The organism is Pseudomonas sp. GW821-FHT02H06 (assembly GCF_059421525.1).
Genome location: NZ_JBWKVD010000004.1, coordinates 319,104 through 376,774, shown reverse-complemented (window position 1 = coordinate 376,774; position 57,671 = coordinate 319,104). Strand labels below are relative to the sequence as shown.

43 protein-coding genes (2 of these 43 cut by a window edge) are annotated in these 57,671 nt (G+C 61.1%); 21 read left to right on the top strand and 22 right to left on the bottom strand.

Annotated elements, in window-relative coordinates; genetic code table 11:
• The 3 genes from AC07VF_RS10015 to AC07VF_RS10005 form a co-directional block, all read right to left on the bottom strand.
• A protein-coding gene (locus tag AC07VF_RS10015; protein ID WP_495007928.1) for an alpha-xenorhabdolysin family binary toxin subunit A crosses the window boundary here: on the bottom strand, positions 1-441 show its 5' portion. 747 nt of this gene lie to the left of the window's left edge; the window shows 441 of its 1,188 coding nt (coding positions 1-441); it begins with the start codon at positions 439-441; its stop codon lies off the left edge, out of view.
• A 259-nt stretch (positions 442-700) separates the two neighbouring features.
• On the bottom strand, positions 701-1,495 hold the full coding sequence (locus AC07VF_RS10010) for a tetratricopeptide repeat protein (RefSeq protein ID WP_495007927.1): 795 nt from the start codon (positions 1,493-1,495) through the stop codon (positions 701-703).
• Between the two features lie 3 nt (positions 1,496-1,498).
• Positions 1,499-2,179, bottom strand: coding sequence for a Fe2+-dependent dioxygenase (locus AC07VF_RS10005; protein ID WP_495007926.1), 681 nt, complete (start codon positions 2,177-2,179; stop codon positions 1,499-1,501).
• A 195-nt stretch (positions 2,180-2,374) separates the two neighbouring features.
• On the opposite strand from AC07VF_RS10005, the gene AC07VF_RS10000 reads away from it, so the two are divergent.
• Complete coding sequence (locus tag AC07VF_RS10000) at positions 2,375-4,624, top strand: TonB-dependent receptor (protein WP_346629974.1); 2,250 nt, start codon at positions 2,375-2,377, stop codon at positions 4,622-4,624.
• 295 nt (positions 4,625-4,919) lie between these two features.
• On the top strand, positions 4,920-7,472 hold the full coding sequence (locus AC07VF_RS09995; RefSeq protein WP_495007960.1) for a PepSY domain-containing protein: 2,553 nt from the start codon (positions 4,920-4,922) through the stop codon (positions 7,470-7,472).
• Positions 7,473-7,730: 258 nt separating this feature from the next.
• On the opposite strand, the gene AC07VF_RS09990 is transcribed toward AC07VF_RS09995, so the two are convergent.
• From AC07VF_RS09990 to AC07VF_RS09940, 11 genes are all read right to left on the bottom strand, one after another.
• Positions 7,731-8,705, bottom strand: coding sequence for a peptide ABC transporter ATP-binding protein (locus AC07VF_RS09990; RefSeq protein WP_108120822.1), 975 nt, complete (start codon positions 8,703-8,705; stop codon positions 7,731-7,733).
• On the bottom strand, positions 8,705-9,673 hold the full coding sequence (locus AC07VF_RS09985; RefSeq protein WP_065990186.1) for an ABC transporter ATP-binding protein: 969 nt from the start codon (positions 9,671-9,673) through the stop codon (positions 8,705-8,707). Before AC07VF_RS09985 ends, AC07VF_RS09990 begins: the two co-directional genes overlap by 1 nt.
• A 10-nt stretch (positions 9,674-9,683) precedes the next feature.
• Complete coding sequence (locus AC07VF_RS09980; RefSeq protein WP_427685928.1) at positions 9,684-10,595, bottom strand: ABC transporter permease subunit; 912 nt, start codon at positions 10,593-10,595, stop codon at positions 9,684-9,686.
• A gap of 11 nt (positions 10,596-10,606) precedes the next feature.
• Positions 10,607-11,617, bottom strand: a complete 1,011-nt coding sequence (locus AC07VF_RS09975) for an ABC transporter permease subunit (RefSeq protein WP_037012635.1) — start codon at positions 11,615-11,617, stop codon at positions 10,607-10,609.
• A 64-nt stretch (positions 11,618-11,681) separates the two neighbouring features.
• Entirely contained in the window at positions 11,682-13,289 is a 1,608-nt protein-coding gene (locus tag AC07VF_RS09970; RefSeq protein ID WP_495007925.1) for an ABC transporter substrate-binding protein, read from the bottom strand.
• A gap of 95 nt (positions 13,290-13,384) precedes the next feature.
• Entirely contained in the window at positions 13,385-14,764 is a 1,380-nt protein-coding gene (locus tag AC07VF_RS09965; protein WP_192170677.1) for an OprD family outer membrane porin, read from the bottom strand.
• A gap of 157 nt (positions 14,765-14,921) precedes the next feature.
• Complete coding sequence (locus tag AC07VF_RS09960) at positions 14,922-16,523, bottom strand: ABC transporter substrate-binding protein (RefSeq protein WP_192170678.1); 1,602 nt, start codon at positions 16,521-16,523, stop codon at positions 14,922-14,924.
• Between the two features lie 338 nt (positions 16,524-16,861).
• Positions 16,862-18,490, bottom strand: coding sequence for an ABC transporter substrate-binding protein (locus tag AC07VF_RS09955; RefSeq protein ID WP_282372486.1), 1,629 nt, complete (start codon positions 18,488-18,490; stop codon positions 16,862-16,864).
• A 283-nt stretch (positions 18,491-18,773) separates the two neighbouring features.
• Positions 18,774-20,372, bottom strand: a complete 1,599-nt coding sequence (locus AC07VF_RS09950) for an ABC transporter substrate-binding protein (protein ID WP_495007924.1) — start codon at positions 20,370-20,372, stop codon at positions 18,774-18,776.
• A gap of 104 nt (positions 20,373-20,476) precedes the next feature.
• A complete protein-coding gene (locus AC07VF_RS09945) occupies positions 20,477-22,639 on the bottom strand; it encodes an HET-C-related protein (protein WP_495007923.1) in 2,163 nt (720 codons plus the stop codon).
• Positions 22,640-22,896: 257 nt separating this feature from the next.
• Entirely contained in the window at positions 22,897-23,613 is a 717-nt protein-coding gene (locus AC07VF_RS09940) for an SIMPL domain-containing protein (protein ID WP_346629979.1), read from the bottom strand.
• Positions 23,614-23,820: 207 nt separating this feature from the next.
• On the opposite strand from AC07VF_RS09940, the gene AC07VF_RS09935 reads away from it, so the two are divergent.
• The 7 genes from AC07VF_RS09935 (at position 23,821) to garD (ending at position 32,845) form a co-directional block, all read left to right on the top strand.
• Complete coding sequence (locus tag AC07VF_RS09935; RefSeq protein ID WP_192170683.1) at positions 23,821-25,077, top strand: ATP-binding protein; 1,257 nt, start codon at positions 23,821-23,823, stop codon at positions 25,075-25,077.
• A complete protein-coding gene (locus tag AC07VF_RS09930) occupies positions 25,074-25,634 on the top strand; it encodes a response regulator transcription factor (RefSeq protein ID WP_065990162.1) in 561 nt (186 codons plus the stop codon). Before AC07VF_RS09935 ends, AC07VF_RS09930 begins: the two co-directional genes overlap by 4 nt.
• Positions 25,635-25,734: 100 nt before the next feature.
• A complete protein-coding gene (locus AC07VF_RS09925; RefSeq protein ID WP_495007922.1) occupies positions 25,735-27,471 on the top strand; it encodes an ABC transporter ATP-binding protein/permease in 1,737 nt (578 codons plus the stop codon).
• A 120-nt stretch (positions 27,472-27,591) separates the two neighbouring features.
• Positions 27,592-28,341, top strand: coding sequence for a FadR/GntR family transcriptional regulator (locus tag AC07VF_RS09920; RefSeq protein WP_133776307.1), 750 nt, complete (start codon positions 27,592-27,594; stop codon positions 28,339-28,341).
• A 481-nt stretch (positions 28,342-28,822) separates the two neighbouring features.
• Complete coding sequence (gene kdgD, locus AC07VF_RS09915; protein WP_192170685.1) at positions 28,823-29,734, top strand: 5-dehydro-4-deoxyglucarate dehydratase; 912 nt, start codon at positions 28,823-28,825, stop codon at positions 29,732-29,734.
• A gap of 174 nt (positions 29,735-29,908) precedes the next feature.
• The gene (locus AC07VF_RS09910) at positions 29,909-31,279 is read left to right on the top strand and encodes an MFS transporter (protein WP_192170686.1); all 1,371 of its coding nucleotides are present in this window, start codon (positions 29,909-29,911) and stop codon (positions 31,277-31,279) included.
• A gap of 12 nt (positions 31,280-31,291) precedes the next feature.
• A complete protein-coding gene (gene garD, locus AC07VF_RS09905; protein ID WP_192170687.1) occupies positions 31,292-32,845 on the top strand; it encodes a galactarate dehydratase in 1,554 nt (517 codons plus the stop codon).
• A gap of 161 nt (positions 32,846-33,006) precedes the next feature.
• Here the strand turns inward: garD and AC07VF_RS09900 are convergent, their stop codons facing one another.
• From AC07VF_RS09900 to cra, 3 genes are all read right to left on the bottom strand, one after another.
• Positions 33,007-33,435 carry a low affinity iron permease family protein gene (locus tag AC07VF_RS09900; protein ID WP_192170688.1) on the bottom strand — a complete coding sequence of 143 codons (429 nt, stop codon included), beginning with the start codon at positions 33,433-33,435 and terminating at the stop codon, positions 33,007-33,009.
• Between the two features lie 93 nt (positions 33,436-33,528).
• Positions 33,529-34,308, bottom strand: a complete 780-nt coding sequence (locus AC07VF_RS09895; RefSeq protein ID WP_495007921.1) for a TatD family hydrolase — start codon at positions 34,306-34,308, stop codon at positions 33,529-33,531.
• A gap of 5 nt (positions 34,309-34,313) precedes the next feature.
• Positions 34,314-35,309, bottom strand: coding sequence for a catabolite repressor/activator (gene cra / locus AC07VF_RS09890; protein ID WP_346625625.1), 996 nt, complete (start codon positions 35,307-35,309; stop codon positions 34,314-34,316).
• A 352-nt stretch (positions 35,310-35,661) separates the two neighbouring features.
• Between cra and ptsP the strand changes: the two genes are divergently transcribed.
• The 5 genes from ptsP (at position 35,662) to AC07VF_RS09865 (ending at position 44,299) form a co-directional block, all read left to right on the top strand.
• A complete protein-coding gene (ptsP, locus tag AC07VF_RS09885; protein WP_192170691.1) occupies positions 35,662-38,523 on the top strand; it encodes a phosphoenolpyruvate--protein phosphotransferase in 2,862 nt (953 codons plus the stop codon).
• Positions 38,523-39,461, top strand: coding sequence for a 1-phosphofructokinase (gene pfkB / locus AC07VF_RS09880; RefSeq protein ID WP_192170692.1), 939 nt, complete (start codon positions 38,523-38,525; stop codon positions 39,459-39,461). The genes ptsP and pfkB overlap by 1 nt, the downstream gene beginning before the upstream one ends.
• A gap of 16 nt (positions 39,462-39,477) precedes the next feature.
• Complete coding sequence (locus AC07VF_RS09875; RefSeq protein WP_495007920.1) at positions 39,478-41,208, top strand: PTS fructose-like transporter subunit IIB; 1,731 nt, start codon at positions 39,478-39,480, stop codon at positions 41,206-41,208.
• A gap of 485 nt (positions 41,209-41,693) precedes the next feature.
• The gene (locus tag AC07VF_RS09870; RefSeq protein ID WP_192170694.1) at positions 41,694-43,256 is read left to right on the top strand and encodes an alkaline phosphatase D family protein; all 1,563 of its coding nucleotides are present in this window, start codon (positions 41,694-41,696) and stop codon (positions 43,254-43,256) included.
• A 101-nt stretch (positions 43,257-43,357) separates the two neighbouring features.
• Positions 43,358-44,299, top strand: a complete 942-nt coding sequence (locus tag AC07VF_RS09865) for an AEC family transporter (protein ID WP_133776254.1) — start codon at positions 43,358-43,360, stop codon at positions 44,297-44,299.
• A gap of 22 nt (positions 44,300-44,321) precedes the next feature.
• On the opposite strand, the gene AC07VF_RS09860 is transcribed toward AC07VF_RS09865, so the two are convergent.
• From AC07VF_RS09860 to gatC, 5 genes are all read right to left on the bottom strand, one after another.
• Positions 44,322-45,374 (bottom strand): calcium/sodium antiporter, encoded by a 1,053-nt coding sequence (locus tag AC07VF_RS09860; protein WP_192171043.1) that lies wholly within the window; start codon positions 45,372-45,374, stop codon positions 44,322-44,324.
• 45 nt (positions 45,375-45,419) lie between these two features.
• Entirely contained in the window at positions 45,420-45,794 is a 375-nt protein-coding gene (locus AC07VF_RS09855) for a septal ring lytic transglycosylase RlpA family protein (RefSeq protein ID WP_192170695.1), read from the bottom strand.
• 73 nt (positions 45,795-45,867) lie between these two features.
• A complete protein-coding gene (gene gatB / locus AC07VF_RS09850) occupies positions 45,868-47,313 on the bottom strand; it encodes an Asp-tRNA(Asn)/Glu-tRNA(Gln) amidotransferase subunit GatB (protein ID WP_192170696.1) in 1,446 nt (481 codons plus the stop codon).
• Positions 47,314-47,324: 11 nt separating this feature from the next.
• Entirely contained in the window at positions 47,325-48,776 is a 1,452-nt protein-coding gene (gene gatA / locus AC07VF_RS09845) for an Asp-tRNA(Asn)/Glu-tRNA(Gln) amidotransferase subunit GatA (protein ID WP_192170697.1), read from the bottom strand.
• A gap of 15 nt (positions 48,777-48,791) precedes the next feature.
• On the bottom strand, positions 48,792-49,079 hold the full coding sequence (gene gatC / locus AC07VF_RS09840) for an Asp-tRNA(Asn)/Glu-tRNA(Gln) amidotransferase subunit GatC (RefSeq protein ID WP_495007919.1): 288 nt from the start codon (positions 49,077-49,079) through the stop codon (positions 48,792-48,794).
• Between the two features lie 207 nt (positions 49,080-49,286).
• Here gatC and mreB point away from each other — a divergent pair, with 207 nt between their 5' ends.
• The 7 genes from mreB to AC07VF_RS09805 form a co-directional block, all read left to right on the top strand.
• Entirely contained in the window at positions 49,287-50,324 is a 1,038-nt protein-coding gene (gene mreB / locus AC07VF_RS09835) for a rod shape-determining protein MreB (protein WP_020292894.1), read from the top strand.
• A 16-nt stretch (positions 50,325-50,340) separates the two neighbouring features.
• Positions 50,341-50,478, top strand: a complete 138-nt coding sequence (locus AC07VF_RS09830) for a hypothetical protein (protein WP_192170698.1) — start codon at positions 50,341-50,343, stop codon at positions 50,476-50,478.
• Positions 50,479-50,558: 80 nt separating this feature from the next.
• A complete protein-coding gene (gene mreC, locus AC07VF_RS09825; protein ID WP_197983527.1) occupies positions 50,559-51,701 on the top strand; it encodes a rod shape-determining protein MreC in 1,143 nt (380 codons plus the stop codon).
• Complete coding sequence (mreD, locus tag AC07VF_RS09820; RefSeq protein WP_065990112.1) at positions 51,701-52,192, top strand: rod shape-determining protein MreD; 492 nt, start codon at positions 51,701-51,703, stop codon at positions 52,190-52,192. Before mreC ends, mreD begins: the two co-directional genes overlap by 1 nt.
• A gap of 250 nt (positions 52,193-52,442) precedes the next feature.
• Positions 52,443-53,054, top strand: coding sequence for a Maf family protein (locus AC07VF_RS09815; RefSeq protein ID WP_192170699.1), 612 nt, complete (start codon positions 52,443-52,445; stop codon positions 53,052-53,054).
• The gene (gene rng / locus AC07VF_RS09810; RefSeq protein ID WP_037012596.1) at positions 53,051-54,508 is read left to right on the top strand and encodes a ribonuclease G; all 1,458 of its coding nucleotides are present in this window, start codon (positions 53,051-53,053) and stop codon (positions 54,506-54,508) included. The genes AC07VF_RS09815 and rng overlap by 4 nt, the downstream gene beginning before the upstream one ends.
• A gap of 190 nt (positions 54,509-54,698) precedes the next feature.
• A protein-coding gene (locus AC07VF_RS09805) for a YhdP family protein (RefSeq protein ID WP_495007918.1) crosses the window boundary here: on the top strand, positions 54,699-57,671 show its 5' portion. Its footprint extends 843 nt past the window's final position; the window shows 2,973 of its 3,816 coding nt (coding positions 1-2,973); its start codon is at positions 54,699-54,701; its stop codon lies off the right edge, out of view.

Below are 57,671 nucleotides of genomic sequence, written 5' to 3'. Positions count from 1 at the left end.
ATCTTCAAGTGTCTTGATATTGTATTTTTCGATCAGGCCCAATACCGCCATATCATCGAATACTTCCCTCATGCTCGCGCCATAGACTTGCATGGAGCCGGCGAATACCACGAGTTTGGTATTGACGGTCAGCAGGTCGGTGCGCAGCGGATTCCAAAGCCTGGCGTGGCCATTGACGAGCTTGAAGGTGCGCTGGAAGTCAACGGGCTCCAGCCCGAGACCGGCGCCGTTTTCATAGCCCAGATAAGCGATGACGTTGTCCAGTTCGGTCGGAAGGGCCAGGCCGGCGATTTCATATTTCTTGAGGTGCTTAAGCTGCTCTTTGGTCAGTATAAGCCCGGTGTCCCGGGTATCGCTCCCGTTTGTTGCGACCGATGAACCGAAAAGGCTTGCAGGATCACTCGCTGCGTCGGTGACGAGGTTTTCCGTAAGTTGAGACATATCATTAATCCTTTAATGATGCGTATTAAATGTTCTGAAGCCAATTAACGCTTCAGATGCAGAATGGTTAAGTTGTCTGCACGAGAAGGAGAGTAAGTCGTGTTTTTGAGGCGGTCAAAGTGCGAAGGCAGTCTGAGTTTGTAGGATGATTCCTTCCCGCCCATGCGCAATGTTGGCATGTCCCCGGAAATGGGGGCGTAACACACGATTGAGGGCTGCTCGTGAAACTGTGGTTGGCAAATGAACTTACAATTGGCGGTTATATAACTTTCAGTAGTTCACGATATTCCGCCGCGTCTGCTTCATTTCCCAACTCCGCCGCCCGCTTATGGTAATCGAGAGCCAGCGCTCGAACCTGAGGATGGGGTGCTTGCAACAGCGTCTTGCGACTGACCCGCAGGAAGTTGAGATTGCCATTCTGCACGGCAGTTTTCAGCCAGCCTACGGCTTCCTCCACGCGTCCGTGATCTGCCAGCACTGCGGCATGACTGAACTGCCCACGGAAATCACCTGCCTGCGCCGACCGTTGATACCACTCATGGGCTGCATCGAGATCCTGCTCGCAGCACAGACCCTCTTCCAGATAACGCCCCAGCAGATTCATCGACTTCGCGTGGCCCAGCTCTGCCGCCTTGCGATAGCAGGCCAGCGCGCGGGCCTGATCTTTGTTCACCCCGCGCCCGGTGGCGAGCAGGTTGCCGTAGTTATAAAAGCCCCAGTCCAGACCGGCCTCGGCGGCGAGACGATAATGCTCGGCAGCCTTTGCCGCGTCCGGCTCGCAGCCCCACCCATGCTCGTGGCAGCGGCCAGCCATGTTCTGCGCCATCGCGTGGCCACGCCGGGCCGCAATCTGGAACCAGACCAACGCCAGCGCCGGGTCGCGTTCTATGCCGGTGCCGTCGAGCAGTATCTGCCCGAGCAGCGCTTGGGCGTCGACGATGTTGGCCTGCGCCGCAACCAGAATCGCCCGTGCGGCACTGGCTGAACTGTCTTCAAGCATGGCGCCCAGTTGGTCGCCGTCGAGCACCTCTTCACGTCGCAGATTCCAGGTCATGACTCAGACCTCGACCCACTGCCGCAGCAGGTTGTGATAGGTGCCGGTGAGTTGCAGCAGTGAAGGATGATCGGGCACGTCGCGGCTCAATTGCTGAATGGCTGCGTCCATTTCGAAGAGCAGCGTGCGGTGGCCATCGTCCCGCACCAGGCTCTGGGTCCAGAAGAACGAGGCGTACCGCGCGCCCCGCGTCACAGCATTGACTTGGTGCAGACTGCTGGCCGGATAAAGCAGCAGGTCACCCGCCGGCAGCTTGACCTGACGGGTGCCGAAGGTGTCCTGAATCACTAGCTCGCCGCCGTCGTAATCCTCGGGATCGCTGAAGAACAGCGTCGATGACAAATCCGTGCGCACACGCTCGGTGCTGCCCTTGGCCTGACGCACGGCGTTGTCGATGTGGAAATCGAAACTGCCGCCGCCGGTGTAGCAATTCACCAATGGCGGGAAGACCTTGTGGGGCAGGGCGGCGGACATGAACAGCGGGTTCTGCCACAGGCGCTCAAGCATCGCCGCGCCAATCTCCACGGCAAGTGGATGGCCCTCCGGCAACTGCAGGTTGTGCTTGGCTTTCGCCGACTGGTGCCCGGCGGTGATCTTGCCGTCCGCCCATTGGGTTTCCTCCAGCGCCTGTCGGATGCGACGCACCTCCTCGGGTGAAAACAGACCGGGGATATGTAGGAGCATGAATCGCGACCTGCGAGAAGAATGAAGCGGCGGATGATAGTGATTCTTATTGGTCGTGTAAAACGCCTCCCGCGCGTGTGAATGGGCAGATGTGAAAATTGAGTAATGGGAAAGTGTAAAGAATGTAAGTTTTCTGCGAATGCGAAGCAGTCTCAACTATATTCCGCCGCCTTATTGTTTCCTTGGGGAAGGAAAATGTCGCGCCAAGCACAACCGGTTACCGCCCATTCGCAGCGTTCCATTGTCAGCGCCGTGGGCGTCGCCCTTGCGGCGATGTCAGCCGCCCATATGGCGCAGGCTGTGGAACCTGCATCGGATGCTCTGAATCTCGGGGCTACCAATATTGACGGCGAGCGCGCCGACACGGCTTACAAGACCGAAGAATCGGCCTCGAAAAAGTACACCGCACCCCTGCGCGAGACGCCAAAGAGCGTCACGGTGATCCCGCAGCAAGTCATCCGCGATACCGCAGCAACGAGCCTGGCTGACGCATTACGCACCACCCCCGGCATTACCTTTGGTGCGGGCGAGGGCGGCAACCCGAATGCGGATCGCCCGATCATTCGCGGCTTCAACGCAGAGAGCGACGTATTCGTCGACGGCATGCGCGACGTAGCGGCGCAGAGCCGGGAGATTTTCAACGTCGAATCAGTCGAGGTCAGCAAAGGCCCGGGCTCGGCGTTCACGGGTGCAGGCTCCACGGGTGGCAGCCTGAACCTCGTCACCAAGGGCGCTCATCTGGGCGATGCCTTCAACGGCGGCTACACCTTCGGTTCGGACCAGACCCAGCGCTACACCCTCGACGTCAACAAGCAGATGACCGACACCTCGGCCTTCCGCCTGAACCTGATGAAGCATGATTCCAACGTCGCCGGCCGCAATGATGTCGACAACAGCCGTTGGGGCGTTGCGCCTTCGTTCGCGTTCGGTCTGGGCACCGACACGCGGGTCAAGGTCGACTATTACCACCTGTCCACCGACGACATGCCCGACTACGGCATCCCGCTGACCAACACCACCGGCCGCAGCAAGTACGTGGTCGACAAGCCGGCCCACGTCAACGAAAACAACTTCTACGGCCTGACCGACCGCGATTACCGCAAGAGCGTCAACGACAGCGGCACGATCCGCCTCGAACACGACCTCAACGACAACCTGACGATCTCCAACAGCTTCCGCATGTCGCGCTCGACGCTGGACTACATCGTCACTAACCCGGACGACAGCCGCGGCAACGTCGCCAGGGGCCTGGTCTCGCGCTCGGCGAAGAGCCGCAATTCCACCTCCAGCGGCTTCGTCAACCAGACCGACCTGCAAGCGAAATTCGACACCGGTTTCATTCAGCACAGCCTGGTGACCGGCCTCGAGTTTTCGTATCAGGACACCCACAACCGCGGCTACAACGTGCTCAGTGCCAGCGGCGGGACCATCGGCTCGACGTGTAACGCAGCGCTCTTGGCGTCCGGCGACTGCACCAGCCTGTCCAACCCGTCGCCGAAAGACGACTGGAACGGCACCATCACCGACAGCCAGGCGTACACCGATACCGACACCAAAACCAGTGCCGCGTATGTGTTCGACACGCTGAAATTCAACGAGCAGTGGTCGTTGAACCTCGGCCTGCGTTACGACGATTACGACGTGCGTTCCAGCGGTTACAGCACCGGTGGCCGGGGCTCGGTGGCGGGCAGTTTCAAGCGTGAAAACACCAGCCAGCTGTGGAATTACCAGGTCGGCGTGACCTACAAGCCGCTGCCGAACGGCAGCATCTACGCGGCATGGTCGACGTCCAGCAACCCGTCGGGTGAGACCAGCGGCAATGGCGGTCTGGAGATCGCGGCGAACAACGCCAACCTCGATCCGGAAAAGAACCGCAACTACGAGCTGGGAACCAAGTGGGATTTCTTCGACGATAACCTGTCGCTGACCGCCGCGCTGTTCCGCACCGAGAAGACCAACGCGCGGGTCACTGACCCTGACAACGCGACGTTCCAGGTGCTGGACGGCGAGCAGCGTGTCGATGGTCTGGAGCTGACCTATAGCGGCAACATCACCGGCAAATGGAAAGTCTACGGCGGCTACACCTACATGGAGAGTGAGATCGTCAGTGCGACCAGCAAGGCGGATGAGGGTAATCACATGCCGAGCACGCCGCGCAACAGCTTCAATTTCTGGTCGACCTACGAACTGATGCCGAAGCTGACCGTGGGCGGCGGCGCGACGTTCGTCGATTCCCGTTTCGGCAACGAAGCCAACTCGGTGGAAGTGCCTTCCTACTGGCGCTACGACGCCATGGCCACGTACGCGCTGACCAAGAACGTCGACCTGCAACTGAACGTGCAGAACCTGACCGACAAGCGTTACTACGATCAGGTCTTCACCACCCACTACGCCCACATGGCAGCCGGGCGTACCGCGTTGATGAGTGCCAGCTTCCACTTCTGATCCGGTCACTCCCACAAGTCCGGCGAACGATCCGAAATATCGAGTCAGTCCACTGCCTCGTGGGAGCGAGCTTGCTCGCGAAGACCTGAGTTCAGTCGCTGAAGATTTCAGCGACTATGCCGGCCTCTTCGCGAGCAAGCTCACTCCTGCAGGATTCATGTTGGCCGGGTGAGCGCGGGGCGGCAGGGCAAGCTCGGTCCCACAGGTTTTGCATTAAGAATCAGCCACAGATGAGAATGTATGCCGTTTGTGCGCATAATGCGCGCCGTAGCGGGTGAGTGAGGTGTCGAGGGTGTTGAAGAAAGTCCTGTTTCAAGTGCACTGGTTCTTCGGAATCACGGCCGGTCTGGTGCTTGCCCTTATGGGCATCACCGGCGCGCTGTATTCCTTCGAGGACGAAATACTCGACGTGCTCAACCCCGATGTATTGTTCGTGCAGCCCCAGGGTCGTCAACTGTCACTGGCGGAAATGGTCAGCAAGGTCGAAGCCCAAGGCAACGACACGGCGGCGATGTTCCGCATTGACGTCGACGGCGACAAGGTCGCCCAGGTCTGGTTCAAGCCTCCACCGGGCCAGCGTCGCGGCGAGATGCACAACTTCAACCCCTACACCGGCGCGTTCACCGAGGACGCCGTAGGCCAGGATTTCTTCGGCTTCATCCTCAACCTGCACCGATTCCTCGCCGCGGGGGAGTACGGCAAGCAAGTCACCGCGGCGTGCACGCTGATCCTCGTGTTCTTCTGCCTCTCCGGACTGTATCTACGCTGGCCGCGCAAGCCGCTGAACTGGCGCGTCTGGCTCACCATGGACTGGGCGAAGAAGGGACGCAGTTTCAATTGGGACCTGCATTCGGTGTTCGGCACCTGGTGCCTGATCATCTATTTGCTGCTGGCGATCACCGGGCTGATGTGGTCTTACGACTGGTTCAGCAACGGCATGACCAAGCTGATTGGCGATCCTCCCGTGGCGGGCGAACAGCGCCGTGGCGGAGGGCCGCGTCCTGGCCCAGCAGTGAAAGAGGCGCCTAAAAATGTCACGGCTTCGGCCCCGGATTACGACGCCATCTGGCAGACCATCCAGAGCGCTGCCGGACCGGACCTCAAGACCTACAACCTGCGCATGCCCCAGGCACCGGGCCAGATGGCGACGGTGTTTTACCTCCTTAAAACAGCGCCGCACCCCCGTGCCTTGAACCAGATCAGCCTCGACCCGGCCGATGGCTCCCTCAAGGCGGTGTCGCGTTACACAGAGAAAAGCCTCGGCGCGCAGCTGTTAATCAGCAACTACGCCCTGCACACCGGCAGCTACTTCGGCCTGATCGGGCGCATCGTCGTGACCGTGGCCGCGTTGTTGATGCCGCTGTTTTTCATCACCGGCTGGCTGCTCTACCTCGACCGCCGACGCAAGAAGCGCGAGATCCGCAATGCGCGCGGTGAAGTGTCGACGACGACGGGCGAGCAGGGCGCGGCGTGGCTGATCGGCTTTGCCAGCCAGAGCGGGTTCGCCGAGCAACTCGCCTGGCAGACGGCCGGCCAGCTGCAAACCGCCGGGGTGCCGGTGAAGGTGCAGCGGCTGGGCGACATCACCGAGCAGGACCTGCACCAGAGCCGCAACGCACTGTTCGTGGTCAGCACCTTCGGCGACGGCGAGGCACCGGACAGCGCCCGTGGCTTCGAGCGCAAGGTGCTGGGCCGGCCGCTGGCGCTGGACAATCTCAACTACGCGGTGCTTGGGCTGGGCGATCGCCAGTATCAACAGTTCTGCGGTTTCGCTCAGCGGCTGCACGGCTGGCTGGCCGAACGCGGCGGACGCACGCTGTTCGCGCCGGTGGAAGTGGACAGCGGCGACGGTGCAGCGCTGCAACACTGGCAACAGCAGTTGGGCGAGCTGACAGGCTCGACGCCGACGACCGTCTGGCAAGCGCCGGAGTATCAGAACTGGACGCTGGTGGCTCGGGAATGGCTGAACCCCGGAAGCGTGGGTTCGAAAGTGTTCTTGCTGGGACTGACGTGTGAGTCGGCGGCTGATTGGGAGGCCGGCGATCTGGTTGAGATATTGCCGCGTAACCCGGCATCTGCGGTCGAGCAGTTCCTGTCCGGGTTGAGCATTGCTGCTGACACCCAGGTCACCGTCGACGGCTTGAGCGAGACCCTCGGCCAGGCCTTGTGCTCGCGACAGCTGCCGATCAACCGCAGTCATCTGGTGGGCTTGCACGCCCAGGCGCTGGTCGATGCGCTGGTGCCATTGGCCATGCGCGAGTATTCGATCGCCTCGATTCCCGAGGACGGTGTGTTGCAGCTGATCGTGCGTCAGGAGCTGCACCCCGATGGCAGCCTTGGGCTGTGTTCGGGCTGGTTGACCGAGCATGTCGCCGTGGGCGGCGCCGTCAGCGTGCGGATGCGCCGCAACAGTGGTTTCCATCTGCCTGCCGAGCCTGCGCCGATGATTCTGATTGGTAACGGCACCGGACTGGCGGGCCTGCGCAGCTTGCTCAAGGCGCGCGTCGTTTCGGGTGAGCAACGCAACTGGCTGCTGTTTGGCGAGCGAAACAGGGCCCACGATTTCCATTGCGCGAACGAACTTAACGGCTGGCTGGCGAGTGGCGATCTGGCGCGTCTGGACCTGGCGTTTTCCCAGGATCAGGCTGAAAAAATCTATGTGCAGGACCGCTTGCGGGAAGCGGCTGATGAGCTGCGACACTGGCTGGCCGAGGGCGCTGTGATTTACATCTGCGGCAGTTTGGAAGGCATGGCGGCTGGCGTGGATGAAACGTTGAACGCTCTGCTGGGTGAGGACGCGGTGCGGGAGTTGATCGAGCAGGGGCGGTATCGGCGGGATGTTTACTAACTCGACTGATGATGGATTTGTGGGAGCGAGCTTGCTCGCGAAGAGGCCTCAACATCCGCTAAGTCTTCAGCGGTTGAAATGCCGTATTCGTGAGCAAGCTCACTCCCACAGGGACTGTGTTTGCTGCGCGAGTTCCGTTTATCCGTGATGAGGTGGACGCCACGAATGGCAACGGCGGCGATGATGTAAACGTCATAATCAAAGCCACAAAAAAAGGCCGTTGCGCTCACACGCAACGGCCTTTTTCTTACTCAACCATCACGCCACAAACTGTTCCGCGTAATGGCAGGCAACCTGACGGTTGTCGACCCAACGCAGCTCCGGCACTTCGACGGCGCAACGCTCGGTCGCGTACGGGCAGCGCTTGTGGAACGCGCAGCCTGACGGCGGGTTCAGCGGGTTGGGCAGCTCGCCGACGATTTTGATCTTCGGCTTCGACGGGTCCGGGTGGATCGTCGGCGTCGCAGACAGCAGCGCCTGGGTGTACGGGTGCAGTGGACGGTTATAGATCTCGTCCTTGGGACCCATCTCGGCCGGGCGACCGAGGTACATCACCAACACCGTGTCGGCGACGTGACGCACCACCGCCAGGTTGTGGGAGATGAACACGTAACCGGTGTTGAACTCTTGCTGCAGATCCATGAACAGGTTCAGCACCTGGGCCTGAATCGACACGTCGAGCGCGGAAGTCGGTTCGTCCGCCACCAGCACTTTAGGCTGCAGCATCATCGCCCGCGCCAGCGCGATACGTTGACGCTGACCGCCGGAGAACATGTGCGGGTAGCGCTGATAGTGCTCGGGACGCAGACCGACCTGAGCCATCATTGCCTGCACTTTCTCGCGGCGTTCGGCGGCGGAAAGACTGGTATTGATCAGCAGCGGCTCGCCCAGTTGATCACCAACTTTCTGCCGCGGATTGAGCGATGCATACGGGCTCTGGAACACCATCTGCACGTCTTTGCGCAGCTGTTTGCGTTGTGCCTTGGTCGCGCCGGTGACTTCCTGGCCGGCGATTTTCAACGAACCCGAAGAGGGCTCTTCGATCAGCGTCAGCGCGCGGGCCAGTGTCGACTTGCCGCAGCCGGACTCGCCGACCACCGCCAGGGTCTTGCCGGCTTCGAGTTCGAACGACACGCCGTTGAGCGCGCGCACGGTTGCATGGGGCTTGAACAGCCCACGGGACACATCGTAGTGACGAGTAAGGTCACGAGCGGTCAGTACGATTTCGCTCATCACGCCACCTCCTGATTCAGCGGAAAGAAGCAACGCGCCAGGCTATGGGCTTTCGGGTCGAGGCCCGGGCGTTGCTGGCGGCATTTGTCCTGGACGTAAGGGCAGCGCGGCGAGAGCAGGCAGCCACTTGGACGGTCGTAGCGACCCGGAACGATACCCGGCAATGTCGACAGGCGCGCGGCGCCCATGCTGTGCTCGGGAATCGCCGCCAGCAGTGCTTCGCTGTACGGGTGCGCAGGGACGTCGAACAGCCCCGGCACCTGACCCACTTCCACGGCTTGACCGGCATACATCACGCAAACCCGCTGAGCGGTTTCAGCCACCACGGCGAGGTCGTGCGTAATGAGCACCAGCGCCATGTCCTGCTCTTTTTGCAGGGCCAGCAGCAGGTCCATGATCTGCGCCTGAATGGTCACGTCCAGCGCGGTGGTCGGTTCGTCGGCGATCAGCAGCTTCGGCTCGCCGGCGATGGCCATGGCGATCGCAACACGCTGGCTCATGCCGCCCGACAGTTGGTGCGGGTAGGCGTCCAGACGCTGTGCGGCGCCCGGGATTTCCACCTTCTGCAACAGCTCCAGTGCGCGCTGATGGGCGGCACGCCCCGACAGACCCAAATGCTGCTTGAGCACTTCCTTGATCTGGAAGCCCACGGTGTAGCTCGGGTTCAGCGCGGTCATCGGGTCCTGGAAGACCATCGACATGTCTTTGCCGACGATCTTGCGACGCTGGCGCGCATTGAGCGTGAGCATGTCCTTGCCGTCGAAGACCAGGGCGTCGGCGGTGACGATGCCGGGGTGCTCGATCAGGCCCATGAGCGCCATCATGGTCACGGATTTACCCGAACCCGATTCGCCAACGATGGCCAGTACTTCGCCCTTGTCGACGGCCAGATCCAGGCCGTCGACCACCGGGGTGGCCGTGGCGTCGCCAAAGCGCACGTTGAGGTTCTTGATGTTTAAAAGAGACATTCGGACGTCCTCAGGCGGCGTTCTTGAGTTTCGGGTCCAGCGCATCGCGCAGACCGTCGCCCATCAGGTTGATTGCCAGCACGCTGAGCAAAATGGTCAGACCCGGGAGGCTGACCACCCACCAGGCGCGTTCGATGTAGTCGCGGGCCGAAGCGAGCATGGTGCCCCACTCAGGCGTCGGCGGTTGTACACCCAGACCCAGGAAGCCCAGCGCCGCAGCGTCGAGGATCGCCGAGGAGAAACTCAAAGTGGCCTGAACGATCAGCGGCGCCATGCAGTTGGGCAGCACGGTGATGAACATCAGGCGCGGCAGCGTTGCGCCGGCCAGACGCGCGGCGGTCACGTAGTCACGGTTCAGCTCGCCCATGACGGCTGCACGGGTCAGACGTACGTAGGACGGCAGCGAAACGATGGCAATGGCAATGACGGTGTTGATCAGGCCAGGGCCGAGGATCGCGACGATGGCCACAGCCAGCAGCAGCGATGGCAGCGCCAGCATGATGTCCATCAGACGCATGATGGTCGGGCCGAGGATTTTCGGGAAGAAACCGGCCAGCAGACCCATGAGAATCCCCGGAATCAGCGACATCACCACCGACGACAGACCGATCAGCAGCGACAGGCGCGAACCCTGGATCAGACGCGACAGCAGGTCGCGGCCCAGTTCATCGGTCCCCAGCAGAAACTGCCATTGGCCGCCTTCCAGCCAGACCGGCGGGGTCAGCAGGAAGTCGCGGTATTGCTCGCTCGGATCATGGGGGGCAACCCACGGCGCGAACAGGGCGCAGAACACGATCACCAGCATGAACAACAGACCGGCGACGGCGCCTTTGTTCTTGGAAAAGTGCTGCCAGAACTCTTTGTAAACGGACGGGTAGAGCAGGCTTTGATCGACTGCTGCTACGGGAGTAGGTGTGCTCATAAAAAGGGATCTCAGCGCTGATGACGAATGCGTGGGTTGGCAAAGCCGTAGAGGATGTCCACCACGAAGTTGACCAGAATCACCAGGCAGGCGATTAGCAGGATGCCGTTTTGCACGACAGGGTAGTCACGGGCGCCGATGGCTTCGATCAGCCACTTGCCGATGCCCGGCCAGGAGAAGATCGTTTCAGTCAGCACCGCACCGGCCAGCAGCGTGCCCACTTGCAGACCGAACACGGTCAGCACCGGGATCAGCGCGTTGCGCAGACCGTGAACGAACACCACGCGAGCCGGCGACAGACCCTTGGCGCGCGCAGTGCGCACGTAGTCTTCACGCAGGACTTCGAGCATCGAGGAGCGTGTCATCCGGGCGATGACCGCCAGCGGAATGGTACCCAGCACGATGGCCGGCAGAATCAAGTGACGCAGAGCGTCCATGAACGAACCTTCTTCGTCGCTGAGCAGGGTGTCGATCAGCATGAAACCGGTTCTGGGGGGAATGTCGTACAGAAGGTCGATACGGCCCGATACCGGGGTCCAGCCCAGGGATACCGAGAAGAACATGATGAGGATCAGGCCCCACCAGAAGATCGGCATCGAGTACCCCGCCAGGGAGATACCCATGACCCCATGGTCGAACAGGGACCCTCGCTTCAGTGCCGCAATGACACCGGCCAGCAGACCGAGAATGCCTGCGAAGATCAGCGCCGCAATCGACAGTTCCAGTGTTGCCGGGAACAGCGAAGTGAATTCGGACCACACGCTCGTGCGCGTACGCAGCGATTCGCCCAGGTCGCCATGGGCGAGCTTGCCGACGTAATCGATGTATTGCGCATAAAGGGGTTTGTTCAGGCCAAGACGTTCCATGGCTTGGGCGTGCATTTCCGGATCGACCCGGCGTTCACCCATCATGACTTCGACAGGGTCGCCAGGAATCAGGCGAATCAGGGCGAAGGTCAGCAAGGTGATGCCGAAGAAGGTGGGTATGAGCAACCCCACTCGGCGAGCGATAAAACTAAACATCTTCTCGTGTACCTCATCAGGTACCGGCGGGTCTCTGGGTAATAGAGCCCGCCGGATTCTTCTTCTACTTCACTTGGGTGGTAGCGAAGTTATTAGTGGTGAGAGGGCTGATGTGGTAACCCTCCACGTTATTGCGCATTGCAGTGAACATTTTGGTATGGGCCATGCTGATCCATGGCAGATCCTGGTTGAAGATCGCCTGAGCCTGCTCGTAGAGCGAGGCGCGTTCGGCCGGGTCGGTTTTTTCCCGTGCCTGATCGATCAACGTCTGGAACTTCTGATTACACCACCGCGCGTAGTTTTCGCCGTTTTTGGCGGCCTCGCAACTGAGGTTCGGGGTCAGGAAGTTATCAGGGTCGCCATTGTCACCTGCCCAGCCGGCCGACACCATGTCGTGTTCGCCGTTTTTGGCACGTTTGAGCATTTCGCCCCATTCCATGACGCGTATATCTAACTTAATGCCGACTTTGGCCAGGTCGGCCTGCATCATTTGTGCGCCGAGCATTGGGTTCGGGTTGGTCGGACCGCCGCCGTTGCGCGTGAACAGGGTCAGCACGGTGCCTTCAGGAACACCCGCTTCCTTGAGCAGGGCGCGGGCCTTGTCCAGATCGTGGGCAGGGTTTTTCAGGTCCTTGTTGTAGCCCAGCAGCGTGTCCGGGTACGGGTTCACGGCGACGGTGGCGTTGCCCTTGCCGAACAGCGCGTTGACATAGGCTTCTTTATCGAACGCGATCTCGATCGCTTTACGGACGCGCACGTCGCTCATGTATTTGTGCGTGGTGTTCATGGCGATGTACGCGGTGGTCATCGCGTTCAGCTCATCAACCTTGAGGTTGGTGTCTTTCTTGATGCTCGGGATGTCGTCCGGCTTAGGATACAGGGCGATCTGGCACTCATTGGCCTTGAGCTTCTGCAGGCGCACGTTGTTGTCGGTGGCGATGGCGAAGATCAGGGTGTCAGCTGGCGGCTTGCCCCGGAAATAATCCGCGTTGGCCTTGAAGCGAACCTGAGCATCTTTTGCGTAGCGCTGGAAGACGAACGGACCGGTGCCGATGGGCTGGCTGTTGAGGTTATCGGTCTTGTTGGCCTTGAGCAGCTGATCGGCGTATTCAGCCGAGTAAATCGAAGCAAAGGCCATGGCGACGTCCGCCAGGAACGGCGCTTCGCGGCGGGTCAGGGTGAACTTGACGGTGCTGTCGTCCACTTTCTCGACGTTCTTCAGCAGCTCTTTGAAACCCATGCTCTCGAAGTACGGGTAGCCAACCTGCGACTGTTTGTGCCACGGGTGGTTGGGGTCCAGTTGACGCTGGAAGCTCCAGACCACGTCATCGGCGTTCATCTCGCGGGTCGGTTTGAAGTAGTCGGTGGTGTGAAACTTGACGCCCTTGCGCAGGTGAAACGTGTAGGTCAGGCCGTCATCGCTGATCTCCCACGTGTCGGCCAATGCCGGGACGATTTCCGTGGTGCCTGGCTTGAAATCCACCAGACGGTTGTAAATGGTTTCCGCCGACGCATCGGCGGTCACGGCCGTGGTGTAGAGCGCCGTGTCGAAACCTTCCGGGCTGGCTTCGGTGCAGACCACCAGAGGCTTGGCCGATACGCCGACCGCGACGCTGAATACCGCCAGTGCGATCGCGCTGCGCAATGTTGCGAGTTTGAATGTCGATTTCAAGTAACGCACTCCGCAAGTGATGAAGCCATAAGTGAGTCGGTATCGGGCCACGAAGTTCGGTAAACCGCACCTTGAGGCCCGATCGATCGTGCTGATTACATAATGTTGAATGGAATCGTGGTCACCAGGCGGAACTCGTTGATGTTGCCGTCAGCCTGGTTGGCGCTCGCGCGGTGAGTGGTGTAGGTCGCACGCATGGTCGAGGCCTTGAGTGGGCCGGACTGCAGGGTGTACGACGAGCCAACACCGTATTCGTAGTGAGTCTCGCCGTCCATGCCGCGGACATCGTAAGCGGTGCCTTTGTAATGGGTACCGTCGATGTCGAAACCGCGCGCCTGATAGATGTTGAACTTCAGGCCTGGCACGCCGTAGTCGGCCATGTTCAGCAGGTAGCTCAGCTGAACCGACTTCTCGTTCGGGCCGTTGAAGTCCGAGAGCAGGGAGTTGGCCAGGAAGATGGCGTTGGTGTCGTGGACGTAGTCGAAGTAGGTGTCGCCTTCGACTTCCTGGTACGCAACGCTGAAGCTGTGCGCCTTGTGAGTGGCGGTCAACGACAGGCTGTACGTGTCGTTGTCGATCTCGCCCATCTTCTTCTGACCGGAATCCTTGGTCTTGTAGTAGTTCAGGTTGGTGCTCAGTCCCAGTACATCAGGGTCACCCAGTTCGTGGGTGAAAGCGAAGTAGTACTGATGCCAGAAGTCTTCGACGTTGGAGGCGTAGAAGCTGGTGGTCAGGCTCTTGAACGGCTTGTAATCCACGCCCGCCATGTCAACGCGATCGGCGGTGGCGGTGTTGTTGGTGTACTCGGAACGGAACTTGGTCAGGCTCTGCTCGGTACGTGGCGACACGCGGTCGAAGCTGCCGGCCTGGATTGAGATGTTGTTGAACTCTTCGCTCAGAATGCTCACACCTTCGAAGCTCGAAGGCAGCGCACGGTTGCCGATGTAAGCCAGCACCGGGGTGTTCATCGACTGACGGCCGGCGGTCAGGGTCGTGTTGGAAACGCGCGCCTTGATGTTGCCCAGGCCCAACTTGCTCCACTGTCCAACAGGGTCGCCGTTGTTCTCGGTCAGCGTACGGTTGGCGCCGCCCATCAGGTCGTCCTTGTCACGGTCCAGCGCAACGGCGTTGTAGACCGCCATTTGCGTGGCGAAGCCGACAGTGCCCTGGGTGAAGCCCGAGCTGTAGTCAACGATGGTGCCCTGAACCCAGTTGATCCGGCGCGGGTCGCTGTCGACGACGACGCCGTTCTCGCTGCGGCGGAACTCGCCGCCACGACGCAACAGTTCGTTGGCGTACCAGTTCTTGGTCGAACCGGTCAGTTTCGAGTCTTCCAGGAATCCCTTGGCTTCGCCCTGGAGGTTGCTGGTGGCCAGTGTGGTCGGAACGAATTCCTGACTGGTCGGCTCTGCCTGAGCCGCGACGCTGAGGGCGAGGACGGATAAGGCGAATACAGCGGTGCTGGCTTTTTTCACGTTTTGAAGCTCCCGATTGCTGCTTTTTTAGAGGCGGGCTTTTTATGGTGTAGCCCGCTCGGTGGTGCGGCCTCATGGCCATTTTTCTGCCTATCCGGCTAAACGCGGATAAAGCAATGCCAAAGGGCGTGGTTGCGCCCCCAGGCATGTTTTTGAATCAGTCGGCGATGCTGACGCCCGAGAAGTTGTTGCGGTTGAACGGACTCACCAGGAAACCCTGCACTTCCTTACGCAGCGGCTGGATCACCGTCGAGTGGGCAATCGGCGTAATGGGGACCTGTTCCTTCAGGTAATGCTGCGCCTGTTTGTACAGCGCAATGCGCTGGTCCTTGTTGGTATTCGAGACAGCGGCCTTGACCAGCGCGTCGTATTTTTCGTCGCACCACATCGAGTAATTGTTGCCGCCGATGGACGCGCAGCTGTACAGCGTGCCCATCCAGTTGTCGGGGTCGCCGTTGTCACCGGTCCAGCCGATCAGCGAAATGTCGTGCTCGCCGTTCTTGCTGCGCTTGAGGTATTCGCCCCACTCGTAACTGACGATGGTCGCCTTGATGCCCACCTTGGCCCAGTCGGCCTGAAGCATCTGGGCCATCAGCTTGGCGTTGGGGTTGTAGGGGCGCTGGACCGGCATGGCCCAGAGGGTCAGTTCGGTGCCTTCCTTGACGCCGGCGGCGCGCAACAACTCGCGGGCTTTTTCCGGGTTGTAGGGCGCGTCCTTGACCGTGTCGTCGTAGGACCACTGCGTCGGTGGCATGGAGTTCTGGGCCAGTTGCCCGGCGCCTTGGTACACCGCAGCGATGATCGCTTGTTTATCCACCGCCATGTCCAGCGCCTGGCGGACCTGCAAGTTGTCCAGCGGGGCGTGGCGTACGTTGTACGAGATGTAGCCGAGGTTGAAACCGGGCTTTTTGATGACCTGCAGGTTTTTGTCCGCTTCGATCGACTCAACGTCTGCCGGGCGCGGATTCAGCGTGACCTGACATTCATTCTTCTTGAGCTTTTGAATGCGCACCGACGCATCTGTATTGATCGCAAAGATCAACTGATCAATCTTGACCCGACTCGGGTCCCAGAACGCATTGTTTTTCACGTAGCGAATCTGCGAATCTTTTTGATAGCGCTGAAACACAAATGGGCCAGTGCCAATAGGCGCCTGGTTAATATCGCGCACATCACCCGTCGCCATCAGTTTGTCTGCATATTCAGCAGACAAGATTGACGCGAAGTTCATCGAGACGTTCTGGATGAATGCCGCATCGACTTTGTTGAGTGTGAACACGACGGTCATTGGATCGGTCTTTTCCACCGACTTGATGTTCTTGTCCAGGCCCATGCTGGTGAAGAACGGAAACTCCGTCGGATAAGCAACGCGGAACGGATGGTCTTTGTGCAGCATGCGATTGAACGTGAACAAGACGTCGTCGGCATTGAAATCGCGCGTGGGCGTGAAGGTCTTGTTGCTGTGGAATTTGACGCCTTCGCGCAGATGGAACGTGTAGGTCAGGTTGTCAGGGGAGATGTCCCAGCTCGTTGCGAGAGCGGGTACGACGGTGGTCTCGCCGCGGGCGAACTCGGCGAGACGGTTGTAGATCGGCTCGGCGGCATCGTTGTCAGTGCCGGAGGTGTACTGACCGATATCAAACCCGGCCGGGCTGCCTTCCGAACAGAAGACCAGGCTTTTGCTGGCAGCCTGAACGCCAGGCGTCATAGCCAGAAGCCCTGCGGCAATAAGTGATGGCATAACGATATTCGAGCGCATGATATTCCTTATCGTAAGAAGCGAATTAAATGCGAATGCCTGCACGATCCATGGCAATTGTTTGCGCAAATGGACAGTCAACGCCCGGATACATCTCACTGTTCAAGATAAACAACGGACAATATTGGCGGCTTGTCAGAAGGTATGTCTCTGGCGCCACACAGTCCATAGTTACGCGTGCTTCAAAGTTTGTAGGAAAAGTGCTTATCGTTAGTAGGCAAGGACTGTAAGCAAGTCGCTACTCATCTAACGATAGTCAATTTCATTTAACGATCGTGCACATGACAACGCGGTCGCGTTGCCCTGAGGCAACGCGACCGGTTGGTCATTTAAAGATATTACTTGCCGCTGACGCTGACGCCGTAGAACGAGTTCAGACCGAATGGGCTGATCTTGAAGTCCTGAACTTCTTTGCGCATCGGCTGATAAACAGTCGAGTGGGCAATTGGAGTCATAGGCACGGCATCTTTCAGCAGATGTTGAGCCTGCTTGTACAGCTCGGTGCGTTTGGCCTGATCGGTGGTTTCCTTGGCCTGGTGGATCAAGGTATCGAACGGCTTGTCACACCATTTGGCGAAGTTGTTGCCGTTGAGGGCGTCGCAGCCAAACAGGGTACCCAGCCAGTTGTCCGGGTCACCGTTGTCGCCGCTCCAGCCAATCAGCATGGCGCCGTTCTCGCCGGCCTTGGCACGCTTGATGTACTCGCCCCACTCATAGGAAACGATCTTGGCGTTGATGCCGATCTTCTTCCAGTCGTTCTGGAGCATCTCGGCCATCAGCTTGGCGTTCGGGTTGTAAGGACGCTGAACCGGCATCGCCCACAGGGTGATTTCGGTACCTTCCTTCACGCCCGCCTGCTTGAGCAGGTCCTTGGCTTTGGCGACGTCGTACGGAGCATCTTTGATGGTGGTGTCGTAGGACCACTGGGTCGGTGGCATGGCGTTGGTCGCCAGTTGGCCCGCGCCCTGATACACCGCGTCGATGATGGCTTTCTTGTCGACAGCCATGTCTAGCGCCTGACGTACTTTCAGGTCAGCCAGCGGGTTTGGCTTGTCTTCGCCTTTGATCTTCGGCATCACGTTGTAGGCGATGTAGCCCAAGTTGAAGCCGGCCTGATCAGGCATCTTCAAAGCAGGGTCAGCCTTCAGTGGCGCGAGGTCGGCCGGACGCGGGTAAGCGGTGATCTGGCATTCGCCTTTCTTCAGCTTCTGCGCACGAACCGAGGCGTCAGTGGTGATGGCGAAAATCAGGTTGTCGACTTTGACGTCTTCAGGCTTCCAGTAGTCCTTGTTCCCGGTGAAGCGGATGTTGGAGTCTTTCTGGTAGCTCTTGAACACGAACGGGCCAGTGCCGATCGGCTTCTGGTTGATGTCTTCCGGCTTGCCTTCTTTGAGCAACTGGGCGGCGTATTCAGCGGACTGAATGGACGCGAAGCTCATCGCCAGGTTCTGGATGAACGCGGCATCAACGGTGCCGAGGGTCATTCTGACGGTGTGATCGTCGACCTTCTCGATCTTGGTGATGTTGGTGTCCATCGCCATGTCGGTGAAGTACGGGAATTCGGTCGGGTACGCCTTACGGAACGGGTCGTCCTTGTTGATCATGCGGTTGAACGTGAACAGCACGTCATCGGCATTGAAGGTACGCGTCGGTTTGAAGTACGGCGTGGTGTGGAATTTCACACCTTCACGCAGGTGGAAGGTGTAGGTCAGGCCATCCGGGGCAACGTCCCAGCTGGTGGCCAAGCCTGGAATGACAGCGGTGCCGCCACGTTCGAACTGGCTCAAACGGTTGAAAACGGTCTCGGCCGAAGCATCGAAGTCGGTACCGGTGGTGTATTGACCTGGATCGAAACCAGCAGGGCTGCCTTCGGAGCAGAACACCAGATTCGATGCTGCATGGGCGAAGGGAGCGCTGGCGATCAAACCTGCGCCGAGAAGAAACGGAATGACCGCTTTTTTGAGCATGGTGGCCTCAGTTGTTGTCATTTTTTGATTGAGGGTACGGCCTTTTGAGCCTGTCCCGCGGATACTTATGCAGGCGCCATACCCAAAGCAAGATGCTGGCGCCAGCAAGGTGACAAACAGTGGCACGAACGTACACGAATGTCGCATAAGTGTAATTTCTGACGCCGCTGAACGTTTGCGTGTCGCATATCGATATCTTTGCAGCACCAAAAGGGTGCATCGCAACGTGGCGATTGCACCCGCTTCGGTCATCAAGTGTTACTTCGCTGTTGGTTTCAGCGAATTATTTGGCCAGGCTCACGCCGTAGAAGGGCGTCAGCCCAAATGGGCTGAGTTTGAAATCCTGTACCTCTTTGCGCATCGGCTGAAATACTTTGGAATTGGCGATGGGTGTGATCGGCACGTCGTTTTTCAGAATGTTCTGCGCTTGCTGGTACAGCTTGATCCGCTCGTCCTTGTTGCTGGTCAGCTTGGCCTGGGTGACCAGCTTGTCGTAGGCCGGGTTGCACCACTTCGCGTAGTTGCTGCCCTTCACCGCGCCACAGCTGTACAGCACGCCCAGCCAGTTGTCGGGGTCACCGTTGTCACCGGTCCAGCCGTAGATCATGACGTCATGCTCGCCGGCCTTGGCGCGCTTGATGTACTCGCCCCATTCATAGCTGACGATGTTGGCCTTGATGCCGATCTTTGCCCAGTCCGACTGAATCATCTGCGCCGACATGCGCGCGTTGGGGTTGGATGCACGCTGTACGGTCATCGCCCACAGATTGATCTGCGTGCCCGGTGCAACGCCCGCTTCCTTGAGCAGTTGCTTTGCTTTTTCAGGATCGTGGGGCGCGTCCTTGATGTTCGGGTCAAAACTCCATTGCGCCGGTGGCAGCGCGTTCTGTGCCAGTTGGCCTGCGCCCTGGTAAACCGCTTTGATGATGGCCGGCTTGTCGATCGCCATGTCCAGTGCCTGGCGCACCTTCAGTTGATCGAGCGGCGGATGGGTCACGTTGTAGGCCAGAAAACCCAGGTTGAAACCGGCCTGGCTCAGCACCTTGAGGTTCGGGTCCTTCTGCGCTTCTTCGATGTCCTGAGGGCGCGGATACCCGCTGATCTGGCACTCGCCGGTCTTGAGTTTCTGCAAGCGGGTGGCTGCGTCGGTATTGATCGAGAAGATCAGGTTGTCGAGCTTCACGTCCTCCGGCTTCCAGTATTTCTTGTTGCCGACGTAACGGATCTGCGCGTCTTTCTGGTAGCGCTTGAACACGAATGGGCCTGTACCGATCGGCTTCAGGTTGATGTCGCCGGCCTTGCCTTGTTTGATCAGTTGCGCCGCGTATTCAGCCGACTGAATCGAGGCAAAGCTCATCGCCAGGTTCTGGATGAAGGCGGCATCGATGTTGTTCAGTTGAAAACGGACGGTCTGGTCGTCGAGCTTTTCCACCTGCTTGATGGTGGTGTTCATGCCCATGTCGGTGAAGTACGGCGACTCCGACGGGTACGCCTTGCGGAACGGGTCGTCCGCATTCAGCAGGCGATTGAAGGTGAACAGCACGTCATCGGCGTTGAAGTCGCGGGTGGGTTTGAAATAGTCCGTGGTGTGGAATTTCACCCCGGGCCGTAAATGAAAGGTGTAGGTCAAGCCGTCGTCGGACACTTCCCATTTGGTAGCCAGCCCCGGCTCGACCTCGGTGCCGCCGCGCTTGAACTGGGTGAGGCGGTTGAAGACTGTTTCTGCTGACGCATCGAACTCGGTGCCGCTGGTGTACTGACTGGGATCGAAGCCGGCAGGGCTGGCTTCCGAGCAATAGACAAGGGTGCTGGCCGCCTGCACCGAGGGAACGCACAGCGCCATTGCGGCTGCCAGGAGCAGGGGTTTGAAGGTTGTGTCCATGTGAACCTCATTAAGTGCGGCACTCATGCCTGAATTCATCGACGGGATGATAGACAGCGGAGAGTGCCGCACTGTTTGGATCTCTTACAAGGTTTCGGGTGGGGTTACTTCAGAATTCCCAGCCACTTCAGGATCTGATGGATTGTCGACCCGGTTGGCGTGAAGCGGAACGCCAGCCACATGGGTGAATTGCTATCCAGAAACTCGCCGCGCATGAAGTTGAGATAAGCCAGGCTGTCCTTTCTCATTTGCTCCGATGCTTTTTCCGCCGAGGCCGCTATCAGCTTTCGGACTTCCAGCATTTCGACCTTGTCCTGGCTGCGGCGCAGGTCCTCGGGATTGCCAGCGGCCCAAGCTGCGACCTGTCTGTTTTGCCAGCTACAGTCCACCGGATGTTTGAAATAAGCCTCCGCCACGGCGATCGGGTCAGCGCGGCCGTTGCCGTTCCAGTAACTGATCATCGCCATGGCGACGCTGCGCACTGCCTCGGTTGCCAACGACGCTGCCAGCAGGTGCAGCGGATGCTGCGCGTGGTCCTTCGCCAACTGCGAGTGTGAGGGGTCGGTACAGCCATTGTCATGTGGGTCCTGTCCGTGGACCGTCTGCCAGTCGTCGACCTGGTCGCCAAAATGGGTCAGCACCTCTTTGAAAATGATCCCGACGGCGTTGCCCGGTACCGCGGACAGTCCCTGCAGATAAGCCGCGCAGCGCTGCAGGTACTCGGCGAACGGCAGATCTACCCAGCTGTCACGAGTGGTGAGAAATGCGTTGTAGATTTCCAGGTAGCGCGGGTTGTGATGCTCCTCGAACAGGATCAACAGCACCTGCTCTCGAGGGCTGCGATAACCGGGTTTTATCGGTTGGTAGATGACGTCTTCGGTAGAAAACAGAATTTCCCCGAGCGGTCCGGCCAGGCTTGCGATCACATCGGTCGGCCCGAACATGCCTGTGACCAAGGGCAAGCCGGCCTTGCAATTCGCCGGCGAGGTCCAGGGCAATACGTTTCGATAGCCGTTGTTGATGAGCGCCAGCTCGACGAAATTGGAATGGGCGAAGAAGTCTTCCAGCACATGCAGCGCGGAGCCAAACGCGCGCAAGCCTTCGGCGTTGGGGCCTTTATCAATGGCGATGCGCAGCTCTCGATGCATGAAGTCGACGGATCGACTGATGTAGCGCTTCATGGACGTCTGGTAATCGACTTCCAGCTGGGGGCTGCCCGCCATGATGGCGACCTCGAAGTCCAGATCCCGGGTGGTGGGGTCTGGCGCGTCGCGGTCGGTGACTTTCGGGTTGTCGATATGCTCGGAAGGGCGATATACCCCCAGGCGCGCGGGCGTCACCTTGTAGTCGGATGTGGGCTGTCGGCGCAGCTCGCCAAAGCGTTTGACCGACAAGATGTCAACAATGCGGGTCAAAGCGTCACGGGACAGCACGTCGGGGAAGTCTTTGGGCATGTCCATCGCCCTGACAATTTTCGGGTCAAGCAGCTGGGAGTAGTCGCGCAGCCAGTTGCCGAAATAAACCGCATTGACCTCAGCCTGTGTCAGGCCGCACGTCAGCAATACCTTCTCTATCTCCAGGTGGGTTTGCTTGGTCTTATTGCCATCGCCCGCCTCGAAGCCCTCCTGATCCGACTCCGGGCGAGGTGCAAGCGGTGTTCCGAGACCCGCGATGTGTTTCCGAATGATCGCGTTGGACGACTGAGCCCAGTGCGCGGTGATTTCATGAGGCAGGTCCTCTTTCACGTCCCACCATAGGGCAATTTGAACCCGGGCTGGAACGGGTTTTGCGATACACGCAAGCCAGAGTGCAAGGCGTGCGCCTTCTTCACCTTCAGCGTCTGCTGCCAACGGATTCGCCGATCGATCCGGTTGAATCAGGTCGCTGCGCAGGACGTTATCAAGATGATGGCCGAACTCGTGCAGCAGGATATTCAGCAGGATTTCGGGCTCGGTGCCGGCAAGGGCACTGCTTACCACTGAAGGGTTGATCCGGATAAGCCGTTCGCGGTTGTCGTAGTGGGCCGGTTTCGGGGCGTCGCTCAAAACGCACTCGGCATTGGCGATCTCGCCGGCGAGAAGCTTTTTGCGCAGCAGCGTGAAGGCGTTGGCAGGGATGTCTTCGCCAAAAATCCAGAGCATGGCAGCCTGAAACTCTCTGGGTGCGAGTGAGGCTGCGGTCTGTGTGAACAGTTCGAGGGCAAAGTTGCTTTGCAATTGCTCATGACGCAGTTCGTCAATGGGCAGGGAGGGGGGTAAACGAGTCATAACGCTTTTCATCCTTGAGTGAGTAAGTGCGCGATGCCGGTCCCTTTGGTCAGGGCAGGCGGCATGGTCCATGCGCGGTGATCCGTTGCAGATTGCGAGTGAATTATTCAGGCAATACGCAGCAATCGGAAATCAGCCAAAGCGTTGAGCGATGTAGGAGGAAACGGCGAGGGAGGGGCGAAGAGGCAACACGGCGAGCGCGAAAAGCGGGGGTGCATGAAGGAAAAAGCGGCAGCCCTTGGCTGCCGCCGTGTGCATCAAGGAATAGCGACTTCGATGACACCGTCTGCCGCGACGCTGACCTGACTGGTGCCGGCCTCGACATCCGGCGTTGGCGCGGCGTCGGCACGGGCGGCCTTCATCATCATGACCGGCGCTCGCAGATACGGCTGCGGGAAACCGGAGGTGTTCAGGTTCAGATTGACCACCTTGTAGCCAGTGCCGCCCAGTGCGTCAGTCACCAGTTTGGCGCGGGCGCGGAAGGCCGTCACAGCGTCCTTGAGCAGAGCGTCTTCGCTGGTCTTGCGCGCGGGGTTGGAGATCGAGAAGTCCATGCCGCCCATTTTCATGTCGCCGCCCAACAGGTCGCCGGTCAACTTGGAGAGGGCAGCGAAGTCTGCGCTTTCCAGACGCAATTCGGCGTGCTCGCGCCAGCCGGTGATCTTCTGGCCTTTGTCGTCGTAGATCGGGTAGCTGTTGCGGCTGCCCTGACGAATGTTGATGTCCTTGACCTGACGCGCTTCGCCCAGGGCCTTGTTCAGGGTTTCAGTGACACCGGCCGCCAGTTTGGCCGGGTCGGTGTTTTGGGATTCGGTGTAGAGCGTGACGGTCATCAGGTCGCGCTGCACTTCCTGGCTGACCTCGGCGCGGACCGAAACCTGGTTGTAGTGAATGTCGTCAGCGAGGGCAGGGGCGCTGGCCAGCGCGAGTGCGCCCAGGGTAAACAATGTGGCAGTGGGACGAAGGCTGAACATAAAAACTCCTTGTTTGGCGAACCGTCCTGAGGCGCATTGCAAGCCCCCGGCGGACGGATGCCCATGAGACTGTGAACCCGGAGGCTTGTTCCTGCGCCGTCACACACCCGTCAGATGGATGTGGCGCTTTGACGCACTTTGACGGCAACTGTTGTCGCATTGGTTATACTCGCTCCGATTCGCCTGGAGCGCTCATCAGGAGAGCTCATGCTCGCCCCCTTGCAACTGCTTTCCGCCACCCGTCAGAACCTCTGGCGCCTGACGTTCATCCGCATTCTGGTGCTGGGTGCACAGGCAGGCTCGGTGGGGTTCGCCTACCTATTCGATCTGCTGCCGCTGCCCTGGCTGCAGCTGGACATCACCCTCGGTTTTTCGGCGATCGTCTGCCTGCTGACCGCCATTCGTCTGCGCACCTCATGGCCGGTGACCGAACTCGAATACGCGGTGCAATTGGCGTTCGACCTGTTTATCCACAGCGCGCTGCTGTATTTCTCCGGCGGCTCGACCAACCCGTTCGTTTCTTATTATCTGGTGCCGCTGACCATCGCTGCAGTGACCCTGCCGTGGCGTTATTCGCTGATCCTGTCGGGCATCGCGCTGGCGCTGTACACGCTGATGCTGGCCAAGTTCTTCCCGCTGGATGCATTTGTGGCCCGCGAGAACATGCAGATCTACGGCATGTGGCTGAGCTTCGCGCTGGCGGCCGGGGTGATCACCTTCTTCGCCGCGCGCATGGCCGAAGAGCTGCGCCGTCAGGAACACATGCGTGCCTTGCGCCGCGAAGAAGGGGCGCGCGATCAGCAACTGTTGGCGGTGGCGACCGAAGCCGCTGGCGCCGCCCATGAGCTGGGCACGCCACTGGCGACGATGAGCGTGCTGCTCAAGGAGATGCAGCAGGACCACAGAGACCCCGCGTTACAGGAAGACCTCTCGGTGCTGCAGGATCAGGTCAAGCTGTGCAAAGAGACGCTGCAGCAACTGGTTCGCGCCGCTGAGGCGAATCGTCGGCTCTCGGTGCAGGAGCAGACCGTTACGCACTGGCTCGATCAGGCGCTCAACCGCTGGCACTTGATGCGTCCGGAAGCCACTTACCGTTTTCAACGCCTGGGGCAGGGCGACGTGCCGATGCTGGCGCCGCCGCCGGATCTCACTCAGGCGCTGCTGAACCTACTCAACAATGCCGCCGATGCCTGCGCCGAAGGGCTCGAGGTGAATCTGGACTGGACCGCCACCGAGATTCGCATCAGCATCCGCGATCATGGCGCCGGCGTCCCGTTGGCCATCGCCGAGCAGATCGGCAAACCCTTTTTTACCACCAAGGGCAAAGGCTTCGGCCTGGGCCTGTTCTTGAGTAAGGCCAGCGTGACCCGCGCGGGCGGCTCGGTGAAACTCTATCCTCACGAGGAAGGCGGCACGCTTACCGAGCTGCGCCTGCCCCGTGACGCACGAGGAGATGAAGCATGACTGACGAAATCCAGGTTGAAGGCGAAGAACTGCCGCACCTGCTGCTGGTGGACGACGACGCCACTTTCACCCGCGTGATGGCACGGGCCATGGCGCGCCGTGGCTTTCGCGTGAGCACTGCCGGTTCCGCCGACGAGGGCCTGGCCCTCGCGCAGCAGGACATTCCGGACTACGCCGCCGTCGACCTGAAAATGGAAGGCGACTCGGGGCTGGTGCTGTTGCCCAAGCTGCTGGAGCTGGACCCGGAAATGCGCGTGTTGATCCTGACCGGTTATTCGAGCATCGCCACCGCAGTCGAAGCGATCAAGCGCGGCGCCTGCAACTACCTGTGCAAACCGGCCGATGCCGATGACGTGCTGGCAGCGCTGCTGTCCGAACATGCCGATCTGGACACGCTGGTGCCGGAAAACCCGATGTCGGTTGACCGTTTGCAGTGGGAGCACATTCAGCGCGTGCTGACCGAGCACGAAGGCAATATCTCCGCTACGGCGCGGGCGCTGGGCATGCATCGACGCACCTTGCAGCGCAAGTTGCAGAAGCGCCCGGTCCGTCGTTAAGCAGGGACTGCTTTTTAAAGATTTATTCATGGAAGATCGTCCGTGGCGTCTGGCACATTGGCGCCAACGCCTATAACTGCCCGCTGCCGAGCTTTTTGCCATGAATTTTGATGTAGATGAATCCAGGGTCAATGACGCTGTGAACGGGAATTTCTTTTCCCGGGTCTGGAAGCTGGTGACGCCTTACTGGCGCAGCGAAGAAAAAGGCATGGCCTGGGTGCTGTTGATCGCAGTGATCGTGCTGTCGCTGTTCAGCGTGTTCATTTCGGTGTTGGTCAACAGCTGGTACCGCGACTTCTACAACGCGCTGCAGAATAAGGACCTGGGGGCCTTCACCCATCTCATCCTCTACTTCTGCGGGATTGCCGCCATCGCCATTCTCGGCGCGGTGTATCGCCTCTATCTGACCCAGATGCTGACCATCCGCTGGCGTCGCTGGCTGACCGAACAGCATTTCGCCAAATGGCTCGCGCACAAGAATTACTATCGGCTGGAGCAGGGCGGTTACACCGATAACCCTGACCAGCGTCTGTCCGAAGACCTCAATAACTTCACGTCCGACACCCTCAGCCTGAGCTTGGGCCTGCTGCGCACGGTGGTCAGTCTGGTGTCGTTCTCGGTGATTCTGTGGGGTGTGTCCGGCAGCATTGAGCTGTTCGGCATCACCATTCCGGGCTACATGTTCTGGGCCGCACTTATTTACGCGGCGGTTGGCAGCTTGCTGACTCACCTGATTGGCAAACGCCTGATCGTCCTGAGCAACCAGCAACAGCGGTACGAAGCCGACATGCGTTTCTCGCTGGTGCGCGTTCGCGAGAACGCCGAAAGCATCGCCCTGTCCGACGGCGAAGCCAACGAGAATCAGCGCCTGAGTGCGCGATTCGGCATGGTCTGGAGCAACTTCTGGACGATCATGAAGGTGCAGAAGCGCCTGACGTTCTTCACCGCTGGTTACTCACAAATCGCCATCGTCTTCGCCTTTGTCGTGGCCGCACCCCGCTACTTCGCCGGCAAGATCGAACTGGGCGAGCTGATGCAGATCAACTCGGCCTTCGGCAACGTGCAGGAGAATTTCAGCTGGTTCATCGACGCGTACACCCAACTGGCATCGTGGCGCGCCACCTGTGATCGTCTGCTCAGCTTCCGTCAGGCCATGGACGAAAACGAAGCGCGCGTGCCGGCCATCCAGGTCAGTCATGAAAGCAACGCCTTGCAGCTTGAAGGCCTGGCGCTGTCTCTCGCAGGCGGTCGCCAGCTCCTGAACAACGCAAACATCAGCATTGCAGCAGGTGAGAAGGTCATGCTCAGCGGGCGCTCCGGCAGTGGCAAAAGTACGCTGCTGCGGGCGATGGGCGGGTTGTGGAAAGAGGGCCATGGTGCGGTGAAATTACCGGCCAAACGCGCGTTTTTCCTGCCGCAAAAACCGTATTTGCCGATCGGCACGCTGCGGGAGGCGTTGAGTTATCCCCAGGCGCCCGAGGTCTATCCTGTCGAGCGCTTTGCCCAAGTGCTGGAAACCTGCCGCCTGGGTCATCTGATTCCACGACTGGACGAGAGCGAGCACTGGCAGCGCATGCTGTCGCCGGGCGAGCAACAACGGGTGGCGTTCGCCCGCGCGCTGCTGTTCGCGCCGGACTGGTTGTATTTGGATGAAGCCACATCAGCGATGGATGAAGAGGATGAAGCCGCGTTGTATCAGGCATTGCTGGACGAGTTGCCGGGCGTGACCTTGCTCAGCATCGGCCACCGCAGCAGCCTCAAGCGCTTCCATCGTCGGCACGTGCGCATCGACGGCGGTCAGTTGCATGAGCAGCCGCTCACCGAAACGGCATTTTGAGCGTAGAGTGCTGAAGCGATAAAGTGTCGTAAACAAGGCGCCTCACCGGGGTTGTTGTGTGATCACACAACCTGGTGAGCTATCATCAGCGTTCAGCGTATTTAGAGATGCATGTTGGATATGGAAAATCAGAGCGCTCCGCCTCGCGCCCGCCGAAAGCACCGCAGTCTCGCGCAGGAATTGGTCACCGAACTCTCCGAGCGCATCCGCACCGGCGGACTCAAGCGCGGCGATAAGTTGCCCACCGAGTCTGCCATCATGGAAGAGCAGGGCGTCAGCCGTACCGTCGTACGCGAAGCCATCTCGCGCTTGCAGGCCTCCGGGCTGGTGGAGACCCGGCACGGCATCGGCACTTTCGTCCTCGACACGCCAAGCCCAAGCGGTTTCCGTATCGACCCGGCGACCATCGTCACCCTGCGTGACGTCCTGGCGATTCTCGAGCTGCGCATCAGTCTTGAGGTCGAGTCGGCCGGCCTGGCTGCTCAACGCCGATCCGCCGAACAACTGGCGGACATGCGCGCCGCCCTCGACGCACTCAACGAAAGTGCGGCCCATGCCAGCGACGCTGTCGGCGCCGATTTCCAGTTCCACATGGCAATTGCCCTGTCGACCGGCAACCGCTACTTCACCGACATCATGAATCACTTGGGTACGAGCATCATCCCCCGTACCCGGCTGAACTCGGCGCGCCTCGCTCATGATGACAACCAGCATTACATGAGCCGCCTGAGCCGCGAGCATGAGGAAATCTACGACGCCATCGCGCGCCAGGACTCCGACGCCGCTCGCGCCGCCATGCGCCTGCACCTGACCAACAGCCGCGAACGACTGCGCCATGCCCATGAAGAGGCTGAATCGCAGCGGGCTTGAGGTGGATTGTTTGAAAGGGCATGGCGTAGCTGCGCTGCCCTTGATTGAAGCGGTTGCGGGGATTGGTTAATAGCCTTGGGATTGCCCCTTTGCCCCTTTGCTCCTTTGCCCCATCGCCCCGGTCCGGAGGCAGATGCAATTGTTATGGCAAACACTGTCAGTGTGGGAGTGAGCTTGCTCACGAAGACGGCATTTCAGGCTCTGCAGATGTACCGGATGTAAGGGCCTCTTCGTCCGGATGCGGCCCAGACCAAGCTCGCTCCCACAGGGTCGTGCAATCTGCGACTACGCAATACCACCATCTGACTGTCGCCACCTCCGCCAAATCTCGGCCTCCCTCAAATCCACCACTCATCCTCACCCGTCATAAATATTTCAAAACGCTATTGAGTGATCCCCCTCCCAGTTGTACGATGACTTACGACATCAGCGCAGGACTGGTGCTTCATCCACAAAAATAGCTCCCCAGGGTGTTCGAATAATGAATCCACAAGAACTGAAGTCCATCCTCTCTCACGGTCTGCTTTCCTTCCCCGTTACCGATTTCAATGCCCAGGGCGACTTCCACCGCGCTGGCTACATCAAGCGTCTGGAATGGCTCGCTCCGTACGGCGCCTCCGCGCTGTTCGCCGCTGGCGGCACAGGTGAGTTCTTCTCCCTGACCGGCGGCGAATACTCCGAGATCATCAAGACTGCCGTCGACACCTGCGAAACCAGCGTGCCGATTCTGGCTGGCGTCGGTGGTCCGACCCGCCAGGCGATTCAGATGGCTCAAGAAGCCGAGCGTCTGGGTGCCAAAGGCCTGCTGCTGTTGCCTCATTACCTGACCGAAGCCAGCCAGGACGGCGTTGCCCTCCACGTTGAAGCGGTCTGCAAATCGGTCAAGATCGGTGTTGTCGTCTACAACCGTAACGTCTGCCGCCTGACGCCTGCGCTGCTGGAACAACTGGCCGAGCGCTGCCCGAACCTGATCGGCTACAAAGACGGCCTGGGCGATATCGAACTGATGGTTTCGATCCGCCGTCGTCTGGGCGACCGCTTCTCGTACTTGGGTGGTCTGCCGACCGCTGAAGTCTACGCCGCCGCCTACAAGGCGCTGGGCGTGCCGGTTTACTCGTCGGCGGTGTTCAACTTCCTGCCGAAAATGGCCATGGACTTCTACCACGCCATCGCCAAAGACGATCACCAGACCGTCGGCAAGCTGATCGACGATTTCTTCCTGCCGTATCTCGACATCCGTAACCGCAAACACGGCTACGCAGTGAGCATCGTCAAGGCGGGCGCCAAGCTTGCCGGCTACGACGCAGGTCCGGTCCGCGCGCCGCTGACTGATCTGACGTCGGACGAAGTCGACATGCTGGCTGCTCTGATGGACAAGCAGGGCAAGCAGTAACTGCCCAGTTGCCGCAAAACCGCTGAGCGATCAGCGGTTTTTTGCCCTCGGGGCTTTGCTAACGGATACCTGGCAGGACAGCTTCACATCGCATCTGTTTTAGGGGCAGGGGCGAGCAGCACACACATAAGATCGTTTACCCGCACAAAAAAATAATTAGTGGGAGTTTCGAACATGCTGAAAACCAAGCCGACCCACGTCCGCTATTTGATCTTGCTCATGCTGTTTCTGGTGACCACGATCAACTACGCCGACCGTGCAACCATCGCCATCGCGGGCTCCAGCCTGCAGAAAAGCCTCGGCATCGACGCCGTCACCCTCGGTTTTATCTTCTCCGCATTTGGTTGGGCGTACGTCGCCGGCCAGATCCCCGGCGGCTGGCTTCTGGACCGTTACGGCTCCAAGAAAGTCTATGCAATGAGCATCTTCACCTGGTCGCTGTTCACCGTGCTACAAGGTTACGTCGGTGAATTCGGTCTCTCGACCGCCATCTTCCTGCTGTTCGCGCTGCGCTTCATGGTCGGCCTCGCCGAAGCACCCTCGTTCCCCGGCAACGCCCGTATCGTGGCGGCTTGGTTCCCGACGTCCGAACGCGGCACGGCCTCGGCGATCTTCAACTCGGCGCAATACTTCGCTACCGTTCTGTTTGCTCCGATCATGGGCTGGATCGTCTACACATTCGGCTGGCAGCACGTTTTCGTCGTGATGGGCAGCATCGGCATCCTGTTCTCGCTGATCTGGCTGAAAGTTATCCACAGCCCGCGCAACCACCCGAACATCAACAAGGAAGAGTTCGATCACATCGCCAACAACGGCGGCATGGTCGATATGGATCAGGACAAGGGCAAAGGCTCGGCCAGCGGTCCGAAATGGGACTACGTACGCCAGTTGCTGACCAACCGCATGATGCTAGGCATTTACCTGGCTCAATACTGCATCAACGGCATCACCTACTTCTTCCTGACCTGGTTCCCGGTGTACCTGGTTCAAGAACGCGGCATGACCATCCTGAAAGCGGGCTTCATCGCGTCACTGCCGGCCATCTGCGGGTTCATCGGCGGCGTACTCGGCGGGATCATCTCCGATTACCTGCTGCGCAAAGGCCACTCGCTGACCTTCGCACGCAAGGCGCCGATCATTGGTGGTTTGCTGCTGTCGACGTCCATCGTCACGTGCAACTACGTCGACATCGAATGGGTCGTCGTGGGCTTCATGGCCCTGGCCTTCTTCGGCAAGGGCGTGGGCGCATTGGGCTGGGCGGTCATGTCCGACGCATCGCCGAAACAAATCGCCGGTTTGAGCGGCGGTCTGTTCAACATGTTCGGTAACATCGCTTCCATCACCACCCCGATCGTCATCGGCTACATCATCAGCACCACCGGTTCGTTCAAATGGGCCTTGGTGTTCGTCGGCGCCAACGCGCTGGTGGCGGTGATCAGCTACATCTTCATCGTCGGTGAAATCAAACGCGTAGAACTCAAGGAAACCCCAACGAAGGGTGCCTTGCCGGCCAGTGAAGCCGAGCTTTCTCAAGCGAAACTCTGAGGAAAAACCGTGATGAACTTGATCCAACATGCCGACTCGCCGCGTTACATTCGCTTGCATGCGCTTGATAACGTCGTCGTCGTGGTCAATGACCAGGGCGTTCCGGCGGGGACTGAATTCGATAACGGTCTGGTGACCGTCGACAACGTGCCGCAGAGCCACAAGGTGAACACCGTGGACATCGCCGAAGGGGAGCCGATCATTCGTTACGGCCACACCATCGGCTATGCGCTGCAGCCGATCCCGAAGGGCAGTTGGGTCAAGGAAGATCAGCTGCGCATGCCGTCGGCGCCGGCGCTGGACAGTCTGCCGATGTCTGACGCGGTGCCGGTCAGGGGCGAGCCGCTGGAAGGCTTCACCTTCGAGGGTTATCGCAACGCCGACGGCACGGTCGGCACGCGCAATATCCTGGGGATTACCACGACCGTTCAGTGCGTGACGGGGGTTCTGGATTTCGCCGTCAAGCGCATCCGCGAAGAACTGCTGCCCAAGTACCCGAACGTCGATGACGTTGTAGCGCTGACCCACAGCTACGGCTGCGGCGTCGCCATCACCGCCAAGGACGCGTACATCCCGATTCGCACCGTGCGCAATCTGGCGCGCAACCCGAACCTGGGGGGCGAGGCGCTGGTGATCAGCCTGGGCTGCGAGAAGTTGCAGGCCGATCAGGTCATGCACAGCGACGACGCCTCGGTTGATCTGAGCGAGCCTTGGCTGTATCGCCTGCAGGATTCCAAACACGGCTTCAATGAAATGATCGAGCAGATCATGGAATTGGCCGAGACGCGTTTGAAGAAGCTCGACCAGCGTCGTCGCGAAACTGTGCCGGCGTCGGAATTGATTCTGGGCATGCAGTGCGGCGGCAGTGATGCGTTTTCCGGCATCACCGCCAACCCGGCACTGGGTTATGCGTCGGACCTGCTGCTGCGCGCGGGCGCTACCGTGATGTTCTCAGAAGTGACCGAAGTGCGTGACGCGATCTACCTGCTGACCTCCCGCGCGGAAAACATGGAAGTCGCTGAAGGCCTGGTTCGCGAAATGGACTGGTACGACCGTTATCTGGCCAAGGGCGAAGCGGACCGCAGCGCCAACACCACGCCGGGGAACAAGAAGGGCGGGCTGTCGAACATCGTCGAGAAGTCCCTCGGGTCGATCGTCAAATCCGGCAGCAGCGCGATCAACGGGGTGCTTGGCCCTGGCGAACGGGTGACGCGCAAAGGCCTGATCTTCTGCGCAACGCCAGCAAGCGATTTTGTTTGCGGGACGCTGCAACTGGCAGCAGGGATGAACCTGCACGTGTTCACAACCGGACGCGGCACGCCGTATGGTCTGGCGATGTCACCGGTGGTGAAAGTGTCGACCCGCACGGAGCTGGCACAGCGCTGGCCCGATCTGATCGATGTTGATGCAGGGCGCATTGCAACCGGGCGCGCCAGCATCGAGGACCTGGGATGGGAGCTTTTTCACTTCTACCTCGACGTCGCCAGCGGAAAGAAGACGACCTGGACCGAGAAGTATCGTCTGCACAACGACATCACCCTGTTCAACCCGGCGCCGATTACATAAGCCGGAATTCAGCCCTCTACCAGCCGGGTTTAGTAGTCCGGCTGGTGCATGGTCCATGTGGGAGTGGTCGTGTCGCCACAGGTTTCTGCGTCGTACTCAGCGCCCGGTGGCAGCGAGCTTGCTCGCGAATACGTCACTTCTGCCGCTAAAGAGTCAAGGCATCAGCGGCTAGTCACCAACCCCGCTTTCTCTTCACCCGCCTCAGGCTCCGGTTCCGGAAACGCCTCGGTGTGATCAAACTCCACGCCTTCGCCCATCGCCTTGTATTTCTTGCGCAGCGCGTGCAATTCCTTCTGATCAAGATTATCCAGACTCAGCACGGCGTTCTGCGCGTCCTTCGTCACGCGCAGCAGTTCGTCGATCTTGATATGCATCTCATCGGTGTCGCGGTTCTGGGTGTTCTGAATCAGAAAAACCATCAGGAAGGTGATGATGGTGGTGGACGTATTGATGATCAGCTGCCAAGTGTCGTTGTAGTGGAAGAATGGCCCGGTCACGGCCCACACACAGATCAGGGCAATCGCCACGAGGAAGGTTCGTGGGCTGCCGGACCACTGCGACAAGGCCTGCGCGAACTTCGAGAATTTCATTAACGGGTTTCCTTAGTTAACCAAGAGAGATACCCAAGGGACCACGCTAAGTCTTTGAAATTTCTTATCGCAACATGAAATCGGCGACAGGTTTCAGTCCCAGCCGAACACTTCACACGCGTTGGCGGTGCTCGCTGCGGCCAGTTTGTTCGCAGGGATTTTCATCAGTTCGGCGATGGCCGCGCATATATCGGGAAGGTGCTCGGGGCTGTTGCGCAAGCCCGGAAACATCGCAGGCGCCATGTCCGGGGAATCGGTTTCCAGCACAATGCTTTCGAGCGGCAACTCGGCGATCACCCGGTGCATGCGCAAGGCCTGCGGCCAGGTCGCTGCACCGCCCAGCCCCAGCTTGTAACCCAGCTTGATGTATTCGCGGGCTTCCTCGCGGCTGCCGGCGAAAGCGTGAACGATGCCGCGGCGCTTGAGTTTGAAACGCTTGAGCGCTGCGATGGTGTCGGCATGGCTGCGGCGCACGTGCAGCAGGGGAGGGAGGTTGAAGTCGGCGGCCAGCTGCAACTGCTGGTCGAGCAAGGTCTGTTGTGGCGGGCGGTCCAGGGATTCGATGTAGTAATCCAGACCGATCTCGCCCACGGCGCACAGCTTGGGATGCCCGGCCAGACGGGTCAGCCAGTCGCGCAATTGCTGCACATGCTCGGGCTGATGCTCTTCCAGGAACACCGGGTGCAAGCCCAGCGCGGCGTACACCGAAGGTTCGCTGAGCGCCAGATCCCACACTCGCTGCAGATTGCGCTGATAGACGCCCAACACCACGATGCGCTCCACCCCAAGCTGCCGGCTGTTGGCGAGGACGTCGTCGCGGTCGGCGTCGAAATCGTCGAAATCCAGGTGCGTGTGGGTGTCGATCAGTCGCACGTTGCTTACGCCTCGTGAATCCGCTGTTTGAATGTCCGCACGATGGCATGCACGCCCGGTTCGTACTGATCCTGCTCAATGGCCGACAACGCCAGCGCGAGGGCTTTCTCGGCGATCAAAGGGTGCTGCTGAGCCATGGCATTGACTGGCAACGGCAGGAAATCCAGCAACTGCGTGTCACCGAACGTGCCCAGGTGAAGTTGGTCCGGATTCAGGCGGCGCTGGTGCAGCAGGTCGAACACCCCTTGCAGCAGGACGTAGGACGTGGTGATCAGCGCGTCGGGGAAATACCCCAGGCGATCAAACATGTCGCTGGCCAGTCGCAGGCCGCAATCACGGCTGAACGCGTCGCCGTGTTCGATGATCACCGAGCCTTCGAAACCCTCCAGCGCGTCTTCGAAGCCGCTGGCCCGCGCCTTACTGACGCTCAGTTCGGGCTGCGCGCCGATCAGGGCGATGTGCCGGGGGTTGATCTCCAGCAGGCTGCGGGTCAGCTGCTGGCTGGCGTCGTGGTCGTCGCTGACCACCGAGCAGAAGTACGCCGGGTCCATCTCCCGGTCGATGGCGATGACCGGCGTTCCTTGCTGCTGCAGCGCCCGGTAGCTGTCATCGCTGGCCGGCAGGCAACTGGCGACGAACAGCGCATCGCAGCGTCGCGCGCGAAACAGCTGCAACAACTGCAACTCGCTGATGGGATCGTCGTCAGAACTGGCGATCAGCAGCTGGTAGCCGCGCGCGCGGGCGCCCTGTTCCAGTTGCTTGGCAATGCGCGCGTAACTGGGGTTTTCCAGGTCGGGCAGGATGAAGCCGAGGGTTCGGGTATGCCGGCTGCGCAACCCGGCGGCCTGCGGGTTGGGCCGGAAGCCGTGGGCGTCGACCACCGCGCGCACACGCTCGACCGTCGCACTGCTGATGCGTTGCTGTTCGGCCTTGCCGTTGATCACGTAGCTGGCCGTGGTCACAGAAACACCGGCCAGACGCGCAATATCACTGAGTTTCAAGCCGGGCATCCTTTCGTGATGGGAAGCAGAAGTGAGAGCTGAACTACCGTGGCAGGGATTTTCACCGATTAACAGCCATCATGACAGCAGACCGTCGTCTTGTAGGAAGCATGTAGCCCGCTCGGGATGTTTCCTACACGATTCGACCGGATGAGCTTCAAACCGCCGGGATTATCAAGTAACGTGCGCGACACTTTAGATTAAACGATTCAGCAGGCCTGTTTATGGCACTTTTTGCCCAATCGCACCTCTGAATGCCGCATTCAATATTCGCAAACCGTCAGTCATCGGTGTCTACGACCGGTCCTACAACAAGAATCTGGCGCGACCTCGCGCAGCACAGGAGAACGCAATGCTCGAGCTGACCATAGAGCAAATTTCCATGGACCAGTCGGCGGTGGACAAGCCCGCCGCGTTGCAACTGCTGGCTGACTTGCTCGTCGCTGACGGCCTGGTGGCTGCCGGCTACCTTGCAGGCTTGCAGGCGCGCGAGCAACAAGGCTCGACGTTTCTGGGCCAGGGCATCGCCATTCCCCACGGCACGCCACAGACCCGCGACCAGGTGTTCGCCACCGGCGTGCGCCTGATGCAATTCCCCGAAGGCGTCGACTGGGGCGACGGGCAGATGGTTTATCTGGCCATTGGCATCGCCGCCAAGTCTGACGAGCACCTGCGTTTGCTCCAGCTGCTGACCCGCGCCCTCGGTGAGAACGACTTGGGCGAAGCGCTGCGTCAGGCCAAGGACCCCGAGTCGCTGCTCAAACTGCTGCAAGGCGCGCCGCAGGAACTGGCCCTCGATGCGCAGATGATCAGCCTGGGCGTCATGGTCGATGATTTCGAAGAACTGGTCTGGCGCGGCGCGCGTCTGCTGCGCAAGGCCGAGTGCGTGAACAACGGCTTCGCGGCGGTCCTGCAGCAGGTCGAGCCGCTGCCATTGGGCGAAGGCCTCTGGTGGCTGCACAGCGAGCAGATGGTCAACAAGCCCGGCCTGGCCTTCGTCACCCCGGACAAGCCGATGAGGCATCTGGGTCAGTCGCTGACAGGGCTGTTTTGCCTCGCCAGTCTGGGCGAATCACACCAGGCGTTGCTTGAACGCCTGTGCTCGTTGCTGATCGAAGGCCGCGGCCACGAACTGGGCAAGGCCACCAGCAGCCGCGCCGTGCTCCAGGCGTTGGGCGGCGAAGTGCCGCCAGACTGGCCGAGCGAGCGCGTAACCCTGGCCAATGCCCACGGCCTGCACGCGCGGCCGGCGAAAATCCTCGCGCAGTTGGCCAAAGGCTTCGACGGCGACATCCGCGTGCGCATTGTCGACGGCACCGAGAATCCTGTGTCCGCCAAGAGCCTGAGCAAACTGCTGAGCCTCGGCGTGCAGCGCGGTCAGTCCCTTGAGTTCATTGCCGAGCCGACCATTGCCGCCGATGCCTTGCCTGCGTTGATCGCTGCGGTGCTCGAAGGCCTGGGCGAAGAAATCGAGCCGTTGCCGACCCACAGCGAATCCGCGCCAGCTCCGGCGATCGTTGAGAAAACCCTCAGCGCGCCCGTTGCTGGCGCTCAGATTCAGGCCGTTCCTGCGGCGCCCGGCATCGCTTTCGGCCCGGCCCACGTGCAGGTTCTGCCGGTGATCGATTACCCGATGCAGGGCGAGTCGCAAAGCGTCGAACACGAACGCCTGCACAGTGCGCTGGCGCAGGTGCGCATCGACATCGAGCAGTTGATCGAGCGCAGCACGGCGAAAGCCATTCGCGAGATTTTCGTCACCCACCAGGAAATGCTTGCCGACCCCGAACTGGTCGACGAAGTGGCCCAGCGCTTGAAGCAAGGCGAGAGCGCGGCAGCGGCGTGGATGAACGTGATCGAGGCCGCCGCCCGTCAGCAGGAACAGCTCAAAGACGCGCTGCTGGCCGAACGTGCCGCTGACTTGCGGGATGTCGGTCGCCGCGTGCTGGCGCAGATCTGCGGCGTCGAGGATCTGGTTGAGCCTGAAGAACCGTACATTCTGGTGATGGACGAAGTCGGGCCGTCCGACGTCGCACGTCTGGACCCTGCGCGCGTCGCCGGGATTCTCACCGCGCGCGGCGGCGCCACGGCCCACAGCGCCATCGTTGCCCGGGCGTTGGGAATCCCGGCGCTGGTCGGTGCCGGCGATGCCGTGTTGCTGATCAAATCCGGCACGCAGTTGTTGATCGACGGCCAGCGCGGGCGTCTCGACGTCGCGCCAGGCGAAGCAACCCTGCAGCGCGCCTTGCAGGACCGCGACACCCGCGAGCAACGCCTCAAGGCTGCGGCTGCGCTGCGCATGGAGCCTGCGATCACCCAGGACGGCCACGCCGTTGAGGTGTTCGCCAACATCGGTGACAGCGCCGGTACGCCGGCCGCGGTGGAGCAGGGCGCCGAAGGGATTGGCCTGCTGCGCACCGAATTGCTTTTCATGGCCCACAGCTCTGCGCCCGATGAAGCGACCCAGGAAGCCGAATACCGTCGCGTGCTCAAAGACCTCGACGGTCGCCCGCTGGTGGTTCGCACCCTGGACGTCGGCGGCGACAAGCCGCTGCCGTATTGGCCGATCGATAAAGAAGAAAACCCGTTTCTCGGCGTGCGCGGCATTCGCCTGACCTTGCAGCGCCCGGACATCATGGAAAGCCAGCTGCGCGCGTTGCTGCGTGCGTCGGACAATCGCCCGCTGCGCATCATGTTCCCGATGGTGGGCACCGTTGAAGAATGGCGTCAGGCCCGGGACATGACCGAGCGCCTGCGTCTGGAGATCCCGGTGGCCGACCTGCAACTGGGCATCATGATCGAAGTACCGTCGGCGGCGCTGCTGGCGCCGGTGCTGGCCAAGGAAGTGGACTTCTTCAGCGTCGGCACCAACGACCTGACCCAGTACACGATGGCGATCGACCGCGGTCACCCGACCCTGTCCGCCCAGGCCGATGGCCTGCACCCGGCGGTGTTGCAACTGATCGACATCACCGTGCGTGCGGCGCATGCCCATGGCAAGTGGGTGGGCGTCTGCGGCGAACTGGCCGCCGACCCGCTGGCCGTGCCGGTGCTGGTCGGCCTGGGTGTGGATGAATTGAGCGTCTCGGCGCGGAGCATCGGCGAAGTCAAAGCCTGCGTCCGTGAATTGAATCTGATCGAAGCCCGAAAACTTGCGCAGGCGGCCCTGGCCGTTGGCAGCGCGGCAGACGTGCGAGCCTTGGTGGAGGGGCTGTAATGGCGAAAATACTGACATTGACCATGAACCCGGCGCTGGACCTGACCGTGCAGTTGGGCCCCTTGCAGATCGGCCAGGTCAACCGCAGCGACGCCATGCTCAGCCACGCGGCGGGTAAGGGCATCAACGTCGCTCAGGTGCTGGCTGACTTGGGCCACGAGCTGACCGTTGCCGGCTTCCTCGGCGTGGATAACCAGCAGCCGTTTGAAACCCTGTTCGCCAAGCGCGGCTTCGTCGATGAGTTCGTGCGGGTGCCGGGTGAGACGCGCAGCAACATCAAATTGGCCGAAAGCAGCGGGCGAATTACCGACCTCAACGGCCCAGGCCCCGAAGTCAGCGCCCAGGCGCAACAGGCGCTGGCCGCTCGGGTTGAGCAGATCGCGTCGGGTTTTGATGCGGTGGTCGTGGCCGGCAGTCTGCCCCGTGGCGTGAGCGCGCAGTGGCTGAAAACGCTGTTGCTGCGCCTCAACGCGATGGGCCTGAAAGTGGCGCTGGACACGAGTGGTGAAGCCTTGCGCGCCGGGCTCGAAGCGTCGCCGTGGATGATCAAACCCAACACCGAAGAATTGGCCGACGCCCTCGATGCGCCGATCATTTCCATTGACGCTCAAGCGCAAGCGGCGGCGGACCTGCGCCAGCGCGGCATCGAGCACGTGGTGATTTCCCAGGGCTCGGAAGGCGTTCACTGGTTCAGTGCCGACGTGGCGCTGCAGGCGCTGCCGCCCAAAGTCACGGTCGCCAGCACCGTCGGCGCGGGTGATTCGCTGCTGGCCGGGATGGTTCACGGTTTGCTCTGCGGGCATAAACCCGAGCAAACCCTGCGCACCGCCACGGCCATTGCGGCCATGGCCGTCACTCAGATCGGCTTCGGCATCAATGATCCGGCGCAATTGAAACGTCTGGAAAGCGGCGTCAACGTCCGCGTCCTGACGGCATAACAAGAGAGGAAGTGTGATGAAGTTAGCCATCGTTACGGCCTGTCCGAACGGCAAAATCAGCAGCGTCCTCAGTGCCCGTCTGCTGGATGCGGCGGCCCAGCGCCAGGGTTGGAGCACCAGCGTCGAGATCCACGATCCCCGCCATCCGGAGAAGCAACTGTCGCCGGGCGACATCGAAGCGGCCGACTGGGTGCTGGTGGTCAACACCGGCGCGCTGGACCTGGCGCGTTTCTCCGGCAAGCGCCTGTATCAGGCCACGCCCGCGCAAGCGTTGCAGGACGCCGATGGCTTTCTGCGTTCAGCAGCGGCGCTGGCGACCGAGCACACCGCGACTTCCGCCCCGTCTGCTACGTCCAGCGCGCAGCCGCGTCTGGTGGCGGTAACGGCGTGCCCGACCGGCGTCGCCCACACCTTTATGGCGGCCGAGGCGATTCAGCAGGCGGCGAAAAAACTCGGTTATGACCTGCAGATGGAAACCCAGGGCTCGGTCGGTGCGCGTAATCCGCTTAGCGCCCAGGCTATTGCTGACGCCGATGTGGTGCTGCTGGCGTGTGATATTGAAGTCGCCACCGAGCGTTTCGCTGGCAAGCGCATTTATCGTTGCGGCACCGGTGTCGCCCTCAAGCAAGCCGAAGCGACGCTGAAAAAAGCGTTGGCGGAGGCGGAAGTCGAATCCACGGCTTCGGCGTCGAAGGCGTCGTCGAAAAAAGAAAAGACAGGCGTTTACAAGCACCTGCTGACCGGTGTGTCGTTCATGCTGCCGATGGTGGTGGCGGGCGGTCTGCTGATTGCGCTGTCATTCGTGTTCGGCATTCACGCGGCGGAAGAGCCGGGCACGCTGGCGGCAGCCTTGAAGCAGATTGGCGCGGGCGCGGCGTTCCAGTTGATGGTGCCATTGCTGGCCGGTTACATCGCTTACTCCATTGCCGACCGTCCGGGCCTTGCGCCGGGGATGATCGGTGGGCTGCTGGCGAGCACCTTGGGCGCTGGCTTCATTGGCGGGATCATCGCCGGGTTTCTTGCGGGCTACAGCGCCTGGGCGGTGAATCGCTACGCGAAACTGCCGGCGAGTGTCGAAGCGCTGAAGCCGATTCTGATCATTCCGCTGTTGGCGAGCCTGTTCACCGGGCTGGTGATGATCTACGTGGTAGGCAAGCCGGTTGCCGGCATGCTTGAAGGGCTGACCCACTTCCTCGACACCATGGGCACGGCCAACGCCGTGCTGCTCGGCGTGCTGCTGGGCGCGATGATGTGTGTGGATCTGGGTGGGCCGATCAACAAGGCGTCGTATGCGTTTTCCGTTGGCTTGCTGGCCTCGAGCAGTGGCGCGCCAATGGCGGCCACGATGGCGGCCGGCATGGTGCCGCCGATTGGTATGGGCATCGCGGCATTGATTGCCCGGCGCAAGTTTGCCCAGAGCGAGCGTGAGGCGGGGAAGGCCGCCTTTGTGTTGGGGCTGTGCTTTATCTCCGAAGGCGCGATTCCGTTTGCGGCGAAAGACCCGCTGCGGGTGATTCCGGCGAGCATTGTGGGAGGCGCGCTGACCGGTGCGCTGTCGATGTTCTTCGGCTGCAAACTGATGGCGCCCCACGGTGGATTGTTCGTACTGCTGATCCCGAATGCGATCAACCATGCGCTGCTGTATCTGCTGGCGATCGTGGCAGGCAGTGTCGTGACGGGCGTGCTGTACGCGCTGCTGAAACGACCGGAAACGGCGGAGCTGGACGCGGTGCCCGCCGGCGCCTGACCGCTACCGCACCGGTCACTTCCCGGCTAAAGCCGGTTCTACAAATTGTGGTTCCAGCCGGTCCTGTTGGATGCACACGATGCTTTTGTAGGGCCGGCTTCAGCCGGGAATAGGCCCGTCGGCACACCATCAAAATTGCGGTGTGAATACCGACGCCTTCCCGGCTAAAGCCAGTCCACAAAGTGCATGCGGTCAGTGGGATCGGCTTTAGCCGGGAAGAGGCCGGTGTGTTCGCCATCAGATGTTTGGTGTGAATGCTGACGCCTTCCCGGCTAAAGCCAGTCCTACAAGTGCGCGGTCCGGCCGCGGAGATGTGTCGGATGTTCGGCCTCATCGCGAGCAAGCTCACTCCTACAGGGACCGGGCTCGGCACTGGATCTTGTGCCAGACACAGACAACACTTGGCTTGTTCGCTGCCCTGTCATCTCCCGCAAACAATCCGCTGCTAGCGTCCTTCTTTTGGCATTCGCTTGAGGAGGATAAACATGTCCCGGTTCGACCTGACTCGCCGCCGTATCATCCAGGCCGCTGGCGCCGGCTTGTTGTTGCCGGGGCTTGCGCCGGCGGTCATCGCTTCGGTCAAGGACCGTCCGAAGATGACCGACGGCGTGCAGTCCGGCGACGTGCTCGGCGATCGCGCGGTGGTCTGGAGTCGCAGCGACCGGCCGGCGCGCATGGTGGTCGAATGGGACACCCGCAGCATGTTCAGCAACCCGCGCCGCACGGTCTCGCTGCTCGCCGACCAGCGCACCGACTTCACCGCGCGCGTCGAGCTGACCGGCCTGCCGGCCGATCAAGCCATCTTCTATCGCGTGTTCTTCGAAGACGCGCAAACCGGCGTCGCCAGCGAACCCTGGTTCGGTCACTTGCGCAGCGTGCCGGTCAATCGCCGCAACATCCGTTTCGTCTGGAGCGGCGACACCGTCGGCCAGGGCTTCGGCATCAACCCCGAAATCGGTGGCATGCGCATCTACGAAGCCATGCGCCTGCGCTTGCCGGACTTCTTCATCCACAGCGGCGACACCATCTACGCCGACGGCCCGGTGCCCGCTGAAGTGGTCACCGAAGGCGGGCGCGTCTGGCGCAACATCACCACCGAAGAAAAAAGCAAGGTCGCGGAAACCCTCGACGAATACCGCGGCGCCTACCGCTACAACCTGATGGACGAAAACATGCGGCGCTTCAACGCCGAGGTGCCGCAGATCTGGCAGTGGGACGACCACGAAGTGACCAACAACTGGTCACCGAGCAAGCAGCTCGACGACCGCTACAAGGTCAAAGACATCCAGCTGTTGGCGGCGCGCGGGCGTCAGGCGTTTCTCGAATACTCCCCTATGCGCCTACAGAGCGCCGACAACGGCGGGCGGGTCTATCGCAAAATCGCTTACGGTCCGATGCTCGACGTGTTCGTGCTCGACATGCGCAGCTACCGCGACGGCAACGACGCCAATCTCGCCGACAAACCGGGGCCGACCACTGCATTTCTCGGCCGTGAGCAACTGGACTGGCTCAAGCGCGAACTTCAAGCTTCCGGCGCTCAGTGGAAAGTCATTGCCGCTGACATGCCCATCGGCCTTGGCGTGCCCGACGGCGAGATCAGCCCGGGCGTGATGCGCTGGGAAGCGATCGCCAACACCGACAACGGCGCGCCGAAAGGCCGCGAGCTGGAAGTCGCCGAGCTGTTGGGCTTCCTGCGCCAGCAGAAGGTCCGCGACACCGTCTGGCTGACCGCCGATGTGCATTACTGCGCGGCTCACCACTACCATCCGGATCAGGCGGTGTTTCAGGATTTTGATCCGTTCTGGGAGTTTGTTGCCGGCCCGCTGAATGCCGGCAGCTTCGGGCCCAATACGTTGGACAAAACCTTCGGCCCTGAACTGGTGTTCCAGAAAGCTCCCCCGGCGCAGAACACTTCACCCTTCGCCGGCTTCCAGTTTTTTGGTGAGGTGAACATCGACGGTCAGAGAGGGGAGATGACCGTAACGCTGCGGGATCTGGACGGGGTTTCAGTGTTCGAGAAGAAGCTGCAGCCTGCGCCCATCGCCTGACGCAGCCCTTGGGTTGTACGACCACTGCGTAATTGCCGTAACACTTCCCGCGCCGCTGGCCTATCATTAGCCACCTAACGACGGCTCAGGGTTTGGCGTGCATGCTGGCAATCTTTCTGGAAACCCTGAACATCACCGCGCCGGTGTTCGCGATGCTGTTCCTCGGCGTGTTGCTCAAGCGCGTGGGCTGGATCAACGACAGCTTCATCCACACCGCTTCGTCGCTGGTGTTCAACTGCACCATGCCGGCGCTGCTGTTTCTTGGGATCATTCACGCTGACCTGCACGCGGCGTTTCAGCCGGGCGTGTTGATCTACTTCATCGTCGCCACCCTGGCGGGTTTCGCGTTGTCGTGGGGATGGGCGATCTACCGCGTGCCGTTCGCCGAGCGTGGCACTTACACCCAAGGGGCGTTTCGCGGCAACAACGGCGTCATCGGCCTTGCCCTGGCCGCGAGCATGTACGGCGATTACGGCATTTCCCTCGGTGCGATCCTCGCCGCGCTGGTCATTCTCTTCTACAACACCCTGTCCACCGTCGTGCTGGCGGTCTACAGCCCGGTGATCAAGTCCGACCCGTGGAGCATCACCAAGAGCGTCATGGCCAATCCGCTGATCATCAGCATTGTCGTCGCGGCGCCGTTCGCCTACTTCCAGATCCCGCTCCCCAAATGGCTCGACACCTCCGGCAGCTATCTGGCGCAGATGACCCTGCCACTGGCGCTGATGTGCATCGGCGGCACGCTGTCTTTGAAGTCGTTGCGAGAGAGCGGCACGCTGGCGATCAGCGCGAGCCTGATGAAGATGGTCTGGCTGCCGCTGATCTGCACGCTCGGTGCGTGGCTGCTGGGCTTCCGACATGCGGAACTGGGGATTCTGTTTCTGTACTTCGGTGCCCCGACGGCGTCCGCCAGTTTCGTCATGGTCCGCGCGGCCAACGGCAACCATGAACTGGCCGCCTCAATCATCGTCATGACCACCCTGGCGGCGGCGGTGACGACCAACGTCGGGATTTTCATTCTGCAGTGGGGCGGGTGGATTTAGTCTTGATTCGGGCTGTCGCCAATCAATGCTGACGCCGCCACGCCCGCACCGTCCCCACCACAATGCACAGCGCAATCACCGGCAGCGCGTAATGGATCATCAGTCGTTCCAGCCGCTCGGCCAGTGGCATGCCCGTGGTAAACGAAACGATGTGCAGCCCGTACACCGCGTAAAGCCCAAGCATCAATAGCCCCTCCAGCCGGGTGATTCGGTACCCCGAATAGAACAGCGGCACGCACAGCGCCGCGACGCCCAGCATCACCGGCAAATCGAAATCCAGCGCATTGGGCGAGATCGACAACGGCCCGGTGGAGATTAGCGCCGTGATGCCGAGCACGCCCAGCAGGTTGAACAGGTTGCTGCCAATGATATTGCCCACTGCGATATCCCGCTCGCCGCGCAATGCGGCGACCAGCGAGGTCATCAGCGCGGGCAGCGAGGTTGCGACGGCGATCACGGTCAGGCCGATCACCCGCTCCGACAGTCCTAGATCCAGCGCCACCGAGACCGCCGCGCCGACCAGCAGATGACTGCCAAACGTCAGCAGCGCCAGGCCGCAGGCCATGAGTGCCAGACGACCCAGCAACGGCCAGATGCGCCGGCGCGGCTCAAGGTCTGTTCTCGGCACATGCCGCGCGCCGTGGGCGAACTGACGGACCACAACGAACAGATACGCCGCCATGCCCAGCAACAGCACGACGCCATCCAGCGCGCTCAGCTCGCCATTCCACGCCAGTGCCGCGACCAGGGCAGTGGCAGCGATCATCAGCGGCAGATCAACGCGCACCAGTTGCCGGGCCACGCGCAGCGGGATGATCAGGGCGGACAGCCCCAGCGTGACCAATATGTTGAAAATATTGCTGCCGATGACGCTGCCGACCGCAATGTCGGTGCTGTCGGTGAATGCCGCTTGCAGCCCGACCGCCAGTTGCGGGGCGCTGCTGCCCAGCGCGACGACGGTCAGGCCGAGGAACAGCGGGCGGGTTTTGAGCAGGGCGGCAAGGGCCACGGCAGCGCGCACCGACAGTTGCGCACCGATGATCATCAGCAGCAGGCCGCTGACTAGCTCGATCAGTGTGGGCAAGGGCAGATTCGTTAGGGCGAGAATTCAGGGCACCAGTCAGTCGTCGAGGGCTTGTACCCGCACTTGGGCGGTTCCGCTGCGCAGCATACCCAATTGCGCGGCGGCTGCACGTGACACATCGATCAGCCGCCCCCGGGTGTGCGGGCCGCGGTCGTTGATACGGACGATGACCTTGCGGTCGTTGTCCAGATTGGTGACTTGCACGCGCGTGCCGAACGGCAATTGCCGGTGCGCGGCGGTCAGGGAATTGGCGTCGAAGCGTTCACCGCTGGCGGTGCGCTGACCGTGATGTTGCGAGCCGTAATAAGAGGCGCCGCCGGTGGCGTCGTAACCGTGCGGGTCGATGATGCCGTCACTGGCGCAGCCGGCCAGCAGAGAGAGCAGGGCGCAGGCGCCGAGGATTCGCTGCATGGGGCAGGGTCCCTACAGAAAGCGATGATCGTTCCCGCGCCCGGCGCAGGAACGATCACTGGGGTGAATGCACTCAGCCTTCGAGCTTGCGCTTCAGCAGCTCGTTGACCTGGCCCGGGTTGGCCTTGCCTTTCGATGCCTTCATCGCTTGCCCGACGAAGAAGCCGAACATTTTGCCGCGTTTGGCTTCATCCGCCGCACGGTATTGCTCGACCTGCTCGGCGTTGGCAGCCAGGACGTCGTCCAGCATCGATTCGATGGCGCCGCTGTCGGTGACCTGCTTCAGGCCGCGCTGCTCGATGATCTCGTCGGCGCTGCCTTCACCATTAGCCATGGCCTCAAACACCATCTTCGCGATCTTGCCGGAAATGGTGTTGTCCTTGATGCGCAGCAGCATGCCGCCCAACTGTTCAGCGCTGACCGGCGACTCGTCGATCTCGACGCCTTGCTTGTTCAGCAACGAACCCAACTCAACCATCACCCAGTTGGCCGCGAGCTTCGCGTCACCGGAAATGCTCACCACCTTCTCGAAGAAGTCCGCCTGTTCGCGGCTGGACGCCAAGACGCTGGCGTCATACAGCGACAAGCCGAACTGCGACTGGAAGCGCTCGCGTTTTTGCGGCGGCAGTTCCGGCAGGGTGGCACGGGTCTGCTCCAGGAACGCGTCTTCGATGATCACCGGCAACAGGTCAGGATCGGGGAAGTAACGGTAGTCGTTGGCTTCCTCTTTACTGCGCATGGCGCGGGTTTCATTGGTGTTCGGGTCGTACAGGCGAGTCTGCTGAATGACCTTGCCGCCGTCTTCGATCAGGTCGATCTGGCGCTGGATCTCGCTGTTGATCGCCTTCTCGATAAAGCGGAACGAGTTGACGTTCTTGATCTCGCATCGGGTCCCGTACTCAACCTGGCCTTTCGGGCGGATCGACACGTTGCAGTCGCAACGCAGCGAGCCTTCGGCCATGTTGCCGTCGCAGATGCCCAGGTAGCGAACCAGCGCGTGCATCGCCTTGACGTAGGCGACGGCTTCTTTGGCCGAGCGCATGTCCGGCTCCGAAACGATCTCCAGCAACGGCGTACCGGCGCGGTTCAGGTCGATGCCGGTCATGCCGCTGTAGTCTTCGTGCAGGCTCTTGCCGGCGTCTTCTTCAAGGTGGGCGCGGGTCACGCCGATGCGCTTGATGGTGCCGTCTTCCAGGGTGATGTCCAGGTGGCCTTTGCCTACGATCGGCAATTCCATCTGGCTGATCTGATAACCCTTCGGCAGGTCCGGGTAGAAGTAGTTCTTGCGGGCGAACACGTTGTGTTGGCCGATCTCGGCGTCGATGGCCAGGCCAAACTTGACCGCCATTTGCACGGCTTCCTGGTTCAGCACCGGCAACGTGCCGGGCATGCCCAGGTCGACGAGGCTGGCCTGAGTGTTGGGCTCGGAGCCGAACGTGGTGGCGCTACCGGAGAAAATCTTCGATTGGGTGGTGAGCTGGGTGTGAATCTCCAGCCCGATGACGACTTCCCATTGCATGTGTTTTCTCCTTAGAAGCCAGCCGGCGAGCGGGTGTGCCAATCGGTGACTTGCTGATATTGATGGGCAACGTTCAGCAAGCGGCCTTCCTGGAAATACGGCGCCAGCAGTTGCACGCCCACCGGCAGGCCGTCGGCGAAACCGGCAGGCATCGACAGGCCCGGCAGGCCCGCGAGGTTGGCGGTAATGGTGTAGAAGTCTTCCAGGTACTCGGCGATCGGGTCGGCATTCTTGGCGCCGATTTTCCAGGCCGGGTTCGGCGTGGTCGGGCCGAGGATCACGTCGACTTCAGCGAATGCGTTCATGAAGTCGTTCTTGATCAGGCGGCGGATCTTCTGCGCCTGCAAGTAGTAAGCGTCGTAGTAACCGGCCGACAGCGCGTAGGCGCCGACCATGATCCGGCGCTGCACTTCAGGGCCGAAGCCTTCGCCACGGGAGCGCTTGTACAGATCGGTGAGGTCTTTCGGGTCTTCGCAGCGATAGCCGAAGCGCACGCCGTCGAAACGCGACAGGTTGGAAGAGGCCTCGGCCGGCGCGATCACGTAGTAAGCCGGAATCGCGTGTTGCAGGTTCGGCAGGCTGATTTCCTTGACCACGGCGCCGAGCTTTTTCAGCTCCTCGACGCTGGCCATGACCAGATCGGCGATGCGCGGGTCGAGACCTGCGCTGAAGTATTCCTTCGGCACGCCAATGCGCAGGCCTTGCAGCGAGGCATTCAGGCTGGCGCTGTAATCCGGCACGGGCTCGTCGATGCTGGTGGAGTCATTGACGTCGAAACCCGCCATGCCTTGCAACAGCAACGCGCAGTCTTCAGCGGTGCGCGCCATCGGGCCGGCCTGATCGAGGCTGGAAGCGTAGGCGATCATGCCCCAGCGCGACACGCGACCGTAAGTCGGCTTAAGGCCGGTCAGGTTGGTCAGTGCGGCAGGCTGGCGAATGGAACCGCCGGTGTCGGTGCCGGTGGCGCCGGGCAGCAGACGCGCGGCAACCGCCGCAGCTGAACCGCCGGACGAGCCGCCCGGGACGTGCTCCAGGTTCCACGGGTTTTTCACCGCGCCGTAATGGCTGGATTCGTTGGCCGACCCCATGGCGAATTCGTCCATGTTGGTCTTGCCCAGGGTCACGGTGCCGGCGGCGGCGAGCTTGGCAACCACGGTGGCGTCGTAGGGCGCCTTGAAGTTGTCGAGCATCTTCGACGCGCAGCTGGTGCGAATGCCCTTGGTGCAGAAGAGGTCCTTGTGCGCCAGGGGAGCGCCCAGCAGCGCGCCGGTTTCCCCTGCCGCGCGACGGGCGTCGGCGGCCTGGGCCTGGGTGATCGCCAGGTCTTCGGTGACAGTAATGAAGCTATTGAGCTGCGGATCCAGCTGGGCGATGCGCGCCAGCAGAGTGCGGGTCAGTTCTTCGGAGGAAAACTTTTTATCGGCGAGTCCGCGAGCGATCTCTGCCAGAGTCATTTGATGCATTGCAGGCACATTCCCTTAGTCGAGGACTTTCGGAACCAGATAAAGGCCGTCTTGGACCGCTAGTGCGATGGCTTGATAGGCGTCGCGATGATTGACCTCGGTCACGGCGTCTACACGCAGGCGTTGCGAGGCTTCAAGGGGATGCGCGAGGGGCTCGATGCCGGTGGTATCGACCGCCTGCATCTGGTCAATCAGCCCGAGAATGCTGTTCAGTGCTTCAGTAGTACGCGGGATATCGGCGTCATTGAGGCCCAGTCGGGCCAGATGAGCGATTTTTTCCACGTCGGAGCGATCAAGCGCCATGGGGTTCTCCAGTGGAATGCGTACGGGCCAGGCCGTACGTCAGATTGCGGAACACTACGCCCTTTAAACGGTCATAAGGCCGCGATCTACCAGGGTAGTGCTCGGAAAAACCGCCAATTTAACATATTGGCTCCTTGCCCAAAATCCCTGTCGTTGTTAGAGTTTGCCGCACTTTTTTACCCACGCGTTGCCTAGGGTCCTTTCCCCATGTTCAAGAAACTGCGTGGCATGTTTTCCAGCGATCTTTCCATCGACCTGGGCACTGCCAACACCCTTATTTACGTGCGTGAGCGCGGCATTGTGCTGAATGAGCCATCAGTTGTGGCCATTCGGACCCACGGAAATCAGAAGAGCGTTGTTGCTGTCGGGATGGAAGCCAAGCGGATGCTGGGCCGTACCCCGGGCAACATCGCCGCCATTCGCCCGATGAAAGACGGCGTCATCGCCGACTTCAGCGTCTGCGAAAAAATGCTTCAGTACTTCATCAACAAGGTTCACGAGAACAGCTTCCTGCAGCCAAGCCCTCGCGTACTGATCTGCGTTCCGTGCAAATCGACCCAGGTCGAGCGTCGTGCGATCCGTGAATCCGCGCTGGGCGCCGGTGCACGTGAAGTATTCCTGATCGAAGAGCCGATGGCTGCGGCCATCGGTGCCGGCCTGCCGGTCGAAGAAGCCCGCGGTTCGATGGTCGTCGACATCGGTGGCGGTACCACTGAGATCGCGCTGATCTCCCTGAACGGCGTCGTGTATGCCGAATCCGTCCGTGTCGGTGGCGACCGTTTCGACGAAGCGATCATCACTTACGTGCGTCGCAACTACGGCAGCCTGATCGGCGAATCCACTGCCGAGCGCATCAAGCAGGAAATTGGCACGGCCTACCCGGGCGGCGAAGTGCGTGAAGTCGACGTACGCGGCCGCAACCTGGCCGAAGGCGTCCCTCGTGCCTTCACCCTGAACTCCAACGAAGTGCTGGAGGCGTTGCAGGAATCCCTCGCAACCATCGTTCAGGCCGTGAAAAGTGCGCTGGAGCAATCTCCGCCAGAGCTGGCTTCGGACATCGCCGAGCGCGGTCTGGTGCTGACCGGTGGTGGCGCGTTGCTGCGTGACCTCGACAAGCTGCTGGCCCAGGAAACCGGTCTGCCGGTAATCGTTGCCGAAGACCCGCTGACCTGCGTCGCGCGTGGCGGTGGTCGTGCGCTGGAAATGATGGACAAGCACACCATGGACCTGCTCTCCAGCGAATAAGTCGCCGGAACGCAGCATGTTGCGCTTAACGGGCAGCACCTCACCGTGCTGCCTGTTCGTGTCCGACCTGTTGACGTCGCGCAGCGATGTTGCAAGTCTGACGCCCTGCATTTCCATCAACCCGCATCAGGCCGGTTTCATGTCGCATGAATAAGCACAGCCACACTCAAGCACCTCTGCACGCATCTCTGGAAGGAGCGGCCCATTAAACCGCTTTTCTCCAAGGGCCCGTCCCTGGGCGTCCGTCTACTGGTGCTGGTCGTGCTGTCTGTGGCCATCATGGTCGTGGACGCGCGTTTCACCCTGCTCAAGCCTGTCCGCAGTCAGATGTCGCTGGTGCTGATGCAGTCTTACTGGATTGCCGATCTGCCCGAGCGTTTGTATCAGGGCGTCGCCAGCCAGTTTGGCAGCCGCACCGAACTCGCCGCCGAAAACGAAAAACTCAAGACCGAGAACCTGCTGCTGCAAGGCCGCCTGCAAAAGCTGGCCGCCCTGACCGAGCAGAACGTGCGCTTGCGCGAGTTGTTGAATTCGTCGGCGCTGGTCAACGAGAAAGTCGAAGTCGCCGAGCTGATCGGCATGGACCCCAACCCGTTTACCCATCGCATCATCATCAACAAGGGTGAGCGCGACGGTGTGGTCCTCGGTCAACCGGTGCTTGACGCACGCGGGCTGATGGGTCAAGTGGTCGAGTTGATGCCGTACACGTCCCGCGTGCTGCTTCTGACCGACACCACCCACAGCATTCCGGTGCAGGTGAACCGCAATGGCCTGCGCGCGATTGCCAGTGGCACCGGCAATCCGGAACGCCTTGAGCTGCGCCATGTGGCCGACACCGCTGACATCAAGGAAGGCGATCTGCTGGTGAGTTCCGGCCTGGGTCAGCGTTTCCCGGCGGGTTACCCGGTGGCGACGGTCAAGGAAGTGATTCACGACTCCGGCCAGCCCTTTGCCATCGTGCGGGCGGTGCCGACGGCCGCGCTGAACCGCAGCCGTTATCTGTTGCTGGTGTTCTCCGACGGCCGTTCCCCTGAAGAGCGCGCTGCCGACGCCGCCCAGCAGCAGGAATCCCTTGATCGTCAGGCGGCTGATCCGTCGGCAGTGCCATCGGCTACTGTGCCGGGTGCCGCGCCTGCCGCCACGCCGAACAAAGCGGTGGTTCCGGCCACCGTGCCGAAACCGGCCGGGCACAGTTCTTCGTCGACGCCTGCCAACGCCAACAGCTCGCCTGCTCCGGCAACCACCGCACCGGCGGCGACCACGGCTGCCAAGCCCGCGACCAGCAAGCCGGCCGCCAAACCTGCGGCAAAGCCTGCCGCTACCCGACCGGCGACACCTGCTGCGACCCCGGCCGCTCCACGCGAGAGGGAAGAATAATGGCGCGTCATGCTCCCGCACGAAACGGCTGGGTGGTCTGGCTGACCTTCGCCATCGGCCTGCTGCTCAGCGTTTCGCCGCTGCCGCAGTTCATGGAAATATTTCGGCCTTTGTGGCTGGCGCTGCTGTTGGCCTTCTGGGCATTGGCGTTGCCGCACAAGATCGGCATGGTCACGGCGTGGATGCTGGGGCTGGCCGAGGATGTGCTGTACGGCACGTTGCTGGGGCAGAACGCATTGATCCTCACGCTGATTACCTTTCTCGTGCTGTCGTTGCAGCAGCGTCTGCGGATGTTCCCGATGTGGCAGCAGTGCCTGGTGATCCTGGTGATTTTCGGCCTCGCGCAGCTGGTACAGCTATGGCTCAGCGCCCTGACCGGCAACCGTCAGCCGACCCTGGCGCTGGTGTTGCCGGCGTTGGTCAGCGCATTGCTCTGGCCATGGGTCAGCTACGGCCTGCGCGGATTGCGTTTGCGGTTGAAGATCAACTGAGCAACACCATTCAGTGGGACCGGCTGCGGTCTGTCTCAGTAGGACCGGCTTCAGCCGGGAAGAGGCCGGTATGGGCGCCATCGGTTCTGCGGTGTGACACCCGATGCTTTCCCGGCTAAAGCCGGTCCCACAGGATGAATGCGATGCTTTAGTGGGACCGGCTTCAGCCGGGAAGACGCCGGTGTGACCACCATCACGTCAGCGGTCTGCACCAAGGCTACGCTTGTGATCAACGACACGGAGACGTCCCATGCCTCAACTTCTTCTTGCCTCCGGCTCCCCGCGCCGTCGTGAGCTGCTGACCCAGATCGGCGTGCCGTTCACGACCCTTAGCGCTGACATCGACGAAACCCCTCTGGCCAACGAAACCCCTGCCGCGTACGTCCTGCGGCTGGCCCGTGGCAAGGCGGACGCCGGCCTGCTGCAGCTCGCCAACGATCCTGCGTACCCTACCGCCTGCGTCCTCGGCGCCGACACCGCCGTGGTCCTCGACGGCCGCATCCTCGGCAAACCGGCGGACGAGGCCGAGGCGCTGGCGATGCTTGCCGCACTCTCGAACCGAGAACACGAAGTCCTGACCGCCATCGCCGTGGTCCATGAAGAGCGCTGCGAAACCCGAACCGTCGCCAGCCGTGTCCGTTTCCGGGCGATCCCGGAGGACGAGGCCCGCAGTTACTGGGCCAGCGGCGAGCCCTGCGACAAGGCCGGCGGCTACGGTATTCAAGGCCTGGGCGCGGTGTTTGTGGAAAACCTCAGTGGCAGTTATTCCGCCGTGGTCGGTTTGCCCTTGTGCGAAACCGCAGAAATCCTCCAGCGTTTCGGCATACCCTGTTGGCAACGCCCGGAAGGTGACAAGTCATGAGTGAAGAGATTCTGATCAACATCACGCCCATGGAATCGCGCGTGGCGGTCGTTGAGAACGGGGTGTTGCAAGAGGTGCACGTCGAACGCACCCAGCGTCGCGGGATCGTGGGCAATATCTACAAGGGCAAGGTCGTGCGCGTGCTGCCTGGGATGCAGGCGGCGTTCATCGACATCGGTCTGGACCGCGCGGCGTTCATTCACGCCTCGGAAATCTCCATGCGCGAAGGGCCGGCCGTGGAGACCATCAGCTCGCTGGTCCACGACGGCCAGAGTCTGGTGGTGCAGGTCACCAAAGACCCGATCGGCAGCAAAGGCGCACGGCTGACGACTCAACTGTCGATTCCGTCGCGCTACCTCGTGTACATGCCACGCACGGCCCATGTCGGCATTTCCCTGAAAATCGAAGACGAAGCCGAGCGCGAGCGCCTGAAACAAGTGGTCAGCGATTGCGTCGCCAAGGAAGGGATCAAGGAGAAGGGCGGGTTTATCCTGCGTACGGCGGCCGAGGGTGCAGGCGCCGACGAGATCATGATGGACATCCGCTACCTGCGCAGGCTCTGGGACCAGATTGGCGAGCAGATCAAAACCATCAGCCCGGCCAGCGTGATCTACGAAGACCTCGGTCTTGCGCTGCGCACCTTGCGCGACCTGGTCAGCCCGCGCACCGAGAAGATCCGCATCGATTCCCGCGAAACCTTCCAGAAGACCACCCAGTTCGTTGCCGAGCTGATGCCGGAAATCGCCGACCGTCTTGAGCATTACCCCGGCGAGCGGCCGATCTTCGACCTGTATGGCGTCGAGGATGAGATTCAGCGTGCGCTGGACCGCAAGGTGCCGCTCAAGTCCGGGGGTTATCTGGTGATCGATCCTGCCGAAGCCATGACCACCATCGACGTCAACACCGGCGCGTTCGTCGGCCATCGCAACCTCGAAGAGACCATCTTCAAGACCAATCTTGAAGCGGCGACTGCCATTGCCCGACAGCTGCGGCTGCGCAATATCGGCGGCATCATCATCATCGATTTCATCGACATGGAAGACGCCGAGCACCAGCGCCAGGTGCTGCGGACCCTCGAAAAACAGCTCGAGCGCGATCACGCGAAAACCAACATCATCGGCATCACCGAACTGGGTCTGGTGCAGATGACGCGCAAGCGCACCCGGGAAAGTCTGGAGCAAGTGCTGTGCGAGCCGTGCAGCAGTTGCCAGGGCCGTGGCAAGCTGAAGACCCCGGAAACCATCTGCTACGAGATATTCCGCGAGATCCTGCGTGAAGCCCGCGCTTATCAGGCGGTGGGTTATCGCGTGCTGGCCAATCAGAAGGTGGTCGACCGGCTGCTTGACGAAGAATCCGGCAACGTGGCCGAACTGGAAGTGTTCATCGGCAGAACCATTCGTTTTCAGGTCGAGACCATGTACTCCCAGGAACAATATGACGTCGTGCTGCTCTGAGAGTGCGTGATGCGCCGTGCTGCCGAGTGGCGGTGCAGTTGAAGACAGAAAACAGTGCCCTTGAGGCAGACGGAACGGATGCCGTCCAAAGAGAACAACGCGTGGCGATTGAGCACAACCTGGACGTACCCGCACCTGCACGATTGGGCCGGATGCCATATGCAGGCCGTTTTTGCGGAGGCGCAGCGACATGGAGCGTCTGACCCGGTTTCTGGCTGTGCTAACCCGTTGGGGCCTGAGTCTGTGTGCCCTTTTCGTGGTGCTGGTCGCGCTGTACGTGAGCGTCGGGCGTCAGTTGGTCCCGATGGTGGCCGAATACCGTGCCGACGTGGAAGCCAAAGCGCAGACCGCGCTGGGCATGCCGGTGAGCATCGGTCGGCTGGAAGGCAGCTGGAGCGGCTTCGCCCCTATCTTCGTCGCCCGTGACGTAATGATCGGCGAGGGCGGCAGCGCCGTTCGGCTGGATCACGTGCGGGCCATGCCTGACCTGCTCGCCAGCCTGCGGACCCGTGAAGTGCGCCTCGAACGGCTTGAGCTGGACGGGCTGCAGTTCGGCCTGAAAGAAGACCAGAACGGCCACTGGGCACTGCAAGGCCTGCCCGTACAGCCTGATCAGGTCACCGATCCCGAGAAAATCCTCACTCAGATGCAGATGGTCTCGCACCTGTCGTTGTTCGACAGCCAGATCACTTTGCAGGCCTATAACCAGTCGCCCCTGACGCTGACCTATGTAAGCCTGACGCTGAAGACCGGCAGCGTGCACCAGCGCCTCGACGCCCGCTTGAACCTGTCTGACGGCCAGCCGCTGTCGCTGAACGTTCGTTCTACCGTGCGCGCCCATGAGTGGCGCGACGGTGCGGCCGAAGCGTACTTGAGCCTCCCGCAAAGCGACTGGTCGAAGTGGCTGCCGAAGAGCCTCACCCGCGACTGGAAGATCCAGAATCTCAAGGCCGGCGGTGAGGTGTGGCTGAACTGGGGCAAGGGCAATCTGCAAAGTGCCGCGGTGCGGCTGAATGCGCCGCAGTTCAAAGGCGCCTACGCCGACCGCAAACCCGCGAGCATCGACAACCTGGCCCTCAACGCCTGGTTTAAGCGCGACGAAAAAGGCTTCAGCGCCACCCTCGACTCGCTGGCGATGGACCTGAACAGCAAGCGTTGGGAAAGCCGCATTCACTTGCAACAGACCGCCGCCACGGCTGACGCCGAAGAACTGTGGCACGTCCAGGCTGACCGGCTTGATCTGACGCCCATTACGCCGTTGCTCGACTCACTGGCGCCGTTGCCCGACCAGGTCATGGTGGCGGTGGACCGGCTGAAAGTCACCGGCGGGCTGCGCAACGTGCTGCTCGATTATCGGCCGCAAGCCGAAGCGCCCAAGCGGCTGAGCTTCGCCGCCAACCTGGACAAGGTCGGTTTCGACGCCTACCACGGCGCGCCGGCTGCGGGGAACGTCAGCGGGGCCATCAGCGGAGATCTGGGCCAGGGCGAACTGCGCCTGGACACCGACGATTTCATGCTGCACCTGGACCCGATCTTCCGTAACGAATGGAAGTACCGTCACGCCAATGCGAAGCTGACCTGGTCGCTGGACGATCAGGGCTTCACGCTGATTGCGCCGTACATCAAGGTCGCGGGGGAGGAGGGCAACATCGCCAGCGATTTCCTCATTCGCCTGCACTTCGATCACAGCCAGGAAGACTACATGGACCTGCGCGTCGGGCTGGTCGACGGCGACGGTCGCTACACCTCCAAGTACCTGCCCGCCGTGCTCAGCCCGGCCCTCGATCAATGGCTGCGCACTGCGATTCTGGGCGGCAAAGTCGATCAGGGTTTCTTCCAGTATCAGGGCTCGATCAACAAGGACGCGCCTGACGTGGCGCGGGTCATCAGCCTGTTCTTCAAGGTGCGCAACGCGAGCCTGGCCTTTCAACCGGGCTGGCCGCAGCTGAACAATGTCGACGGTGATGTGTTCGTCGAAAACAGCGGCGTGCGCATTCGGGCCACCAAAGGTCAGCTGCTGAACACCCAGGTCAGCAATGTCGCGGTGGACATTCCACACGTCCCTGCGGGCCAGTCCAGCCATCTGCTGGTGGACAGTGACTTGAAAGGCAGCCTCCAGGACGGCATGAAGATTCTCCAGGAAGCGCCAATCGGCACCGCCCAGACCTTCGCCGGCTGGCAGGCGGAAGGGCCGTTGCAGGGGCACCTCAATCTGGATATTCCGCTGGTCAAGGGACAGGATCCCAAGGTCGTGATGGATTTCAGTACCGACAGCGCGCGGCTCAAGCTCGCCGATCCGGTGCTGGAGCTGACGCAGCTGCGCGGTGACTTCCGCTTCGATTACACCAAAGGCCTGAGCGGCAAGAACATCAAGGCCGTTGCGTTCGACAAGCCGGTGAACGCCGAGATTTTCGCCGAAGGCAAACCGGGGGCGCCGGTGACGCGCATCACCGCCAGCAGCCAGATCGCCAGCAAGCGCCTGACCGACTGGCTGGGCGTGACGCAGCCGCTGCCGATTTCGGGGGATCTGCCCTATCAGCTGCAGCTGACGTTGAGCGGCAACGCCAGCCAGCTGCAGATCAACTCGGACCTGAAAGGGCTGGCGGTGGATCTGCCGGCTCCTTTCGGCAAAACCGTTGATGAGACGCGCGACACCGATTTCCGCATGAACCTGCAAGGCCCGGAGCGGCGTATCGACGTCGGCTACGGCAATATCGCCAATCTGGCGTTCGCGTCGCCACCGGGTAAATTCGGCGACGGACGTGGCGAGCTGTTCCTCGGTGAAGGCGGTGCGATCGTGCCGGACAGCAAGGGGCTGCGTGTTCGCGGCTCGTTGTCGGAGCTGGACATCGCGCCCTGGCAAGCCATGGCTGAGCGTTACGCTGGCACCGACCCGGGCGGCAGCGCCAAGCAGTTGCTCAATAGCGTCGACTTGCAGATCGGCAAGTTGACCGCGATGGGCACGACCCTGGAGCAGGCCGGCGTTCAGCTCAAGCGCAGTGATACTGCATGGGCGCTATCGCTGGACAGCTCGAAGGTGAAAGGCACTGCCACGTTGCCGGACAGCAAAACCGCGCCGATCGACATCAGCCTGCTCTACGTGCGCTTGCCCGCGCCGGACCCGAACGCCGCAGTTGTGGAAAACGCGCCAGACCCATTGGCG

What these genes read in the sequence shown, in the direction of transcription:
- AC07VF_RS09830 (WP_192170698.1), top strand. Translation starts at nt 50,341, where the DNA reads ATGTTGCGCTTAACGGGCAGCACCTCACCGTGCTGCCTGTTCGTGTCC.
- AC07VF_RS09920 (WP_133776307.1), top strand. Translation starts at nt 27,592, where the DNA reads ATGGAAAATCAGAGCGCTCCGCCTCGCGCCCGCCGAAAGCACCGCAGT.
- AC07VF_RS10010 (WP_495007927.1), bottom strand. Translation starts at nt 1,495, where the DNA reads ATGACCTGGAATCTGCGACGTGAAGAGGTGCTCGACGGCGACCAACTG.
- AC07VF_RS09865 (WP_133776254.1), top strand. Translation starts at nt 43,358, where the DNA reads ATGCTGGCAATCTTTCTGGAAACCCTGAACATCACCGCGCCGGTGTTC.
- kdgD (WP_192170685.1), top strand. Translation starts at nt 28,823, where the DNA reads ATGAATCCACAAGAACTGAAGTCCATCCTCTCTCACGGTCTGCTTTCC.
- AC07VF_RS09930 (WP_065990162.1), top strand. Translation starts at nt 25,074, where the DNA reads ATGACTGACGAAATCCAGGTTGAAGGCGAAGAACTGCCGCACCTGCTG.
- AC07VF_RS09990 (WP_108120822.1), bottom strand. Translation starts at nt 8,705, where the DNA reads ATGAGCGAAATCGTACTGACCGCTCGTGACCTTACTCGTCACTACGAT.
- AC07VF_RS09875 (WP_495007920.1), top strand. Translation starts at nt 39,478, where the DNA reads ATGAAGTTAGCCATCGTTACGGCCTGTCCGAACGGCAAAATCAGCAGC.
- AC07VF_RS09815 (WP_192170699.1), top strand. Translation starts at nt 52,443, where the DNA reads ATGCCTCAACTTCTTCTTGCCTCCGGCTCCCCGCGCCGTCGTGAGCTG.
- garD (WP_192170687.1), top strand. Translation starts at nt 31,292, where the DNA reads ATGAACTTGATCCAACATGCCGACTCGCCGCGTTACATTCGCTTGCAT.
- gatA (WP_192170697.1), bottom strand. Translation starts at nt 48,776, where the DNA reads ATGCATCAAATGACTCTGGCAGAGATCGCTCGCGGACTCGCCGATAAA.
- AC07VF_RS09855 (WP_192170695.1), bottom strand. Translation starts at nt 45,794, where the DNA reads ATGCAGCGAATCCTCGGCGCCTGCGCCCTGCTCTCTCTGCTGGCCGGC.
- ptsP (WP_192170691.1), top strand. Translation starts at nt 35,662, where the DNA reads ATGCTCGAGCTGACCATAGAGCAAATTTCCATGGACCAGTCGGCGGTG.
- AC07VF_RS09900 (WP_192170688.1), bottom strand. Translation starts at nt 33,435, where the DNA reads ATGAAATTCTCGAAGTTCGCGCAGGCCTTGTCGCAGTGGTCCGGCAGC.
- AC07VF_RS09960 (WP_192170678.1), bottom strand. Translation starts at nt 16,523, where the DNA reads ATGCGCTCGAATATCGTTATGCCATCACTTATTGCCGCAGGGCTTCTG.
- gatC (WP_495007919.1), bottom strand. Translation starts at nt 49,079, where the DNA reads ATGGCGCTTGATCGCTCCGACGTGGAAAAAATCGCTCATCTGGCCCGA.
- AC07VF_RS09940 (WP_346629979.1), bottom strand. Translation starts at nt 23,613, where the DNA reads ATGTTCAGCCTTCGTCCCACTGCCACATTGTTTACCCTGGGCGCACTC.
- pfkB (WP_192170692.1), top strand. Translation starts at nt 38,523, where the DNA reads ATGGCGAAAATACTGACATTGACCATGAACCCGGCGCTGGACCTGACC.
- AC07VF_RS09975 (WP_037012635.1), bottom strand. Translation starts at nt 11,617, where the DNA reads ATGTTTAGTTTTATCGCTCGCCGAGTGGGGTTGCTCATACCCACCTTC.
- AC07VF_RS10005 (WP_495007926.1), bottom strand. Translation starts at nt 2,179, where the DNA reads ATGCTCCTACATATCCCCGGTCTGTTTTCACCCGAGGAGGTGCGTCGC.
- rng (WP_037012596.1), top strand. Translation starts at nt 53,051, where the DNA reads ATGAGTGAAGAGATTCTGATCAACATCACGCCCATGGAATCGCGCGTG.
- AC07VF_RS09985 (WP_065990186.1), bottom strand. Translation starts at nt 9,673, where the DNA reads ATGTCTCTTTTAAACATCAAGAACCTCAACGTGCGCTTTGGCGACGCC.
- AC07VF_RS09945 (WP_495007923.1), bottom strand. Translation starts at nt 22,639, where the DNA reads ATGACTCGTTTACCCCCCTCCCTGCCCATTGACGAACTGCGTCATGAG.
- AC07VF_RS09980 (WP_427685928.1), bottom strand. Translation starts at nt 10,595, where the DNA reads ATGAGCACACCTACTCCCGTAGCAGCAGTCGATCAAAGCCTGCTCTAC.
- AC07VF_RS10000 (WP_346629974.1), top strand. Translation starts at nt 2,375, where the DNA reads ATGTCGCGCCAAGCACAACCGGTTACCGCCCATTCGCAGCGTTCCATT.
- AC07VF_RS09925 (WP_495007922.1), top strand. Translation starts at nt 25,735, where the DNA reads ATGAATTTTGATGTAGATGAATCCAGGGTCAATGACGCTGTGAACGGG.
- gatB (WP_192170696.1), bottom strand. Translation starts at nt 47,313, where the DNA reads ATGCAATGGGAAGTCGTCATCGGGCTGGAGATTCACACCCAGCTCACC.
- AC07VF_RS09870 (WP_192170694.1), top strand. Translation starts at nt 41,694, where the DNA reads ATGTCCCGGTTCGACCTGACTCGCCGCCGTATCATCCAGGCCGCTGGC.
- AC07VF_RS09955 (WP_282372486.1), bottom strand. Translation starts at nt 18,490, where the DNA reads ATGCTCAAAAAAGCGGTCATTCCGTTTCTTCTCGGCGCAGGTTTGATC.
- AC07VF_RS09950 (WP_495007924.1), bottom strand. Translation starts at nt 20,372, where the DNA reads ATGGACACAACCTTCAAACCCCTGCTCCTGGCAGCCGCAATGGCGCTG.
- mreB (WP_020292894.1), top strand. Translation starts at nt 49,287, where the DNA reads ATGTTCAAGAAACTGCGTGGCATGTTTTCCAGCGATCTTTCCATCGAC.
- mreD (WP_065990112.1), top strand. Translation starts at nt 51,701, where the DNA reads ATGGCGCGTCATGCTCCCGCACGAAACGGCTGGGTGGTCTGGCTGACC.
- AC07VF_RS09910 (WP_192170686.1), top strand. Translation starts at nt 29,909, where the DNA reads ATGCTGAAAACCAAGCCGACCCACGTCCGCTATTTGATCTTGCTCATG.
- AC07VF_RS09935 (WP_192170683.1), top strand. Translation starts at nt 23,821, where the DNA reads ATGCTCGCCCCCTTGCAACTGCTTTCCGCCACCCGTCAGAACCTCTGG.